The sequence below is a fragment of the Aldersonia sp. NBC_00410 genome (assembly GCF_026342035.1).
GTDB lineage: Bacteria > Actinomycetota > Actinomycetes > Mycobacteriales > Mycobacteriaceae > Aldersonia.
This window is the reverse complement of the sequence record NZ_JAPENM010000001.1, coordinates 57,672-115,342: the sequence shown is the minus strand read 5'-3', so window position 1 is coordinate 115,342 and position 57,671 is coordinate 57,672. Positions and strand designations below refer to the sequence as shown.

General features: G+C 66.0%; 49 protein-coding genes (2 of these 49 cut by a window edge). 28 read left to right on the top strand and 21 right to left on the bottom strand.

Features of this window, described 5'->3' with window-relative positions; genetic code table 11:
* The 13 genes from OG921_RS00450 to OG921_RS00390 all read left to right on the top strand — a co-directional run.
* A protein-coding gene (locus OG921_RS00450) for an ABC transporter permease (protein ID WP_266110385.1) crosses the window boundary here: on the top strand, positions 1-35 show its end. The gene continues 763 nt to the left of window position 1, outside the view; 35 of the gene's 798 nt are visible here — the last part of the coding sequence; the start codon falls outside the window, past its left edge; the stop codon is at positions 33-35.
* 4 nt (positions 36-39) lie between these two features.
* Positions 40-900 (top strand): ABC transporter permease, encoded by an 861-nt coding sequence (locus tag OG921_RS00445; RefSeq protein ID WP_266110384.1) that lies wholly within the window; start codon positions 40-42, stop codon positions 898-900.
* Positions 897-2,216, top strand: a complete 1,320-nt coding sequence (locus OG921_RS00440) for an MCE family protein (RefSeq protein ID WP_266110383.1) — start codon at positions 897-899, stop codon at positions 2,214-2,216. Before OG921_RS00445 ends, OG921_RS00440 begins: the two co-directional genes overlap by 4 nt.
* Positions 2,213-3,280 carry an MCE family protein gene (locus tag OG921_RS00435; RefSeq protein ID WP_266110382.1) on the top strand — a complete coding sequence of 356 codons (1,068 nt, stop codon included), beginning with the start codon at positions 2,213-2,215 and terminating at the stop codon, positions 3,278-3,280. The genes OG921_RS00440 and OG921_RS00435 overlap by 4 nt, the downstream gene beginning before the upstream one ends.
* Positions 3,280-4,281, top strand: a complete 1,002-nt coding sequence (locus OG921_RS00430; RefSeq protein ID WP_266110995.1) for an MCE family protein — start codon at positions 3,280-3,282, stop codon at positions 4,279-4,281. Before OG921_RS00435 ends, OG921_RS00430 begins: the two co-directional genes overlap by 1 nt.
* On the top strand, positions 4,281-5,555 hold the full coding sequence (locus tag OG921_RS00425; protein WP_266110381.1) for an MCE family protein: 1,275 nt from the start codon (positions 4,281-4,283) through the stop codon (positions 5,553-5,555). The genes OG921_RS00430 and OG921_RS00425 overlap by 1 nt, the downstream gene beginning before the upstream one ends.
* Positions 5,555-6,778 (top strand): MCE family protein, encoded by a 1,224-nt coding sequence (locus OG921_RS00420; protein ID WP_266110380.1) that lies wholly within the window; start codon positions 5,555-5,557, stop codon positions 6,776-6,778. Before OG921_RS00425 ends, OG921_RS00420 begins: the two co-directional genes overlap by 1 nt.
* On the top strand, positions 6,775-8,022 hold the full coding sequence (locus tag OG921_RS00415) for an MCE family protein (protein WP_266110379.1): 1,248 nt from the start codon (positions 6,775-6,777) through the stop codon (positions 8,020-8,022). The genes OG921_RS00420 and OG921_RS00415 overlap by 4 nt, the downstream gene beginning before the upstream one ends.
* Positions 8,023-8,065: 43 nt before the next feature.
* A complete protein-coding gene (locus tag OG921_RS00410; RefSeq protein WP_266110378.1) occupies positions 8,066-8,701 on the top strand; it encodes a hypothetical protein in 636 nt (211 codons plus the stop codon).
* Between the two features lie 47 nt (positions 8,702-8,748).
* Positions 8,749-9,570 carry a hypothetical protein gene (locus tag OG921_RS00405; protein WP_266110377.1) on the top strand — a complete coding sequence of 274 codons (822 nt, stop codon included), beginning with the start codon at positions 8,749-8,751 and terminating at the stop codon, positions 9,568-9,570.
* A 366-nt stretch (positions 9,571-9,936) separates the two neighbouring features.
* Complete coding sequence (locus OG921_RS00400) at positions 9,937-13,443, top strand: DNA-directed RNA polymerase subunit beta (RefSeq protein ID WP_266110994.1); 3,507 nt, start codon at positions 9,937-9,939, stop codon at positions 13,441-13,443.
* Between the two features lie 91 nt (positions 13,444-13,534).
* Positions 13,535-17,488 (top strand): DNA-directed RNA polymerase subunit beta', encoded by a 3,954-nt coding sequence (locus OG921_RS00395; RefSeq protein ID WP_266110376.1) that lies wholly within the window; start codon positions 13,535-13,537, stop codon positions 17,486-17,488.
* Between the two features lie 147 nt (positions 17,489-17,635).
* Positions 17,636-18,049, top strand: coding sequence for a VOC family protein (locus OG921_RS00390; RefSeq protein ID WP_266110375.1), 414 nt, complete (start codon positions 17,636-17,638; stop codon positions 18,047-18,049).
* Between the two features lie 64 nt (positions 18,050-18,113).
* Here the strand turns inward: OG921_RS00390 and OG921_RS00385 are convergent, their stop codons facing one another.
* From OG921_RS00385 to OG921_RS00355, 7 genes are read right to left on the bottom strand one after another with little or no spacing between them, the layout of a single operon-like run.
* The gene (locus tag OG921_RS00385) at positions 18,114-18,323 is read right to left on the bottom strand and encodes an MMPL family transporter (protein WP_266110374.1); all 210 of its coding nucleotides are present in this window, start codon (positions 18,321-18,323) and stop codon (positions 18,114-18,116) included.
* Between the two features lie 19 nt (positions 18,324-18,342).
* On the bottom strand, positions 18,343-19,635 hold the full coding sequence (locus OG921_RS00380; RefSeq protein WP_266110373.1) for a wax ester/triacylglycerol synthase domain-containing protein: 1,293 nt from the start codon (positions 19,633-19,635) through the stop codon (positions 18,343-18,345).
* On the bottom strand, positions 19,619-20,503 hold the full coding sequence (locus OG921_RS00375) for an SDR family oxidoreductase (protein ID WP_266110372.1): 885 nt from the start codon (positions 20,501-20,503) through the stop codon (positions 19,619-19,621). The genes OG921_RS00380 and OG921_RS00375 overlap by 17 nt, the downstream gene beginning before the upstream one ends.
* Complete coding sequence (locus OG921_RS00370) at positions 20,500-20,763, bottom strand: acyl carrier protein (protein ID WP_266110371.1); 264 nt, start codon at positions 20,761-20,763, stop codon at positions 20,500-20,502. The genes OG921_RS00375 and OG921_RS00370 overlap by 4 nt, the downstream gene beginning before the upstream one ends.
* Positions 20,753-21,031, bottom strand: coding sequence for a phosphopantetheine-binding protein (locus OG921_RS00365; protein WP_266110370.1), 279 nt, complete (start codon positions 21,029-21,031; stop codon positions 20,753-20,755). Before OG921_RS00365 ends, OG921_RS00370 begins: the two co-directional genes overlap by 11 nt.
* Entirely contained in the window at positions 21,031-22,734 is a 1,704-nt protein-coding gene (locus OG921_RS00360) for a fatty acyl-AMP ligase (protein WP_266110369.1), read from the bottom strand. The genes OG921_RS00365 and OG921_RS00360 overlap by 1 nt, the downstream gene beginning before the upstream one ends.
* 48 nt (positions 22,735-22,782) lie before the next feature.
* Entirely contained in the window at positions 22,783-23,952 is a 1,170-nt protein-coding gene (locus tag OG921_RS00355) for an aminotransferase class I/II-fold pyridoxal phosphate-dependent enzyme (protein WP_266110368.1), read from the bottom strand.
* A 696-nt stretch (positions 23,953-24,648) separates the two neighbouring features.
* On the opposite strand from OG921_RS00355, the gene OG921_RS00350 reads away from it, so the two are divergent.
* The gene (locus OG921_RS00350; protein ID WP_266110367.1) at positions 24,649-25,344 is read left to right on the top strand and encodes an AfsR/SARP family transcriptional regulator; all 696 of its coding nucleotides are present in this window, start codon (positions 24,649-24,651) and stop codon (positions 25,342-25,344) included.
* 79 nt (positions 25,345-25,423) lie between these two features.
* On the top strand, positions 25,424-26,614 hold the full coding sequence (locus tag OG921_RS00345) for a hypothetical protein (protein WP_266110366.1): 1,191 nt from the start codon (positions 25,424-25,426) through the stop codon (positions 26,612-26,614).
* 26 nt (positions 26,615-26,640) lie between these two features.
* Here OG921_RS00345 and OG921_RS00340 read toward each other — a convergent pair whose 3' ends face one another.
* Complete coding sequence (locus OG921_RS00340; protein ID WP_266110365.1) at positions 26,641-27,267, bottom strand: TetR/AcrR family transcriptional regulator; 627 nt, start codon at positions 27,265-27,267, stop codon at positions 26,641-26,643.
* 83 nt (positions 27,268-27,350) lie between these two features.
* Here OG921_RS00340 and OG921_RS00335 point away from each other — a divergent pair, with 83 nt between their 5' ends.
* The gene (locus tag OG921_RS00335; protein WP_266110364.1) at positions 27,351-29,489 is read left to right on the top strand and encodes an MMPL family transporter; all 2,139 of its coding nucleotides are present in this window, start codon (positions 27,351-27,353) and stop codon (positions 29,487-29,489) included.
* A 73-nt stretch (positions 29,490-29,562) separates the two neighbouring features.
* The gene (locus OG921_RS00330) at positions 29,563-29,760 is read left to right on the top strand and encodes a hypothetical protein (protein ID WP_266110363.1); all 198 of its coding nucleotides are present in this window, start codon (positions 29,563-29,565) and stop codon (positions 29,758-29,760) included.
* Here the strand turns inward: OG921_RS00330 and OG921_RS00325 are convergent, their stop codons facing one another.
* Complete coding sequence (locus tag OG921_RS00325) at positions 29,761-30,135, bottom strand: VOC family protein (protein ID WP_266110362.1); 375 nt, start codon at positions 30,133-30,135, stop codon at positions 29,761-29,763.
* Positions 30,136-30,240: 105 nt separating this feature from the next.
* Between OG921_RS00325 and OG921_RS00320 the strand changes: the two genes are divergently transcribed.
* Positions 30,241-31,839, top strand: coding sequence for a hypothetical protein (locus tag OG921_RS00320; RefSeq protein ID WP_266110361.1), 1,599 nt, complete (start codon positions 30,241-30,243; stop codon positions 31,837-31,839).
* Positions 31,840-31,884: 45 nt separating this feature from the next.
* On the opposite strand, the gene OG921_RS00315 is transcribed toward OG921_RS00320, so the two are convergent.
* From OG921_RS00315 to OG921_RS00295, 5 genes are read right to left on the bottom strand one after another with little or no spacing between them, the layout of a single operon-like run.
* A complete protein-coding gene (locus OG921_RS00315; protein WP_266110360.1) occupies positions 31,885-32,994 on the bottom strand; it encodes an ABC transporter ATP-binding protein in 1,110 nt (369 codons plus the stop codon).
* A gap of 36 nt (positions 32,995-33,030) precedes the next feature.
* Positions 33,031-33,915: a carbohydrate ABC transporter permease gene (locus OG921_RS00310; protein ID WP_266110359.1), complete on the bottom strand. Its 885-nt coding sequence runs from the start codon at positions 33,913-33,915 to the stop codon at positions 33,031-33,033.
* Positions 33,912-34,874 (bottom strand): carbohydrate ABC transporter permease, encoded by a 963-nt coding sequence (locus OG921_RS00305; protein WP_266110358.1) that lies wholly within the window; start codon positions 34,872-34,874, stop codon positions 33,912-33,914. The genes OG921_RS00310 and OG921_RS00305 overlap by 4 nt, the downstream gene beginning before the upstream one ends.
* A gap of 2 nt (positions 34,875-34,876) precedes the next feature.
* A complete protein-coding gene (locus tag OG921_RS00300) occupies positions 34,877-36,199 on the bottom strand; it encodes a sugar ABC transporter substrate-binding protein (RefSeq protein ID WP_266110993.1) in 1,323 nt (440 codons plus the stop codon).
* A 53-nt stretch (positions 36,200-36,252) separates the two neighbouring features.
* The gene (locus OG921_RS00295) at positions 36,253-37,233 is read right to left on the bottom strand and encodes a sugar-binding transcriptional regulator (protein WP_266110357.1); all 981 of its coding nucleotides are present in this window, start codon (positions 37,231-37,233) and stop codon (positions 36,253-36,255) included.
* A gap of 121 nt (positions 37,234-37,354) precedes the next feature.
* Between OG921_RS00295 and OG921_RS00290 the strand changes: the two genes are divergently transcribed.
* Positions 37,355-38,383, top strand: coding sequence for an NAD(P)-dependent alcohol dehydrogenase (locus tag OG921_RS00290; protein WP_266110992.1), 1,029 nt, complete (start codon positions 37,355-37,357; stop codon positions 38,381-38,383).
* Complete coding sequence (locus OG921_RS00285; RefSeq protein ID WP_266110356.1) at positions 38,380-39,873, top strand: mannitol dehydrogenase family protein; 1,494 nt, start codon at positions 38,380-38,382, stop codon at positions 39,871-39,873. The genes OG921_RS00290 and OG921_RS00285 overlap by 4 nt, the downstream gene beginning before the upstream one ends.
* A gap of 3 nt (positions 39,874-39,876) precedes the next feature.
* On the opposite strand, the gene OG921_RS00280 is transcribed toward OG921_RS00285, so the two are convergent.
* The 3 genes from OG921_RS00280 to OG921_RS00270 all read right to left on the bottom strand — a co-directional run bounded on the left by OG921_RS00280 (position 39,877) and on the right by OG921_RS00270 (position 47,254).
* A complete protein-coding gene (locus tag OG921_RS00280; RefSeq protein ID WP_266110355.1) occupies positions 39,877-40,308 on the bottom strand; it encodes a hypothetical protein in 432 nt (143 codons plus the stop codon).
* Between the two features lie 216 nt (positions 40,309-40,524).
* Positions 40,525-44,316, bottom strand: coding sequence for a beta-propeller fold lactonase family protein (locus OG921_RS00275; protein ID WP_266110354.1), 3,792 nt, complete (start codon positions 44,314-44,316; stop codon positions 40,525-40,527).
* Between the two features lie 106 nt (positions 44,317-44,422).
* A complete protein-coding gene (locus OG921_RS00270; protein WP_266110353.1) occupies positions 44,423-47,254 on the bottom strand; it encodes an AAA family ATPase in 2,832 nt (943 codons plus the stop codon).
* 51 nt (positions 47,255-47,305) lie between these two features.
* On the opposite strand from OG921_RS00270, the gene OG921_RS00265 reads away from it, so the two are divergent.
* The 5 genes from OG921_RS00265 (at position 47,306) to OG921_RS00245 (ending at position 51,476) form a co-directional block, all read left to right on the top strand.
* Complete coding sequence (locus OG921_RS00265; protein WP_266110352.1) at positions 47,306-48,334, top strand: ABC transporter substrate-binding protein; 1,029 nt, start codon at positions 47,306-47,308, stop codon at positions 48,332-48,334.
* Positions 48,331-49,098 (top strand): ABC transporter ATP-binding protein, encoded by a 768-nt coding sequence (locus tag OG921_RS00260; protein ID WP_266110351.1) that lies wholly within the window; start codon positions 48,331-48,333, stop codon positions 49,096-49,098. Before OG921_RS00265 ends, OG921_RS00260 begins: the two co-directional genes overlap by 4 nt.
* Positions 49,091-50,632 (top strand): ABC transporter permease, encoded by a 1,542-nt coding sequence (locus tag OG921_RS00255; protein ID WP_266110350.1) that lies wholly within the window; start codon positions 49,091-49,093, stop codon positions 50,630-50,632. The genes OG921_RS00260 and OG921_RS00255 overlap by 8 nt, the downstream gene beginning before the upstream one ends.
* Before the next feature lie 194 nt (positions 50,633-50,826).
* Positions 50,827-51,093: a type II toxin-antitoxin system Phd/YefM family antitoxin gene (locus OG921_RS00250; protein ID WP_266110349.1), complete on the top strand. Its 267-nt coding sequence runs from the start codon at positions 50,827-50,829 to the stop codon at positions 51,091-51,093.
* A complete protein-coding gene (locus OG921_RS00245) occupies positions 51,081-51,476 on the top strand; it encodes a type II toxin-antitoxin system VapC family toxin (protein ID WP_266110348.1) in 396 nt (131 codons plus the stop codon). Before OG921_RS00250 ends, OG921_RS00245 begins: the two co-directional genes overlap by 13 nt.
* A gap of 41 nt (positions 51,477-51,517) precedes the next feature.
* Here OG921_RS00245 and OG921_RS00240 read toward each other — a convergent pair whose 3' ends face one another.
* The 3 genes from OG921_RS00240 to OG921_RS00230 are packed head-to-tail and all read right to left on the bottom strand — an operon-like array spanning position 51,518 to position 54,268.
* Positions 51,518-52,930: a xylulokinase gene (locus tag OG921_RS00240; protein WP_266110347.1), complete on the bottom strand. Its 1,413-nt coding sequence runs from the start codon at positions 52,928-52,930 to the stop codon at positions 51,518-51,520.
* Between the two features lie 22 nt (positions 52,931-52,952).
* Positions 52,953-53,447, bottom strand: coding sequence for a histidine phosphatase family protein (locus OG921_RS00235; RefSeq protein WP_266110346.1), 495 nt, complete (start codon positions 53,445-53,447; stop codon positions 52,953-52,955).
* The gene (locus OG921_RS00230; RefSeq protein ID WP_266110345.1) at positions 53,444-54,268 is read right to left on the bottom strand and encodes an acyl-[acyl-carrier-protein] thioesterase; all 825 of its coding nucleotides are present in this window, start codon (positions 54,266-54,268) and stop codon (positions 53,444-53,446) included. The genes OG921_RS00235 and OG921_RS00230 overlap by 4 nt, the downstream gene beginning before the upstream one ends.
* Before the next feature lie 184 nt (positions 54,269-54,452).
* Here OG921_RS00230 and OG921_RS00225 point away from each other — a divergent pair, with 184 nt between their 5' ends.
* Positions 54,453-55,514, top strand: a complete 1,062-nt coding sequence (locus OG921_RS00225; RefSeq protein WP_266110344.1) for a DNA polymerase IV — start codon at positions 54,453-54,455, stop codon at positions 55,512-55,514.
* Here the strand turns inward: OG921_RS00225 and OG921_RS00220 are convergent.
* Positions 55,511-56,527, bottom strand: a complete 1,017-nt coding sequence (locus OG921_RS00220; protein ID WP_353962087.1) for a zinc-binding alcohol dehydrogenase family protein — start codon at positions 56,525-56,527, stop codon at positions 55,511-55,513. The genes OG921_RS00225 and OG921_RS00220 overlap by 4 nt on opposite strands.
* 152 nt (positions 56,528-56,679) lie before the next feature.
* Between OG921_RS00220 and OG921_RS00215 the strand changes: the two genes are divergently transcribed.
* The gene (locus OG921_RS00215) at positions 56,680-57,654 is read left to right on the top strand and encodes an NADPH:quinone oxidoreductase family protein (RefSeq protein WP_266110343.1); all 975 of its coding nucleotides are present in this window, start codon (positions 56,680-56,682) and stop codon (positions 57,652-57,654) included.
* A gap of 9 nt (positions 57,655-57,663) precedes the next feature.
* On the top strand, positions 57,664-57,671 hold the beginning of the coding sequence (locus tag OG921_RS00210; protein ID WP_266110342.1) for a winged helix DNA-binding domain-containing protein. Its footprint extends 1,111 nt past the window's final position; only the first 8 of its 1,119 coding nucleotides appear in the window; the start codon lies at positions 57,664-57,666; the stop codon falls past the right edge of the window.

Here is a 57,671-nt window from a genome sequence, read left to right as displayed (position 1 = left end):
TGTACCTGCAGGTCGTCCCGGCGAAGGGGGCGTGACGCGATGACCGTCGCCCACGGTCGCTACGACCGCGCACTCGCACGCACCAGGGACGTCGTGCGCGCACCGCTGAACGTGCTCGATCGCGCCGGCGAACAGATGTCGTTCTACTCACGCGCCATCGCCTGGACGCCGCGCACCCTGCAGCACTACCGCAAGGAAACGCTGCGCCTGCTCGCCGAGGTCACCTTCGGCAGCGGCGCGCTCGCGGTGATCGGCGGCACGATCGGTGTCATCCTGCTGATGTCCGGCGCAGTCGGCGTCGTCGTCGGCCTGCAGGGCTTCGCCGCCCTCGATCAGCTCGGTAGCTCGGTGCTGACCGGCTTCATCACGGCCTACGTCAACACCCGTGAACTAGCGCCACTGGTCGCCGCGCTCGCCCTTTCCGCCACGGTCGGTTGCGGCTTCACCGCGCAACTCGGCGCGATGCGGATCTCCGAGGAGATCGACGCCCTCGAGGTCATGGCGATCCCGAGCGTGCCGTTCCTGGTGACCACCCGGGTCATCGCCGGCTTCATCGCGGTGATCCCGCTCTACATCGTCGGGCTGTTATCGGCGTTCCTGGCGTCGCGGCTGGTCAGTACGTTGTTCAACGGGCAATCGAGCGGGTCCTACGACCACTACTTCAATCTCTTCCTGCCACCGCAAGACGTGCTGTACTCCTTCGCGAAGGTGCTCATCTTCGCGTTCGTGATCATCCTGATCCATTGCTACTACGGCTACCACGCCACCGGCGGCCCCGCGGGCGTCGGCGTCGCGGTGGGCCGGGCCGTTCGCGCCGCGATCGTGGTGATCAACGTGCTCGACTTCTTCCTCAGCCTCGCGCTCTGGGGCACGACCACCACGGTGCGGGTGGCCGGATGATCCGCTCTGGGTCGACGCTCGGAACGCGCCTACTCGGTCTCGCGTTCTTCCTGATCGTCGCGCTGTTCATCTGGTTCACGATCGCGGTGTACAACAAGACGTTCCAGGACGTCGTGAAGGTCGACCTGATCACCGACAGCGTCGGTAATGCGCTGCCGCTGCACGCCGACGTGAAGATGCGCGGCGTGCTCGTCGGCGAGGTCCGTTCGGCGGAGCCGGACGGTCCGAAGGTCAAGGCCGAGATGGCACTGAACCCCGAGCAGGCGCAGGAGATCCCGTCCAACGTCACCGCGCGGCTGTTGCCCAAGACCCTTTTCGGCGAGCGCTACGTCGATCTCGTCGTACCCGCGCAACCGAGCGGAACGCCGATCGCCGCCGGTGACACGGTCGTGCAGGATGCGAGCGGGAACGCCGTCGAGGTCGGCCGGCTGCTGGACAGCGTGCTGCCGCTGCTGCAGGCGGTCCCGCCGCAGGACCTGTCGACCACGCTCGGTGCGCTCGCGCAGGCCTTGGAGGGGCGCGGCGAACAGCTCGGTGTCACCATCGACCGGCTGGAGGAGATTTTCCGCGGCGTCAATTCCGAGATGCCGAACCTGCAGGCTGCGCTGCAGAGCTTCGCGACCGTCTCCGAGACCTACGCCGACGCCGCGCCACAGCTGGTCAGCGCGCTGAACAATTTCCGGACGACGAACGCGACGATCGTGCAGATGCGCCCACAGATCGACACGCTGCTCGCCAGCCTGACCGCGACCGCGCCGACGGTGACCGACTTCCTGACGGCCAACCGCGACAACATCATCTCGATCGCGGCCAATTCGAACGAGACGTTGTCTCTACTGGCCACCTATTCGCCGAGCTTCGGCTGCACGCTGGCAAACTTCGCCCAGCTCAAGCCGCGCATCGACGAACTCATGGGGCAGGGGACCGCGCACACCGGTCCGCATGTCTCGATCGAGCTGACCAATCCCCGCGGGCGATACCTGCCCAATCAGGACGAGCCGCGCTGGTTCGATACCCGCGGTCCGTGGTGCGAGCCCGAGCGACCACTCGGGGTGGATCCGGGTCAGTACCCGGGCGGGTCGATCAACGACGGCTCCTACCAGCCGCCCACGCGTAACCCCGGCGCGGAGCCCACGCAGTACCCGATTCCGCAGTTCGCCACGATGCCGGCCACGGTGATCGGCTCGCCGATGGAGCGCGAGAGCCTCTCCGCCGTCTATGGCGGTGCGACCGGGCTTGCACCACAAGACATTCCGGAATGGACCACCGCGATCGGGGCACCGGCGCTCCGCGGACAGGAGGTGAGCGTTCGATGAGGGGCTTGACCGGACCGTTGGTCAAACTGGTCATCTTCATTGTGGTCACGCTGTTCTTCACCGGCGTCCTGTTCATCTCCATTGCCAACTACGGCGGTGGCGGTACCTCGTTCAAGGCGCGGTTCGCCGACGTGACGTCGCTGAACAAGGGCGACGAGGTGCGCATCGCCGGTGTGCGCGTCGGCAAAGTGACCAAGATCGGGATCGTCGACAAGCGCGAGGCCGAGGTCGAATTCCAGATCAGCGACCGGGATTGGCTGCCGGCCAGCACCACGGCCACCATCCGGTACCGCAACCTCGTCGGGCAGCGCTACATCGCGCTCGAGCAGGGCTCCGGGCAGCAGGGCTTCAAGCTGACCGACGGCGGCACGATTCCGCTCGACCACACCAAGTCCGCGGTCAACCTCACCACGCTGTTCAACGGCTTCCGGCCGCTGTTCCAGACGCTGAGCGCAGACGACGTCAACAAGCTGTCATTCGAGATCATCCAGGTCTTCCAGGGTGAGCGCGGCACGATCACCGATCTGGTGCGCGACACCGCGAGCCTGACGAACAAGATCGCGGACAAGGATGCGGTCATCGGAGACCTCGTGAACAACCTCAACATCGTGCTCGAAACCGTCAATCAGCGCGACGACGAGCTGAACGATCTGATCATCAAGACCGAGCAGCTCGTCAGCGGGCTGTCCGCCGACCGGAACACAATCGGCGATTCGATCACCTCGCTGGCGAACCTGACCAGCGCGACCGCCGACCTGCTCGAACCGACCCGGCCGTCGCTGCAGGGTGCGATCGCGGGCCTGAACGAGCTCACCGGTGAGGTGAGTTCACGCGAGGTTGAGGTGAACCAGGCGCTCACCAACCTGCCGGTCAAGCTGGACAGGCTCGGCGCCGCCGCCAGTTACGGATCCTGGTTCCAGTTCTATCTGTGCGGTATCGACATCGTCATCGGACCCGGTGACAAGGACGCTCCGCAGCTGAATCTGCCCACCGGCCTGCCGACGGTGAACGCAGCGCTCTATACGAACGCCGCGCCCCGGTGCAACCAGGGCGGTGGCCGGTGATCGAGCAGAGCCGCAGAAGCGCAACCTCGATCGGTGCCATCGGCGTGTTCATGGTGCTGTTGGTGACGTTGTCGATGTTCTTCCTCGATTCGCTGCCGATCCTCGGCGCGGGCACGAAGTACACCGCCGAGTTCACCGAAGCCGCCGGGCTGCGTGAGGGCGACGAGGTACGCATCGCGGGGGTCAAGGTCGGCACGGTTTCCGGCATCAAGCTCGACGGTGATCGCGTACTCGTCGATTTCCGCACCCGGAACGCCTGGGTCGGGAACCAGACCACCGCGGCGATCGAGATCAAGACCGTGCTCGGCCTGAAGTACCTCTCGCTCGATCCCGGCGGGGACGACCATGCCAGACCCGGTTCCACCATCCCGCTCAGCCGGACGACCTCGCCCTACGACGTCATCGACGCGTTCAGTGCCGCGGCGTCCACGATCGGGGACATCGACACCGACCAGCTGGCCAACAGCATGGTGGTGCTCTCGGACGCGTTCGCCGACACGCCGCCCGACATCCGCAGCTCGATCGACGGGGTCACCCGGCTGTCGGAGACGCTGGCCAAACGCGATCAGGAGTTGAAGAAGCTGTTCGCCGCGACGAAGCAGACCACCCAGGTGCTCGCCGATCGCAATGCCGAGTTCGAGCAGCTGCTCGCGCGCGGTGGTGAATTGCTCGCCGAGCTGAACACTCGCCAGCAGTCGATCTCGATATTGCTGGACAGCACCCGCCGGCTCAGCACCGAACTCAGCGCCTTCGTGCACGACAACGAAGAGCAGATTCGGCCGACGCTGGCCAACCTGCGTGCCGTGGTGGACATCCTCGACCAGAACCTGCAGAACGTGAACGAGACACTCGACAGGGCGGCGCCGTTCTACAGCATCTACGCCGACGTGCTCGGCAACGGCCGGTGGTTCGACGCGGTCGTCGTCAACCTGACCCCGCCGGGACTGCCGGACAAGATCATCACCGATCGTCCGCCGTTCCGTCAGCTCGGGGGTAACTGATGGCGAGCGTGCAGAACCACTCGACGAATGAGCGCAGCCGGGTGCGCCGCTGGTTGCCGGTCGCGTTGATCGTCATCGCGGCCATCGTGGTTGCCAGCGTGGGATGGTGGGTGTTCAGCCGGATGAACACCACCAAGATCACCGCGTACTTCGACCGCTCGGTCGGCATCTACGAGGGTTCGGAGGTGCGGATCCTCGGCGTCCCGGTCGGCTCGGTCGAGTCGGTCGATCCGCAGGGCGATCAGGTCAAGGTCGTGATGAGTGTCGATCGCGGCTACGACGTTCCCGCCGATGCGAAGGCCGTGCAGATCACCCCCTCCGTGGTCGCGGACCGCTACATCCAGCTCACGCCGGCCTACTCCGGCGGGGAGAAGATGGGCCGCAAGGCCACCATCGCGCGCGAGAACACCGCCACCCCGGTGGAGGTCGACGAGCTGTACTCCAGCATCGCGAAGCTGTCCGACTCGCTCGGCCCGAACGGCGCGAACGCCAACGGTGCCGTGTCGGATCTACTCAATACCAGCGCAGCCAACCTCGGCGACAACGGAAAAGCGTTGGGGGACAGCATTACCCAGCTTTCCCGCGCATCGAGGTACCTGTCCGACGCGCGCGGTGACATCTTCGACACGGTCAAGAACCTGCAGACGTTCGTCAGCATGCTCGCGGCCAACGACGCTCAGGTGCGTGAGTTCAACGCCCAGCTCGCCGACCTGAGTACCTTCCTCTCCGGCGAACGACAGAATCTCGGCGAAGCGCTGAACCTGCTTTCGGTGGCGCTCGGCGATGTCGCGCGGTTCGTGAACGACAACCGCGATCAGATCCAGGGCAACGCGGACGCGCTCATCGACCTCACCCAGACGCTGGCGAACCAGAAGGACAACGTGGCCGCCGCGCTGCCGGTGCTGCCGGTCGCGCTGAGCAACCTGGTGAACGTGCACGACGCGGAATCGGGCACGCTCGACATGCGCGCGAACATCCCCGAAATCGCCGAACCTCTCGGCCTGGTGTGCAAGCTGATCGACGTCGGGAAGCTCAAGCCGGGCGACCCGCAGTTCGAAGCTCTCGGCAAGGCTTTCCGGCCGATCGTGGACACCTGCACCGCGCTCACCGACCAGATCGCCGCCGGTATCAAGACGCCGTCGCTGAACCTGCCCTTCGGGATCCTGAGCAAGGAGAACGAGCAGCGCGATCCGGTTCCGGGAACCGTCCCCGGCAACCCGTCACCACGTCAGACCGACGGTGTCGCACCGTCCGAGCAGGGGGGAGGCAACTGATGCGCGCTCGCCTCCGCATCGCCTCGCTCGCCGTCGGCGCAGGTGTCGTCTTCTCGGCCGCCACCGGCTGCTCGAGCGAGGGCGTCTACGGTTTTCCGCTGCCTGGTGGCACCGACGTCGGCTCCGACCCGATGCACATCCAGATCGCCTTCGACGACGTGCTCGATCTCGTGCCGCAGTCCGCGGTCAAGGTCGACGGTGTCGCCGTTGGTCGAGTCGAGGACATCGGCGTCGGTGCAGATGGTTGGACGGCGACCGTGTCGACGGTCATCCAGTCCGAAGTCGACCTGCCGGCCAATGCCGTCGCGCAGGTCAAGCAGACCAACCTGCTCGGTGAGAAGTACATCGAGCTCGCCCCGCCCGCCGCGGACCCGTCCCCGGAACGGCTCGCCGATGGCGACGAGATCGGGATCGACCGAACCGGCCACGCGACCGAGATCGAACAGGTCCTCGGTGCGCTGTCGTTGCTGCTCAACGGCGGTGGGGTGGCTCAGTTGCAGCCGATCATCGCCGAGCTGAACAACGCGCTCGGTGGCCGCGAACCGCGGGTGCGGTCGCTGCTCGAGCAGGCCAACACGTTGATCGGCGGCCTCGACGAGCAGGTCAACTCGATTACCAGGGCGATCGACGGGCTCGACACACTCAGCGCCCGCGTGGCCGATCAGAACGAAGAGATCGGCAAGATCCTGGACGAGCTGCCCAAGGGTGTGCAGATCCTCGAGGAGCAGCGTCCGCAGCTCGTCGCGCTGCTCGCCCAACTCGACCGGCTCGGCCAGGTCGGCTACGACGTGATCAACACGTCCAAGGACGACCTGATCACCGACCTGCGTTCGCTGCGGCCCACGTTGCAGGCGCTCGGTGCCGCGGCCCCCGATCTGGTGACCGCGTTCCCGCTGATTCCCACCTACCCGTTCCCGGACTCGGTGTTGCCCGCCGCGATCGGCGGTCAGGTCAACACCTGGCTGTCCGTCGACCTCCAGATCGGCACCACGTTGAGCAACCTCGGTGTCGGCAAGCCGGATCCGGTATATGTGCCGCCGGTCGGTCCGCAGCCGAATATCAATCCATACAACCCGTACTACAACGGCAATGGCCCGACGCCCGGCTGGCCGACCATCTCGCTGGTGCCGTTGCCACCGATCGTGCCCGCGGCGGCGCCGGCCGCGGCGCCGCTCGATCCGCTCGGTTCGCTCCTGGAGAAGTTGGGCGGTGGACCCCGATGAAAACGAAACTCGTTCGGTACCAGTTGATTGCGTTCGTCGTCGTGGCGGTGCTCGGCATCGTCTACGTCGGTGCGCGCTACGTGCGCCTCGACAACCTGCTCGGCTTCGGGCAGTACACCGTCACGGTGCAGATGACGACATCGGGTGGTTTGTACCCCCAGTCCGAGATCACCTACCGGGGCGTGCCGGTCGGTCGGGTCGGTGCGCTGCGCCTCACCGACGACGGACTCGTGGTGGAGGCGAAGCTCGACAACGGCGGGCCGGATATCCCGGCGTCGACCAAGGCGGTCGTTGCCAACCGCTCGGCAATCGGGGAGCAGTACCTCGATCTGCAGCCGACGACCGACGAGGGCCCGTACCTCGAGGACGGCTCGGTGATCACCGCGGACAACACCACGACGCCGCTGCCCGTCGAGGAGGTCATCCGCAGTGTCGATTCGTTCGCACGTTCGGTGCCGCTCGACGATCTGCGCACCACGATCACCGAGCTCGGCACCGCGTTCGACGGCAAGGGCGACGACCTGCAGGTGCTCGTCGACTCGCTGAACAGTTTCACCGAGACCGGTATCGAGACACTGCCGGAGACGCTGCAGCTGATCCGCGACGGTCGCATCGTGCTCGACACCCAGGCCGAGCAATCGGATTCGATCCGCGCCTTCAGCGACGGCCTCGACAAGGTCACCGCACAACTGCGCGACAGCGATCCCGACATTCGGCGGCTGATCGGGACGGGCACCGATTTCAGCGACCAGACGTACGCCCTGTTGCAGGAGAGCGGACCGGCGCTGACCGAGAACCTCACCAACCTGAACGAACTGACGACGGCGGTGGCGCCGAAGGCGTTCAACCTGAAGCCGCTGCTGCAGCTGCTCCCGGGTCTGTCCATCGGTGGTTCGTCCACCGCGCCGGGCGACGGCACCACGCATTTCGGGCTGGTACTCGAGACCAACAACCCGATCGCGTGCACCCGCGGTTACGAGAGCACCTACGAAGAGCTCCGGCAGCTCAAGGCGCAGAACCCGGACTTCGATGACACCCAGGACAACTTCCCGTTCAACACGAAGGCGGGATGCAAGGTGCCGCAAGGTAATCCGACGTCGGTGCGCGGCGGCGCGCGCGCGATCTACAGCGACCCGCAGGTGCCGCAGCCCTGGGACGACACGCCGAAGACGATGCCGGACACGCTGAACCTCAGCCCGGCGGCGGAGCAGCTGGCCGTGCTGCTCGGGGTCACCCCACGATGAGTGCGATGACCGGACCGAACCGACTCGTCAGTAAGATGTCGGTGTGACCGACCCAGCTGTGCCCGCCTCACCGCCCGACCGGAAAGGCTCGCTTCCGCAGATCCTCGCCGTCACCGTAGCCGCCGTCGTGGCGCTCGCCGCGCTCGTGGGAGCCGGCTGGTTCGGCTATCAGTGGGCGACCGCCGACAAGCAGATCGCCGATACCCGGGACGCCGCGCTCGATGGTGCCCGGCAGGCCGCGATCAACCTCAACTCGATCAACCCCGACGATATCGAGGGCAGCGTCGCGCTGATGGAGTCCTCGACGACCGGGGACATGCACGACCAGATCGAGCAGAACCGCGATCAGGTCGCCCAGCTCGCCGGACAGAGCAAGGCGCGCCTCGATGCCGAGGTGCTCAGCGCCGCGCTGACCGAGCTGAACACCGACGACGACAACGCCAAGGCGCTCGTCGTGGTCGCGCAGACCAGCACCTACCCGAACCAGCAGCCGACGAAGCAGCGCGTCACCTGGACGCTGGATCTCAGCGAATCCGACGGCGTCTGGAAGGCCGCACAGGCCACCACGATGGGCCAGCCTGTGCTGCTCGAAGGCCGGGCCGCCGGTAGCGCACCGGCCCCCGCCGATACCCCCGCGCCGGCCGACACGCCCGCGCCCGCCGAAGAAGGTGGGCCGTAGGTCCGTCGCAGTTTCGACGAACCTACGTATCGAAGGAGTAGTTCCCAGTGCCACCGAATCGTCGGGTGAATCAGCCCGGTCCCGCACGTCGACGCCCGAAGATCGCCGGCACCGGCCGGTCGATCGCACCGCAGCCTCCGGAGCAGACGCCTTCGCCGGCACCGCAGGGCGCCGCCGAGGTTCCCGTGCAGCAGGCTCCCACGCGGCCGCAGGCGGCCCCCGCCGTCGAGGCGGCGGTCGAAGCCGCCCCGACGCCCGAAACCCGGCCGGCCCCCGCGCCGGAACCGGCGGCGCCGACCGCGCAGCCGGAAGCCGTCGGGTTCGCCGAGCCGCCGGCCGACGTCGCGCCGCGGGCCGCGGACGCCCCGCGACGGCGGCGGGATCCGCTGCAGCTGGCCGCTCTCGGCTTTGTCGTGCTGCTCGTGCTGATCGGTATCGCCACGGTGGCAGGCAAATTCGCGCTCGACCGGTCGATCTCGAACCAGGCCTACGTCGACACGGCCGCGACCGAAGAGGTGAAGGCGGCCGCGGAAAACGCGCTGACGACGATCACCGCCTACAAATTCGACGACATGGACGGCTGGGCCGATCGGTCGCACCAGGTGCTCAACGAGAAGATGCAAGGCGAGTTCGATAAGACCGTCGAGGTGACCAAGTCCGCGGCGCAACAGTCGAAGACGAGCACCGAGACCAAGATCGACCCGACCGGTGTGACGCTGATCGACGGCGACCATGCCGAGGTACTCGCCTTCATGAATGTCAGCGTGACCAACGACGGGGTCGCCCAGGGCAGTTCTTCGGGCCCGCAGCTGGCCCGAATGGAAAAGGTCGACGGGAAGTGGCTGCTCGCCGACATCGTCCTGGACTGAACGGGGTCGCAGACATCGGCGGCAAAACACGGGCGCTAAGCCTTGACGTCGGCAAGCCGAAGCGTCACTCTATTGGCACGAACATGCGAGAAATTGTGGACTGTGCCCCGGTGACCAGCGTCGAGATCAGCACGGACCCGTACTCGGATGCTTTTCATGCTGCCCGGCTGGACACAATCCCGCATTGGGTGTAAGCTTGGACGTTGCGCTGGCTGCCTCCTGTCCACCCCTCGATCGCATTGCTCGATATCACGTTCTCGGACGTGATCTTGCTGCCCTGCTCGTCGAGTTTCGTTCGGGTTGTAACCAGCGAGATTCGTAGCAGATTAAGCGATGGTCGCGCATTTCGGACGCGGCCCGCGTGAGGTGCTGGAAGGACGCATCTTGGCAGTCTCCACCCAGACCAAGGCAGTTACCGGAATCCCCGGAGCCCCCGAGCGGGTGTCTTTCGCGAAGATTCGTGAGCCGTTGGAGGTGCCCGGGCTCCTCGATCTTCAACTCGATTCATTCGATTGGCTTGTTGGTTCCCCGGAGTGGCGCGAGCGCACCACGGCCCGCACCGGCGAGCCGGCTACCGGCGGTCTCGAAGAAGTCCTTGCGGAGCTCTCTCCGATCGAGGACTTCTCGGGCTCGATGTCCCTGTCGTTCACCGATCCGCGCTTCGACGAGGTCAAGGCCTCGACCGATGAGTGCAAAGACAAGGACATGACGTACGCGGCCCCGCTGTTCGTCACCGCGGAGTTCATCAACAACAACACCGGCGAGATCAAGAGCCAGACGGTCTTCATGGGTGACTTCCCGATGATGACCGACAAGGGCACGTTCATCATCAACGGCACCGAGCGTGTCGTCGTCTCGCAGCTGGTCCGTTCGCCCGGCGTCTACTTCGACCACTCCGTCGACAAGGCCACCGAGAAGGACCTGCACAGCGTGCGCGTCATTCCGGGCCGCGGCGCGTGGCTCGAGTTCGACGTCGACAAGCGCGACACCGTGGGCGTGCGTATCGATCGCAAGCGCCGTCAGCCGGTCACCACGCTGCTCAAGGCGCTGGACATGTCCGACGAGGAGATCCGTGCGCGGTTCGGCTTCTCGGAGATCATGATGACCACGCTGGAGAAGGATCCGGCGAAGAACACCGACGAGGCGCTGCTCGATATCTACCGCAAGTTGCGTCCGGGCGAGCCGCCGACCAAGGAGTCCGCGCAGAACCTGCTGGAGAACCTGTTCTTCAAGGAGAAGCGCTACGACCTCGCGCGCGTCGGTCGCTACAAGATCAACAAGAAGCTCGGCGTCAATCCGGGCGAGCCGATCACCGCCACGGTGCTCACTCGCGAGGACATCGTCGCGACCATCGAGTACCTGGTGCGCCTGCATGCCGGGGACAAGTCGATGACCGCTCCGCGCGGCATCGAGGTGCCGATCGAGGTCGACGACATCGACCACTTCGGCAACCGTCGCCTGCGTACGGTCGGCGAACTGATCCAGAATCAGATCCGCGTCGGCCTGTCCCGCATGGAGCGGGTTGTTCGCGAGCGGATGACCACCCAGGACGTCGAGGCGATCACGCCGCAGTCCCTGATCAACATCCGCCCCGTCGTGGCCGCGATCAAGGAGTTCTTCGGAACCTCGCAGCTGTCGCAGTTCATGGACCAGAACAACCCGCTGTCGGGTCTGACCCACAAGCGTCGTCTGTCGGCGCTCGGCCCCGGTGGTCTGTCCCGTGAGCGTGCCGGCCTCGAGGTCCGTGACGTGCACCCGTCGCATTACGGCCGCATGTGCCCGATCGAGACCCCGGAAGGCCCGAACATCGGCCTGATCGGCTCGCTGTCGGTGTACGCGCGGGTGAACCCGTTCGGCTTCATCGAGACGCCGTACCGCAAGGTCGAGAACGGTCGGATCACCGATCAGATCGAGTACCTGACCGCGGACGAGGAAGACCGCTACGTCAAGGCCCAGGCCAACGCCAAGGTCGACGCGGACGGCAGCTTCACCGAGGATCGCGTGCTCTGCCGCCGTAAGGGTGGCGAGGTCGAACTCGTCACGCCGAACGAGGTCGAGTACATGGACATCTCGCCGCGGCAGATGGTCTCGGTCGCGACCGCGATGATTCCGTTCCTCGAGCACGACGACGCCAACCGCGCCCTGATGGGCGCGAACATGCAGCGTCAGGCCGTGCCGCTGGTCCGTTCCGAGGCGCCGCTGGTCGGCACCGGTATGGAGCTGCGCGCCGCGGTGGACGCCGGCGATGTCGTCGTCACCGAGAAGAGCGGTGTAGTCGAGGAGGTTTCGGCCGACTACGTCACCGTGATGGCCGACGACGGCACCCGCCGCAGCTACCGGATGCGCAAGTTCGCCCGCTCCAACCAGGGCACCTGCGCGAACCAGCGTCCGATCGTGGACGAGGGGCAGCGTGTCGAGACCGGCCAGGTCCTCGCCGACGGCCCGTGCACCGAGAACGGTGAGATGGCACTCGGCAAGAACCTGCTCGTGGCGATCATGCCGTGGGAAGGCCACAACTACGAGGACGCGATCATCCTGTCGCAGCGCCTCGTGGAAGAGGACGTCCTGACCTCGATCCACATCGAGGAGCACGAGATCGACGCCCGCGACACCAAGCTCGGTGCCGAGGAGATCACCCGGGACATCCCGAACGTCTCCGATGAGGTGCTCGCCGATCTCGACGAGCGCGGCATCATCCGCATCGGTGCCGAGGTTCGCGACGGCGACGTGCTGGTCGGCAAGGTCACCCCGAAGGGCGAGACCGAGTTGACCCCGGAGGAGCGGCTGCTGCGCGCGATCTTCGGTGAGAAGGCGCGCGAGGTGCGCGATACCTCGCTGAAGGTGCCGCACGGCGAGTCCGGCAAGGTCATCGGCATCCGGGTGTTTTCCCGCGAGGACGACGACGATCTGCCGCCGGGCGTCAACGAGTTGGTGCGCGTGTACGTGGCGCAGAAGCGCAAGATTCAGGACGGCGACAAGCTCGCCGGCCGGCACGGCAACAAGGGCGTCATCGGCAAGATCCTCCCCGCGGAGGACATGCCGTTCCTGCCCGACGGCACCCCGGTCGACATCATCCTGAACACGCACGGCGTGCCTCGGCGTATGAACATCGGCCAGATCCTGGAGACCCACCTCGGCTGGATCGGCAAGACCGGCTGGAACGTCCAGATCGCGGACGATGGCTCGCGGCCGGACTGGGCGGCGACGCTGCCCGAGGAGATGCTCGCCGCCGGACCCGACACGAACATCGCCACCCCGGTGTTCGACGGTGCCCGTGAGGAGGAGCTCACCGGCCTGCTCAGCTCCACCCTGCCGAACCGTGACGGTGAGGTCATGGTGGGTCAGGACGGTAAGGCGACCTTGTTCGATGGTCGTTCCGGTGAGCCGTTCCCGTACCCGGTTTCGGTCGGCTACATGTACATCATCAAGCTGCACCACCTGGTCGACGACAAGATCCACGCGCGTTCGACCGGGCCGTACTCGATGATCACGCAGCAGCCGCTCGGCGGTAAGGCGCAGTTCGGTGGTCAGCGCTTCGGTGAGATGGAGTGCTGGGCCATGCAGGCCTACGGCGCCGCCTACACGCTGCAGGAGCTGCTCACCATCAAGTCGGACGACGTGGTCGGCCGCGTGAAGGTGTACGAGGCGATCGTCAAGGGCGAGAACATCCCCGAGCCGGGCATCCCGGAGTCGTTCAAGGTGTTGCTCAAGGAGCTGCAGTCGCTGTGCCTCAACGTCGAGGTGCTCTCCAGCGATGGTGCGGCGATCGAGATGCGTGACGGCGACGACGAGGATCTGGAGCGCGCTGCGGCCAACCTCGGCATCAACCTGTCCCGCAACGAGTCCGCCACCGTCGACGACCTGGCGAACTAGTCTGCCGGCGGCGGCCGCGCATTGTGGCCGCCGCCTCTAGTCCTTGTCGAACTTGCTAGAAACAATCCCACTCTTGGGGAAAGGAAGTTACGTGTTAGACGTCAACTTCTTCGATGAACTCCGAATCGGCCTGGCCACCGCGGAGGACATCCGCCGTTGGTCCTTTGGCGAGGTCAAGAAGCCGGAGACCATCAACTACCGCACGCTCAAGCCGGAGAAGGATGGCTTGTTCTGCGAGAAGATCTTCGGTCCCACCCGGGACTGGGAGTGCTACTGCGGCAAGTACAAGCGTGTCCGGTTCAAGGGCATCATCTGTGAGCGCTGCGGCGTCGAGGTGACTCGCGCCAAGGTGCGTCGTGAGCGGATGGGCCACATCGAGCTGGCTGCGCCGGTTACACACATCTGGTACTTCAAGGGCGTCCCGTCGCGCCTTGGCTACCTGCTCGACCTGGCGCCGAAGGATCTCGAGAAGATCATCTACTTCGCGTCCTACGTGATCACCTCGGTCGACAAGGACATGCGGCACAACGAGCTGTCCACGCTCGAGGCCGAGATGGTGGTCGAGAAGAAGGCGCTCGCCGATCAGCGCGACGCCGATCTCGCCGCCCGCCAGCAGAAGCTGGAAGCCGACCTGGCCGAGCTGGAGGCGGAGGGTGCCAAGTCCGATGTGCGCCGCAAGGTGCGCGACGGCGGCGAGCGCGAGATGCGTCAGCTCCGTGACCGGGCACAGCGCGAACTCGACCGGCTCGACGAGATCTGGACCACCTTCACCAAGCTGTCCCCGAAGGATCTGGTCCCGGACGAGATGATCTACCGGGAGCTCGTCGACCGCTACGGCGAGTACTTCACCGGTGGCATGGGTGCCGAGTCGATCCAGAAGCTCATCGAGACCTTCGACATCCCGGCTGAAGCCGAGAACCTGCGCGAGACCATCCGCAGCGGCAAGGGCCAGAAGAAGCTGCGTGCGCTCAAGCGACTCAAGGTCGTCGCGGCGTTCCAGATGTCGGGCAACTCGCCGATGGGCATGGTTCTCGACGCCGTTCCGGTGATCCCGCCGGAGCTGCGCCCGATGGTTCAGCTCGACGGTGGCCGCTTCGCTACCTCCGACCTGAACGACCTGTACCGCCGCGTGATCAACCGCAACAACCGCCTCAAGCGACTGATCGATCTCGGCGCGCCCGAGATCATCGTCAACAACGAGAAGCGGATGCTGCAGGAGTCCGTGGACGCGCTCTTCGACAACGGCCGGCGTGGCCGTCCGGTCACCGGACCGGGCAACCGTCCGCTCAAGTCGCTGTCGGATCTGCTCAAGGGCAAGCAGGGCCGGTTCCGCCAGAACCTGCTCGGCAAGCGTGTCGACTACTCCGGCCGTTCGGTCATCGTCGTCGGCCCGCAGCTCAAGTTGCACCAGTGCGGTCTGCCCAAGCTGATGGCGCTCGAGCTGTTCAAGCCGTTCGTGATGAAGCGTCTGGTCGACCTGAACCATGCGCAGAACATCAAGTCCGCCAAGCGGATGGTCGAGCGGCAGCGCCCGCAGGTGTGGGACGTGCTCGAAGAGGTCATCGCCGAGCATCCGGTGCTGCTCAACCGCGCACCGACGCTGCACCGCCTCGGCATCCAGGCCTTCGAGCCGCAGCTCGTCGAGGGCAAGGCGATCCAGCTGCATCCGCTCGTCTGTGAGGCGTTCAACGCCGACTTCGACGGTGACCAGATGGCCGTGCACCTGCCGCTGTCCGCGGAGGCGCAGGCCGAGGCACGCATCCTGATGCTGTCCTCGAACAACATCCTGTCGCCGGCGTCCGGTCGTCCGCTCGCCATGCCGCGTCTGGATATGGTGACCGGTCTGTACCACCTGACCCGCCGTGAGGACGGCGCGATCGGCGAGTACAGGTCCGCGACGAAGAACACGGCCGAGCAAGGCGTGTACTCCTCGCCGGCCGAGGCGATCATGGCCGTCGATCTCGGGGTGCTTTCGGTTCGCGCCGCCATCAAGGTGCGGCTGACGCAGCAGCGTCCGCCCGCCGACGTGGAGGCGGCGCTGTTCCCCGAGGGCTGGACCCGCGGTGACGCGTGGACCACGCACACCACCCTGGGGCGCGTGCTGTTCAACGAGTTGCTGCCCGCGGACTACGCGTTCATCAACGAGCAGATGCCGAAGAAGCGGCAGGCGACGATCATCAACGATCTCGCCGAGCGCTACCCGATGATCGTGGTCGCGCAGACCGTCGACAAGCTCAAGGACGCCGGCTTCTACTGGGCCACGCGTTCCGGTGTGACGGTGTCGATTTCGGACGTTCTGGTTCCGCCGGAGAAGCCCGAGATCATGGAGCGCTACGAGGCGCAGGCCGATCAGATCGAGAAGAAGTACCAGCGTGGTGCGCTCAACCGTACCGAGCGCAACAGTGCGCTGGTCAAGATCTGGTCGGAGGCCACCGACGAGGTCGGCCGGGCCATGGAGTCGCACTTCCCCGACGACAACCCGATCCCGATGATCGTGAAGTCCGGTGCGGCGGGCAACATGACCCAGGTCCGCTCGCTCGCCGGCATGAAGGGCCTGGTGACGAACCCGAAGGGTGAGTTCATCCCGCGTCCGATCAAGTCCTCCTTCAAGGAGGGCCTGACCGTGCTGGAGTACTTCATCAACACCCACGGTGCCCGTAAGGGTCTGGCCGACACCGCGCTTCGTACCGCCGACTCGGGCTACCTGACCCGTCGTCTGGTCGACGTGTCGCAGGACGTCATCGTGCGCGAGCACGACTGCGGCACCGAGCGTGGCATCAACACCACGATCGCGGAGCGGCTGTCCGACGGCACGCTGGTGCGCGACGCGCATGTCGAGACCTCGACGTATGCCCGCACGCTGGCCGCCAACGCGGTCGACGAGAACGGCAACGTCATCGTCGAGGCGGGCGCCGACCTGGGCGATCCGGCGATCGAGGCGCTGCTCGCTGCCGGGATCACCGAGGTGAAGGTCCGCTCGGTGTTGACCTGCACCACCGGCACCGGCGTCTGCGCGACCTGCTACGGCCGGTCGATGGCCACCGGCAAGCTCGTCGATATCGGCGAGGCGGTCGGTATCGTCGCCGCGCAGTCCATCGGTGAGCCGGGTACGCAGCTGACCATGCGTACCTTCCACCAGGGTGGTGTCGCGGGTGAGGACATCACCGGCGGTCTGCCGCGTGTCCAGGAACTGTTCGAGGCGCGTGTGCCGAAGGGCCTCGCCCCGATCGCCGAGGTCAGTGGCCGCGTGCGCATCGAGGACGACGACCGGTTCTACAAGATCACCATCATCCCGGATGACGGTGGCGAGGAAGTCGTCTACGACAAGCTGTCGAAGCGTCAGCGTCTGCGTGTGTTCAAGCACGACGACGCCAGCGAGCGCGTGCTCGCGGACGGCGACCACGTCGAGGTCGGCCAGCAGCTGCTGGAGGGCTCGGCTTCGCCGCACGAGGTGCTGCGCGTCATGGGTCCCCGCCAGGTGCAGATCCACCTGGTCAAGGAGGTCCAGGAGGTGTACCGGAGCCAGGGTGTGTCGATCCACGACAAGCACATCGAGGTGATCGTGCGCCAGATGCTGCGTCGCGTGACCATCATCGATTCGGGTTCGACGGAGTTCCTGCCCGGTTCGCTCACCGAGCGTGCCGAGTTCGAGGCTGCGAACCGTCGGGTCGTCGCCGAGGGCGGCGAGCCGGCAGCGGGTCGTCCGGTGCTCATGGGTATCACCAAGGCATCGCTGGCCACCGATTCGTGGCTGTCGGCGGCGTCGTTCCAGGAGACCACTCGCGTGCTGACCGACGCGGCGATCAACTGCCGCTCGGACAAGCTGATCGGTCTGAAGGAAAACGTCATCATCGGCAAGCTGATCCCGGCCGGTACCGGCATCAACCGGTACCGCAACATCCAGGTTCAGCCGACCGAGGAGGCGCGCGCCGCGGCGTACGCCGTGCCGTCCTACGACGACCAGTACTACAGCCCGGAAGGCTTCGGCCAGGGCACCGGTGCTGCGGTTCCGTTGGACGACTACGGATTCAGCGACTACCGGTAGTCTGCAAGACCACAGCGGCCCCGCACTCGTTTCGAGTGCGGGGCCGCTGTCGCTTCTGCCCGGTTTGGGTGTCCTTCGAACCGGCACTGCCGAGATCCCGACCGGCGATACGTGGCCAGAGTTCTCGAGCCTGGCAGCATGGATTGCATGACGATCAACACCACGTCCATCGCGCACGTTCGACTTACCGTCACCGATATCGAGCGCTCACGGCGGTTCTATGAGGGCGTGTTCGGCTGGCCGGTCCTCGTCGAGATGCCTGAAGGCGCCGATGACGCACTTCGCGAGCAACTCGGATTTCTATTCGGCGGCGTGATCTACAACATCGGCGGCGCACTGATCGGGTTGCGGCCCGTCGCCGACGACCGCTTCGACGAGGATCGGACAGGACTCGACCACGTCGCGTTCCGGCTCGACAGCAAGGACGAATTGGATTCGGCGGCTGGGCACCTCGAGGAATTCGGCATCGCACACGAGCCGATCAAGGACATCGGACCGGCCTATATCCTCGAGTTCCGCGACCCGGACAACATCGCGCTGGAGCTGACCGCACCGAAATGATCCGATCCCGGCCGGGGCTCAGGAGTCGCGTTGGCGATGGCGACTCGCGCCGCAGCTCGAGGCGTCAAGCCGTTGTGGAACCGACGACGGCAGTCGAGAAGGCCAACGACTCCGTGACGTTCTGATCGTCGCCACTGTGCCGCAGTCGTTCGCGATAGCGGAACAGCAGGAAGACGATGTAGTCCGTGCCGACGCCGAAAAGTACCACCACCAGAATCGACTGCAAGGACGTGCTGACCTGAAAGTCGAAGAGCGCGGCGAGGTCCGCGGTCAAGCTGGTGACGCTGGTCCACCTATCGGATAGCGGCCACGATGTCGGCTGGTGCCATGATCAGATCTAGTATCGCCGTACCGATGACCTGTTCATATCCGTGCAGGCTCGTTGCGTCCGCGGTGATTCCCACGGCGACGGTGTCGCCGAGAACCAGTGCATTGATCGCCAATGGGTAGCCCATGAGCGGGCCGAGCGGGTACACGGCCGATACCTTGCGGCCCAACGCCGAGGAGGTGTTGCTGAATGCCGGACTGAGAGTGACATCGATGTCGGGCCTCAGGGCGGCGAAGTATCCGCGTGTGAGGAACCGCTCCACCGGCCACGGCAAGCGCGGTGTCCGGCTCAGCTGGTAGGTGGCTAGCTCGGTTCGGTCCCGTTTTGCCGATTCCAGTTGTGTGCGAACGTGTACGAATTGCTTCGCAAGGTCGGGCTCGTCGCCGCGGATGTTCAGCATCGCCATCGACACCGCATTCCCCACATGGCGGAGTTCCGGATCGAGCGTGACCGGAATCGTCGTCCGGAATAGCGATACCGGATGCTTCGGATCGAACTGGTTCCGGCTCAGCGCTGCGCCTACCGATGCGCAGAGTAACTCCATGAGCGATGCCGAATGCGCGCGGGCGCACGCGCGAAACTGCACAGTCGGTATCTTGATGATGCGTGCACGACGCTCGCCGGTGCGCGAAACCTTCGGCAGTCGCCCGGATGCCGCGCCTTCCCGCCAGCTCCGCCCGAGGCCTGTGAGCGAGCGTGCGGTAGCGCGAACGCCGATCGGTGGGACCTCGTAGTGCGAGCTGTCCAAAAAGCGGGAGAACTGTGACGAATTGACATCGCTGTCCGCGAACAGCCAGGCGAATCCCCCTGCGGAGATTGCATCCGCCATGCTGTGGTGTCCACGCAGCACGATGTACTGCCGCCCCGTTTCCTCCACGGTGACAAGCGTGACCCGCCATAGCGGCCTGGTCCGGTCGAGTTGGCGCGACAGCATGCGTCCGAGCAATACCTGCAGCGCCGCGTGATCATCGACGAGCACAGCCTCGACTTGGTCGACGTCGCTGTCGGCCGCCATCGTGGATGGCACCGGACGGCGCCAGCCGCGGTCCGGGACAAGGATGTCGAAGCGATGTGACGCAGCGGACCTTTCCCGTACCCGCGTCCGGAGCTCACCGAGCGAAAGGTGGTCCGCATGTTCGTCGAGTTCGAAGGTTATTGCCCAATGCATGGGCTGCGCACGGCGTTCCAGCCGCAAGAACTGCATGTCGAGATCCGTCATCGGATGGTGGGGATCGGCATGATCAAAGAGTTCGGGCATAGGGATTTGCTGCTCCTTCTGCTGATTCGACCGTGCCGGTGAGGTTGTCGAGTTGCCGGTGCCGCGCGATGGTTCTGCGGGTGACCAGCCGTGCGGCGAAATCGGGACCGTTGGCCCAGCGGACCAGCACAGTGGTGAGTGGATCCATGGTGATGTTCCGTCGGTCGCGTTCGATTCCGCGGATCGTCCTCCGAGCGACCTCCGCGGCCGACCGGACCCGGATGGTCCCGGAGACGGCTTGGGTAACAGCTGGTTTGCGAAGATTCTCGACGGCTAGACCGGGGGTGTCGGTGTCGGGTGGATAGACCGTCGATATCCGGACGCCGGTACCGACGAGTTCCTGGTCGAGTGCGAGAGCGAACATGCGGACCGCGGCCTTCGTCGGGCAATACCCGGCGAACCCGATGACGCTCACAAGGCCCGCGGTAGAACTGGTGAGAACGATGCGCCCGTGCCCCTGTGCCACCATCGTTGGTAACACCGCACGGGCGGCATTGACGGCGCCGAGATAGTTGGTGTGCAACTGAATTCGAATGTCATCGCTGCTGAGATCGCCAACCATGCCGGGGATTCCAAGCCCGGCGCAGGAGATGAGTACATCGCAGGGGCCGGCCCGTTCGGTCAACGAGCGCACCGCATTCTGCAGGCCTTCTTCGTCGGTTACGTCGGCCGACGACCAGCGTGCGCCGCATTCTCGCGCCGCAGCAGCAAGCTGAAGGGAGTTGCGCGCGATCATCGACACGCGAGCGCCGCGTGTCGCAAGTTCGCCACAAATCGCCCGGCCTATTCCTCGCGAGCCGCCAGTGACCACCACGTGGCGATCTCGCCAGTGATCGTCGCCGCCGAACACCAAACTTCGGCCAGTCATGCCGAATTCCGTTGTTGTGCAATGGAGTCGCTGACGAGATCTGCGACGTCCCCGACGGTTGCCGGCGGATCGTCCCGCTGCGTGTCGATGAGCGAACAACCGAAGTACTGCTCGAGAACCGCGGTCAACTCGATCAGTCGTGCCGAGTCGTATCCGAGGTCGTCGACGAGTGACGATGCCGCGGTTGAGGTGCCATGGCGATCCGGGGCCAATGAGATGACCAGTTCGATCACGTCTGTTTCGATTCCATCACGCTCCATGGCTTTCCTCCGCAAGTTTCGCGACTCCGATGGAGCCATCGACAATGTCGACGATGTCGCGCACCGTCCGGCAGCCATGGACTTGTTCCTCGGTCAACAACACGCCCAGACGCTCATGGATGGCGACCCGCCCGATGGCGAAGGCAATCGAGTCGAAGCCGAGGTCTGCCAGCAATTCCGCGTCCAACTCGGTTTCGGTGCACGGTATGGCGAGGTCGCTGCGCACGATCTCGAGGACGGCAGGTGCGCAGCTATCGAGGTCGGTCATTAGGACCTGCCTTCGCCGACGGATACGACTCCGCGGACGGGCGCGGAGTCAGTGCCATGCGAACGGGACTCGGGAATCAGGCGGGAAGCCGACGATCGTTTGATCTTTCCGGAGGGAGTCTTCGGGAGGGCGCCTCGAGGCAACACGAGGACCTGTTGCGGCGTTACGCCGAGGTCGGCGTAGATCGCGCGCGAAACCTCGTGCCGGATTCTGCCGATCTCGTCCTCATCGAGTCCGTCGACCGATTCGACAAGCACGGCGAATTCCTCACGCCGTTCGGCCCGAACCAGCCGAACCGCGGCGGCGTTGCCCGGTCGCACGCCGCGGACCCGAAGCGCGGCGCGCTCAATGTCCATTGGGGCGATGTTTCGGCCGGCGACGATGATGACATCCTTCTTTCTTCCCGAGACCACGATCTGACCGTCGTCGGTGAGATAGCCGAGATCGCCGGTCGGCAGCCAGCCGTCGGGACCGGCAGCCTCGGAGATTCCCTCGGTCGTGAGATACTGCTTTGTCACAGCCCCGCCGCGAATCTCGATCTCGCCAATCGCGCGGGCCGGCTGTCCGATTCCGCTCGAATCGACAACGCGCACATCGAGTCCTGGCATCGGGGCACCCAGCATGATCAGTCGGCAGGCATCGGCCTCCGGCTCAGCCTGCCGCGCCACCTCCTCGACCTCGAGTGCGCGGCGATTGACCCGGTCAACGACGATCGGTGTGTCGAGCGCACTGAAGGACACGGCCAGGGTCGATTCGGCCATCCCATATGCGGCGACCATCGCGGAGCGGCGTAGCCCGAATCGCGCTCCTGCCGAGAGAAATGCCTCGATTGTGTCGATGTCGAGTGGCTCCGCGCCGTTGAGCGCGAATCGCAAGGACGTCAGATCGTATGCCCCGTCCGGCGCGTTCTGCAGTCGTCGGGCGAGAATCGAGTACGCAAAGTTCGGAGCCGCAGTCATGGTCCCCCGGTAGCGCGTGATGAGTTCGGGCCACACCAGCGGCGAGCGCAGGAAGGCAGTCGGACTCACACACACCGCCTCGGCGCCGTGCAGCATCGGTTGGACCAGAAAGCCGATCATGCCCATGTCGTGGAACAGCGGTAGCCAGCTCACAGTGGTATCACTTGGACCGCCCGCGGACGAGGCCAGCATCGCGACTTCGTTGTGATGCAGATTTGCGTGGGTGATGACGACGGCCTTCGGCACGCCGGTGGTACCGGACGTCAACTGGAGTATCGCCGTGTCGGTTTCGTCCGACTCAACGATTCCGCTGGATTCTGTGTGCGCGCGGAGCTGCTCCACAGTAGTGGTGACGAAGCCGCGCGAACGGAGTAGTGACTCGATCCCCGTAAAGGGGCTGCCCACGACCACTACTCGGGCGTCGATCATGGAAAGCAACTCGACCGTCGCGGCCGCCCATGCCGCGAGATCGGCTCGCGGTGTCGGTTGATGCAGCATCGTGAAACTTGCGCCACGCAGCCAAACACTTTGGATCACGGGGGCGATATCGGCGGCCTCGCCCGCGAGGATCGCGACCGAGTCGCCATGATCGACGCCTTGTGCGGCGAGCCCGCCGGCGAATCGTCGTGAAGTCTCGAGGATTTCGCGCCAACCGATTCGTTGCATCGCGGCGGGGTCGCCGGTGTGCAGGCCGAAGTCGCTCGTCTTCCCCGTCTCCAAGAGACGGTCCATGAACAGAGACATCAATTGCCCTTTCGGTCGAAGTAACAGGTGAAAAAGGTTCTGGCTACCTCACGCGACCGTTTGCTCGGATCGCTCGGTGGCACGGGATATTCCGTGGTTTTGCACCGCATCGGCGACGATCTCGGCAGCTTGCTGGAGTTGACTCTCGGTATGCGTGGCCATAACACTGAGCCGGAGTAGACCGCCGTCCGATGCAACGGCGGGCTGCAACGCGGCAGCGCAAAAGACGCCGTTTTCGAAGGCGTACCGCCACGCCCGGATCGTGCGAACGTCATCACCGATGACAATCGACAGGTTGGGTGCGACGACGACTTCCCCGGTCGGGAGTTTCGATATTCCGCCCACATCGATACCGGCGTCGAGTAATAGGTTGCGCAGTCGGACGGCATTGGCGTTGGCAGCCGAGGCGAGCTCGGCGCCTTCCGGGGACCTGACCAACCGCACCGCCGCCAGCGATGAACCTAGTGCGGCAGGGGCGGCCGAAGTGCTGAATAATAGCGCCCGCGCATGCAGACGGAGGGCGTCGGTGAGGGTACGTCGACCCGCGATGAAGCCGCCGGTCGAGCCCATTCCCTTCGACAACGCTCCCATCCGGATCTCGACATCCGATTCCGCCCCGAAGAGTTCGACCGCGCCCGTCCTTCGCGCGCCCATCACACCGATGCTGTGCGCTTCATCGACCATCAGGGGAAAGCCGAACTCTTTGGTAAGGGCGGCAATTCGATCGATCGGGGCGAGGTCGCCGCGCATCGAGTAGAGACCGTCGATTACCACAAGTGCGAGACCGCGGCGTCCGCTGACCCGCTCGAGTTGCCGGCGTAGTGCAGCGACGTCGTTGTGCGGAAATGTCCGAATACCGGCACCGGACAGCCGCGCGCCATCGTGCAGTGATGCGTGCGCCTCCACGTCGAGGATGGCGGTGTCACCCGCCCCTAGCAGCGCGGCGACGGTTCCGAGGTTGGCCTGGTAACCGCTGGTGAACACGAGTGCATCCTCGGTCTCGTGCCAATCGGCAAGTTCCTCCTCGAGAGTGAGAACCAGCGAAGTTGTGCCGTTGAGCGGAGGCGTGCCGGTTGTCGAACCGCCCATCGCGCATAGCGCATTCCGGGCGCCTTCGGTGATCGCGGGGTGATTTCCCAAGCCTAGATAGTTGTTCGATCCCAGCATGATTCGGGGTCGGCCTTCGAGAATCGATATTGGGCCAACTGCACTGTCCATGCGTCGAAAGAAGGGAAGCGCACCGGCCGCCTTGACCTCCTGCAGCACTGCGAGTCGGCGATCGTTCGCAAATCGGGAGTTCAGGACATTTTTTGACACTGAGCACCTTTCGTCGTCGTCGGCAGCGTGGACGGCTTCGAAGTCGGACCGCGTGGCAACGAACCAGGTGGGGAATTGCCACGGTTCGAGCCGGAGTGGAATCGCAGTGATTCGAACGGCCACTGCGTCGTGTCCGCCGGCGAGTCGAGCGTGCGGACACTGCCGCGCAAGTGCCGGTCCGATTGTTCGCCTGATCGAGCGATGGGCCGAAATTGCAGTCCATCGAAGGGATGTCGCAACGCTACGACGAACCGCTTAAGGATCGCTAAAGCCTCTGGTGGCGAGCCGAGCAGCACTTGTGCCCATTGCTTCGCGGGTCGGGGCGCGTCGAACTCGCGGTTGGTAACGATTGCTCGACAGTATCTGTCGCGGTGAAAGTGACAGTCAGTTTGATGAGAACTTCGGTGGCACCGTGGTGTTTTCGATCACTACGCGCAGTTGCTGAGGGATTGCCTTCGTGTAAGACTGCCCTTGGGGGACACTCTGTCCGGCGCGATCAATGCGACAACGGGGGAGACATTGTGGTTTGGATTGCTGGGCCCTATTCGCGTGCAGCAGGGCGAACGAGAATGCGTCATCACGCCGGCAAAGGTTCGAATGACATTGGCTGTCTTGATGATTCGGCGAGGACATGTCGTGTCGCCCGACCAGCTCATCGAGGAGATTTGGTCGATCGCCCCGCCGCGACGGGCTGGTGCGGGGGTCCAGGTGTACATATCGGGTCTGCGACGCTGCATTTCGGCGAATGCTGCTGCAAATTACGATGACTCGGCCGCAGCGCGTATCATTACCCGTCCCGGCGGCTACGCGTTCGAGCCGCGACAGTCCGATGTATTCGATGTGGATCTGCTTCATTCGAGACTCACGACCGGACGTCTACTGCTGGCACAAGGCGATACACGCGGTTCGGTAGCGATACTCCGCGACGCAGCTGACCTGATCAGGGGTCGTCCGCTGGGAGACGTTCGGGGTGATGGTCCAATCATCGCCTCGTTCGTGGCACGCACAGAGCAGGACGAGGAGGAAGTGTGGCATCTCTTAACCGAAGGTCTGATACGCACAGGTGACCATCGCGGCGCCGTTCGGCTCGCGAGCGGGTTGATCGAGCAGTATCCATTGCGCGAATCACTGCATGTTCAATTGATTCTCGCGCTGGGACGGGCAGGCCGTCGGGACGAAGCGATTTCGGCCTACCGCCGGGCGTGCCGAATCTTGCGCGTCGAACTCGGCGTCGAGCCTTCGTCGCAAATCAATGATGTGTTTCGCGAAATTCTTTCTGGTTCAGGGGGATAGGCCGGGCCCGGTGCCGAATTCTGACGCAGGATCACCGCGGGCGCCGCCCACGCAGAATCGACGACGAGCGGAGTGCGATGTGAAGAATATCGATCAAGGCGACATCCCGACATCGATGATTATCCGCTGCATCGGGGAACTCGAGCTGCCGCAGTATTGTGCAGACTTCGCCGAGGACGACCCGGTCCTGCGGAGGGCGTCGACCGGCGCGGAGTATTGGCTGGCACGCGGCCCACAGGTATGCCGGCAGGCGTTGTCCGACGATGCGGTGAGCCGCAGCGCAGCGGCGGGGGCGCAAAGCCCGGCGCTCAAGGCGAATCCGACAATTTCCGCATCGTCCATCATGAGCATCGATGGGTCACGCCATACACAGTTGAAGCGTGTGTTGTCGGTCTGGCTGTCCAAACGTAACGCCGCTGCGTGGAAACCGAATGTGGCCAAGCGAGTCGAGGAATCGATCGATCGGCTGCGCGGTTTCGGAAGTGGCGGATCCGTCGACCTAGTATCGAACTTTACCTCGGTACTCCCAATGATCGACTTGGCCGACCTCCTGGGCGTGCCGGAGGACAGGATGGCGGACATCCTCGATTGCGCCGACGTCTTCTTCGATCTGGACTCGGTGCCGCCTGAACAGGCTGCGGCGCGTATCGCACGACTTGTCGACTTCACCATCGAAATGTTGACCGTCGAGCGAAAGCGGCTGCGCCCGGGAATGATTGTGGATCTTGCTGCAAATCAGGATCTTTCGCGGCGCGAGGTGCTCGAGCTAATTCTCGCGCTGCTCACCGCGGGCTTCCATACCGTGGCCGGGCAACTTTCGATCGTGCTCTATGCCGTGTTGTCGTCGGGCGTACTCGCGCGTGCGATGCTCGACCCGGTCGCCGGAGAGACAGTTGTACGTGCCTTGACGCATGCCGTTCCGGTGACCACGGTGAGCTTCCCCCGCCGCGTGCTGGGTGAGGCAGTGCTCGGGAGCACTTCACTCGACCACGGCGACCTGGTCGTCGCTGGACTGGCGGACGCGGGTGCGTGTGTGCTCGGCGACGAGCGGCGTTGGCACTCGGAAGCATTGAACGGGTTGGGATTCGGGTTCGGAAAGCATCGCTGTCCGGGTGACGGCTTCGCGCTCGACCAGTTGGCCCTGGCGACGCGGGCGTTTGTGTTGGCATTTCCTTCGGCACGTATCGCACCGGGCGCGGAGAGCGTGCGTTGGACCGACGGTGCCTCGACGAAAAGCGTCGCGACTCTGCTCGTCGACCTCACGGCGTGACCGGCGGCAGTTCGCAAAAGTGTGCGCTAACTATCGAGCTGGGCGGATATCCCGGTCAGGACTCTGTCCAGAGCCTCGGTCAGCAGGTCCTGCAACGGTTCTGCGAAGCTGCCGTCGACCCAGCAGTCGAGAGCGGCGACGAAACTCCATATCACTTGCGCGACTATGAGCCGGATTGTCAGCCCGAACGGATCGAGATGCAGGCATTCGGCTATCGGCTCGCGCAGTCGGCCTTCGAGCCGTTGGATCACGCGAAGGTGGCCGGCACGGATCTCGTCCTCCGCGTTGATGAGCTTCATTCGGCGCTTGATGAAGCTCTCGTCGCCGGACAGTATTGCCGCACTGAGCAGTGGCGCTGCGAGTTTCGCCGTGCCGATCAGTTCCTCGAGTCCGGCGGCGTGGCGGCATGCTTCGCGAACCATATCGATGGCGTGTGTTTCGTAGTCGTCCCAAACGACCAGCATCTCTTTGGTTCCGAAATAGCGGTAGATCGAGCTTGGCGATACGCCGGCGACGCCGGCGATCCGTTCGATGGTGACGTTGCCGTATCCCTCGCTGTCGAACAGGTCGAGGGCGGCCTTCTGCACCTCCCGCATCGCGGCGACACGGAGTTGGCTCCGCAGTCCGAATGGTTCGGTCGGTCGCTCGCTCACGGGGCTAAGGATAGCGGCCGACAAATCGTGATAGTCACTTGCAGTGTGACGTTTACTCTCATATCGTTTGCGGCAGGCGGGCCGTGCGGACCGAACGGGGGCGGGCAATGATCCGGTATGCCGAGTGGATCCTGCGGTTTCGACGAGCAGTGGTGTGGATAGTGGTTTCGCTGTTGCTGCTGTCCGGACTGTGGGGCCTCGGTGTCTTCGATCGGCTCAATCTCGCTGGGTATGCCGACCCGAACAGCGATTCGGCAGAGGTGGAACGCCTGATCGGAGATGCGTTCGGCCGGCAGGCCGCTGACGTGGTCGTCATCTACACGGCGCCCGATGGCCAGACCGTCGACGACATAGGCCCGCAGGTCCGCGAAAGCCTCGGTTCGATCGACCGCGACTCATTGACCAAGTCGCCCGAGTCGTACTGGACGTCGATGCCGGTTGTCGCCGATTCGTTGGTTTCGGCGGACCATACGAAGGCGCTTGCGATACTCACCCTGGCCGGTGATGAAAGCGAACGGCTGGCCGACTATCCCGCTGTTGTCGACGCCGCGCAGGTGGCTGGAGTCCAGACCGCCTTCGCCGGCTGGAACGCGACAACGGTGGCCTACAACGAGCAGTCCGAGCACGATCTGGTCCGTGCGGAAGCGGTCGCTATCCCAATCACGCTGGTGCTACTGGTGTTCGTGTTCGGTGGTGTTGTCGCCGCTCTGATCCCGCTCGCGGTAGGGGGATTGGCGGTCTTCGGGTCGTTGGGTGCGCTACGCGCGCTGTCGTACGCGACCGACGTCAGTGCCTTCGCGGTGAACATGGCGTCGATCCTTGGGCTGGGAATCGCCATCGACTATGGGCTGTTTCTGGTCACCCGATTCCGTGAGGAAACACGCAGTGGGCTCGATCCGATCGCGGCGGCTCAGCGCGCGCTGGTCACCGCGGGCCGCACCATTGCCTTCTCGGCGCTGCTTTTGGTCTGCGGGTTCGCGGGGATGATGGTCTACCCGATTCCGATGCTGCGTTCACTCGGCTACGGCGCGATGATCGCCGTGGCCCTGGCGGCGCTGGTTTCGGTCACCGCGGTTCCTGCGGTACTCGCCCTGCTGGGCGGCCGCGTCGATGCGTGGTCTTGGCGCCGGGTGTCGGTCACGCGTGCCGAGGAGCGGTCGAAGGTGCTGTGGACCCGGCTCGCGGACTTCGTGATTGCGCGACCATGGACGATTGCTCTCGTCGTGGTCGGCGTGCTCGCGGTGCTGGCCGCACCCGCATTCGGATTGAAACTCGGCAGTCTGGATGTGTCGGGGCTGCCTGTCGGCAACCCGGCGCGCGAGGCGCAGACCCTGGTCACTGACCAGTTCCCGGACGCCGGCAACGGGGCGGTGGTGATCGTTCGGGGTGATGGTGGGAGTCCGGCGAATCCGGCCGACGTGAACGCGGTTACCGAGTCCATGCGGTCGCTCGAGGACGTGAGTTCCGTCGATCAGATCGTGGCCGGACCGGACTTCACGGTCCTGCGTGCGACGCTGACCAGCAGCGACTTCTCTATCGGCTCCGCGGACGCGATCGCGGCGATCCGAACATTGGATTTCCCCGACGATGTCACGGTTCTCGTAGGTGGTGAGAACGCACTCGAGGCCGACAGCACCGACGCGATTCTGCACGGCTTCCCGCTGATGGTGCTCGTCATGGTTACGGCCACGCTGGTGCTGATGTTCCTTGCGTTCCGATCGGTGGTGTTGCCGATCAAGGCCGTGCTGATGGCATTCCTTTCTCTTGCAGCCACTTTCGGGATTCTGACCTGGTTGTTTCAGAACAGCGCGCGGGCCGAGTTCCTCGGTATCACCGGCGGTCCGTTGCCTGCCGCCGCGATCATCATGATTGTTGCGGTCGTGTTCGGGCTCTCCACCGACTACGAGGTCTTCCTCATGTCGCGAATGGTCGAGGCACACGATAGCGGTGCCGACACGCCCGGTGCCGTCCGGATCGGCCTCTCCAGCACTGGACGGGTGATCACCTCGGCGGCGTTGTTACTGCTGATCGTCACCGGCGCGGCGGCGCTCTCGGCCGTAAACCTGATGAAAATTGCCGGCCTCGGTATGGCGATCGCGATCGCCATCGATGCGACGATCATCCGGATGCTGCTGGTGCCGGCGTTGGTCACACTGATGGGCGCCGCAAACTGGTGGAATCCACTGCGATCTCGGCGCAAGGAGCTCACACCGGTCGAATAGCGGGGCAGTGCCGCACGGGTAGCCTGGTGGCAACCGGACACATCCGACACCGGCAGCACGAAGAGGTATCACCATGGCAGGCAAGAAGCTCGACAAGCAGACCGCCGGCGCCGCGCTGGAGACGGTCAAGGAGAGCCCGGTGATGGTGGGCGTGCTCGGCGTACCCGCCCTGGTCGGCTTCGCGCTGATTTGGTTCTTGGCCGGCTTCGGCTGGGCGCTGCTCGCCGCGGTCCTGCTCGTCGCATTCGTCGGTTACAAGATCACCCGCTGACTACTTGCCGTAGCGGTACGGCAGATACTGCAGCGACCACTGATTGCCGTCCGGATCGGCGAAGTAGACGAAGTGCCCCCAGGCCTGGATGTCGACCTCACTGGCATCTACGCCCGCGTCCAGGAGGGTCTTGCGGGCCACGTCGAGGTCCGAGACGCAGATCGTCAGGCCCTTCACCGAGCCCGGTTCCGCGTCCGTGACGTTCTTCCCGATTGCAATCGAGCAATTCGAGCCCGGCGGGGTCAGCTGAACGAAACGCAGATCTTCGCTGACCGTGTGGTCGTGGTCGGCGTTGAAGCCGATCGAGGTGTAGAAGTCCTTGGCCTTGTCGACGTCGGTCACCGGAAGAATGACGAGTTCGAGTGTCCAGTCCATCGTGATCCCCTCTCTTTGTCGGTAATCAACAGTCTCGACCCTATTGCGGACATCTCCGGTCCTCGTTGAAAATGGGTCGTGCGAATCTTTCGGCGACACACGTGGGTGCCTCGGGTTTTCGTCGTCACCTGCGCGTTCAGTGCCGGCATCGCCCTTCCGCCCGCGCTCGCGTCCGCGCAGCCGGGTAGAGCCGAAACTCCGGTCGAGTCGAGCTCCCCGATCACCGACGTCGTCGAGACCGTCGTCTCGATACCCGCGCCGCTGCCGGCCGCCGTGCAGCCGCACCCCGCCGCATGCGACCGGTTGTCGTATCTGCGATTCCGGGCGGCGAACGGGCCCGACCTCGCGGCGGACGCCGACCGCATCCTGATCGCGCAGCCCGGCATTTTCGAAGGCGCGGGTGCGTTCGAAAGCGTTGCACGCAACACGGTTTCGGCGGCCGCGGCACAGGGCAGGCAGATCGAGTTCTGGGCGCTGGACCGCCGCTCGAACTGCCTCGAGGACCACACCGGAACCGCGGCGGGTCTGGCCGCGGGCGATCTCGACGTAGCCACCGACTACTACTTTCACGGCGCACCCGTCGACGGGAAGAGCTTCGCCGGGTACGCCGACGGCGCGCAGACCGCCTGGCTCGCCGACATCGGCCTCGCGCAGACGCTGCGCGACCAGTACGACCTGCTGCGTCACGAGTTGCCCGATCCCGCGACTCGCCGCGACAAGGTTCTCTGCGGCGGCCACTCGCTCGGCGGTTCGATCACCGGCTATTTCGCGGAGTGGGATTTCGATGCGAACCCGGCGACCACCGACGACGCCGGATTCGCCCAATGCGCCGGGTACTTCGCGCTCGACACGGTGATCGCGCCGGGCTCGCCCGGACCAGACCTGCCGACCGAGGTGAGCCTGCCAAGTGGCTCCGCGGACGCGGTTGCCGCACTCTCGCCGGTGCTCCGGCTTCCGGCAGTGATCAACCCGGAGACCACGAACATGCTGGCGATGACGGGGCTGGCCGCGCGCCTCGATCCCGGCGGCGTCGACGACATCGTCGCCCGGCTGCCACACAATCCGAACATCGACCTCACCCTGCGGACGCTCCTGTCGGCCGACTACGCGGGATTCATCACCGGCATGCCCGATGTACGGGCACTGCATGCGACCAACAATGCGGTGCTCGGCATGATCATGGACGACAACTCGATGCCGTTCGGATTCATCCAAGCCAGTGTGGGATTTCCCCGGGGACCGGTGCGGCCCAAGTCTTTTCCGCAGCCGAACCCGGCGCTCGTCGCGCCCGCCGATCCGGCGGCGGTGTACGGCTGGGACGACTACGACGCGGTGCCGACCACTGCGTTCAGCGATCCGAGCCGCGAGGTCACCGCGATCGGGCAGTTGGCCCGCAACCTGTGCGAGCAGCCGCTCGACTTCACCGAGTGGTACTTCCCGAGCCGGCTGCCGGTCGACATGTCCGCGGCCGGCGACTCGGACATCGCCGCCCACCTGCTGCATCCGGACGGAATTGTGCGCCATCGCGTCTTCACCGCACAGGCCGCCGACGGACTCGGCGCCACTCCCGACGTACGCCCCGGCGATGTACTGCTGACCCTGGCCGGTTACAACCACATCGACGTGTTGACCGCATCCGCCCGCCAGAACGACGGCATGCCCGAACGGGTTTCGACCGGGCTCGCCGAATTCGCCAACGGTTGACCGCGTATCCAACCCCCCCGTGTTGATCGGGCGCTGGATTCGCCGTCAGTGCACTATGCGTTCGCCCGAGGTCGGATCGAACAGGTGGATTCGTCCCTCCGGCTTCACCTTCAGTTTGACCGTGTCGGCAAGCCGGGCGGGCATCCGTCCCTGGGTACGCGCGCAGAAGTCCATCGGTTCGCCGTCGAGCCCTCGCAGTGGTTCGCCGGTGTTGCGTGTGTAGACGTAGGCCTCGCTGCCGAGTTCCTCGACGAGTTCCACCGTCACGTCGAAGCCGTCGTCGGCGCCGAGTTGGATTTCCTCGGGGCGGATCCCGACGGTGACGGTGTCCAGGTTGCGTGACGACAGCGCGGCGAGGGTCTCGCGCGGCAGCCGCAATGTGCTGCGGGCGACATCCAGACCATCGGCGACCACTCGGGTGGTGAACAGGTTCATCGCGGGGGAGCCGATGAACCCGGCGACGAACGCGTTGGCGGGCCGGTCGTAGAGGTCGGTGGGGGAGGCGAACTGCTGGAGTTTGCCGAACCGCAGTACTGCGACCCGGTCGCCCATGGTCATGGCCTCGACCTGGTCGTGGGTGACGTAGACGGTGGTGGTGCCCAATCTCCTTTGCAGCGCGGCGATCTGGGTTCGGGTCTGCACGCGGAGTTTGGCGTCGAGGTTGGACAGCGGTTCGTCCATGCAGAACACCCGCGGTTCGCGCACGATGGCGCGGCCCATGGCGACGCGTTGACGCTGTCCGCCGGACAGTTTGGCGGGTTTGCGGTCGAGGTAGTCGGTGAGGTCGAGCAGTTTCGCGGCTTCCTCGACCTTGCGTTTGCGCTCGTCGGTGGGCACGCCGCGCATTTTCAGCGCGAATCCCATGTTCTCTCCGACGGTCTTGTTCGGGTACAGCGCGTAGTTCTGGAACACCATCGCGATGTCGCGGTCCTTGGACGAGACACCGACCATGTCCTTGCCGTCGATCAGGATGTGTCCGTCGTCGATCTCCTCGAGACCGGCGAGCATGCGCAGGGCCGTGGACTTTCCGGAGCCGGATGGTCCGACCAGGACGACGAACTCACCGTCGGCGATGTCGAGGTTGAGGGAATCGACGGCGAGGGTGTCGGCGCCGGGGTAGACGCACGAGGCGTTTTTGTACGAGATTGCGGCCATGATGATGTGCTCCTCGGAGAGTCTATTCGGGACGGTCTATTTGATGGCGCCGAAGGACAGGCCGCGCACGAGTTTGTTCTGCGCGAACCAGCCGGCGAGGATGACGGGTAGGGCGGTGAGTACCGCGGCGGCGGATAGCTCGGCCCAGTAGAGGCCCTGCCCGGTGATGAAGCCGACCAGGAACACCGGCAGTGTCTGTGCCTGAACGGCAGTCAGGTTGACCGCGAAGAAGAATTCGTTCCAGGAGAAGATGACGCAGATCAGCGCGGTCGCGGCGATGCCAGGGGAGACCAGCGGCAGGATCACCTCGCGGACCGAGGTCCACAGGCTCGCGCCGTCCATGCTCGCGGCCTCGAGAAGTTCGCTGGGCACTTCGAGGAAGAACGAGCGCATCATCCAGACTGCGATGGGCAGGCTCATCGAGGTGTAAAGGATGACGAGCGTCCAGATGTTGTCCAGCATGCCGATGTCGCCGACGATGACGTAGAGCGGGATTATCGCCGCCACCAGTGGCAGCATTTTGGTGCTGATGAAGAAGAACAAGGCGTCCTGGGTCTTGCGGACCGGGCGCAGTGACAGCGCGAACGCCGCCGGAACACCCAGGGCCAGCACGAAAATCGTGGACACCGCAGTCGCGAACAGCGAGTTCATCAGCGCCGTCCCGATCCCACTGTCGAGGACCGATCGGTACTGGTCCAGCGTCGGAGTGAAGAACAGTTTCGGCGGGTCGGTGTAGGCGTCGGCCTCTTGTTTGAACGAGGTCAGCACCATCCACAGGACCGGGAAGAAGAACGCGATGCCGATGATCCAGGCGAGCAAGCCCCACAGCGAGTCGGTCTTCCAGCGGCGTGACTTGATGTCACCTGCCTTGGCCGGGCCGGCATCGGATCTGGTCGCCTCGGTGGCCGTCGTTGTACTCATGCCGCCTCCTCCTTTCCGGTGAAGCTCTTGAAGATCAGTCGCAGCGCGAACGAGGCGACGACCATGGTGCCGATGACGACGATCACGCCCATGGCCGCGGCCTGGCCGATGTCGAAGCCGAGGAAGGCGCGTTGGTAGATGTAGAACGGCAGGTTGGCGCTGGCCACGCCGGGTCCGCCCTGGGTCATCATGTACACCGCGTCGAAGGTGTTGACCAGGTAGATCGCACCGAGCACGGCGCCGAGTTCGATGAATCGGCGCAGATGCGGCAACGTGAGTTCGCGAAACAGTTTGAACGCACCGGCCCCGTCCACGCGGCCGGCTTCGAGGATGTCGCGCGGCATCGACTGCAGGCCGGCGAGAATCAGCAGCATCATGAATGGCGTCCACTGCCATACCAGGTCGGCCATCACCGCGGGGAGGGGGAACTTGCTCACCCAGTCGACCTGGCCCACACCGAACGGGCTCAGTGCCCAGTTGACCAGGCCGTAGACCGGATCGAGCATGGTGGTTTTCCAGATCAATGCCGCGGCAACGGGTGTCACCAGAAACGGGGTGATCAGCAGGGTGCGCACGATGCCACGACCCAGGAACTTGCGGTCGAGCAGCAACGCGAGCAGCAGGCCGAGGAATACCGAGATGATCACCGTGCCGACAATCAGGACGATGGTGTTGATGGTGACCTGCCAGAACTGGCGGTCGGCGAACACGTCGGCGTAGTTCTGCAACCCGACGAAGTGTCGCGAGCCGGGCCGCACCAGGTTCCACGACTGGGTTGAGTAGTACAGGGTGAACAGGAACGGGATCTGCGTGACCACGATCATGAAGATCAGTGCGGGTAGCAGTGGGCCGCGTCGGCGCCAGCCTTCGGCGCGGGTGATGGTGTCACGCTTGGAGTGCAGCGTGGTCACCTTGGTCGGCGCCGCGGAGGCGGGGGCCGTGGGTGCAGTGGCGGTCATGACTACTGCTCCTCCTGGTAGGTTTTGCCGACCACTTCGGCGTACTTCTGGGCCTGTTTGAGCGCGTCGTCGACGCTGGTCCGCCCTGCCACGGCGGAACTGATCTGCTGGCTCACCCGGGTGCCGAGATCCTGAAACTCCGGAATGGTCAGGAACTGAATCCCCGTGTACGGAACCGGCTGAACCGTAGGCTTTTCCGGATCTGCGGCCGCCATCGCGGCAAGCGTCGGTGGGCCGAAGGCAGCCGAAGCTTCCTTGTATTCGGGGATCTCGTAGGTGGAGAGCCGACTGCCCGGCGGCACGCGCGACCAGCCGAGTTCCTCGCCGACCGTCCGGATGTAGTCCTTGCTGGTCATCCAGGAGACGAACTTCCATGCCGCATCCGGGTTCTGGCTGGTCTTCGGGATGGCGAGCGACCAGGAGTAGAGCCAGCCGTTGTCCGCCTTCGCCATCGCCGGTGCCGGCGCGTAGCCGATCTTGCCGACCACCGTGCTCTCGGCGGGATCCTCGAGCACCGACACTGCGGAGGTGGCGTCGTACCACATCGCCGTGTTGCCCTGGGCGAGCTGCGTGGCACATTCACTGAATCCACTGGTGGCCGCGCCTGGTTCGCCGTGCTCACGGACCGTGTCGACGTAGAACTGCACGGCACGGCGTACCTCGGGACTGTCGAGCTGGGCGTTCCAGTTCTCGTCGAACCAGCGACCGCCGAAGGCGTTGATCACGGTGTCGAGCGGCGCGAGCACCTCGCCCCAGCCGGGCTTGCCGCGCAGACAGATGCCGGACATGTCCGCGTCGGGATCATCGAGCTTGGCGGCGAATCCGGCCACTTCCTCCCAGGTGGGCTGTGCCGGCATGGTGAGGCCGGCCTGCTCGAACAGATCCTTGCGATACATCAGGAACGACGACTCGCCGTAGAACGGCACCGAATACAAATCGCCGTCGTAGGACAAGGACTTTCGCAGCGACGGAATGAAGTCCTGCTCGTCGTAGTTCGGTGTCTCCCGGGCGTAGTCGGAAAGGTTGACCAGCCAACCATTCTCGGCCCACTGCGGGGTCTCGAAGTTGCTGATCATCACCACGTCGAACTCGCCGCCACCGGTCGCGACCGAAGCGGTGATCTTGGCACGCGCCTCGTTCTCCGACAGGGAGACGAACTTCAGCTTGATACCCGGGTTCTCGGCCTCGAACTTGTCCGACAGGCTGATCGCATCCTGCATCTGCGAGTTCGACACGATCGCGATCGTCACCGTGTCCTCACCGCCGCTGCCGAACGACCCGGCGCCCGCGCAGCCTCCGACCGTCAGCGCGGTAATCGCCGCCATCGTCACGACGGCGAGCTTTCCAAATGGCCCTGCGGCCAATCTCTTACCCGGCCTCATTGCTCCTCCTTCTGTTCGAGCAACCACCGCGCTGTTTCGATGTCGGTGACCAATTCCTTCGCCAGTCGGCCGTTGAGCGCGCCCAGCATCGCTTCGTGCTTGAGTTGTCCACCGCAGACGAGAACCGTTGCTGCGCAACTCCGAACGTCGTCGAGCGGCACCGATATCGCACGCGCGAGCAACGAACCGTCGACGTCGGTGCCGTCGCGCCGATAGAACCGGCCGCCGACCTCGCCGACCGCATCGAGCGAATTCAGCTCGTCGAGCATCGCGTCATCGAGATAGCCGCCCTCGAACAGGGTCGTCGATGTGGAGACGGGGCCAACGCCGAACATCATCAGATCGGCGTTGCGTCCAGTGGTGATCGCCTTGCCCAGCAACGAGTCTCGCTCCAGTGCAGTTACCGTCGCCGGATCGGCGTAAAGGGGCGCATGCAGCCGAACCGGTTTGGCGCCAAGCTGCTCCGCGCAGCGGCCGAGGGTGTAGTCCACGCCGGTTTGATAGTCCAGCGAAGTCATCGAGCCGTCGAGTTGCACCACGGTGGCGCACCGCGCGGTCCCCGGACGCAGGGCCTGTGCGACGGCAACGGTTTCCGGGCCCCAGGTGAAGCCGAGTGTGTCGTCGGGGTGCAGACGGCGCGACAGCAGATTCGCGGCCGCAACGCCGAGTTCGCGGTAACCCGAGTCGGATCCGTCCGGGACGGCGCCGACCACGACGGCCTCGGTCAGGCCGAAGATGCGTTCGAGGTCGCGCTCGATATCGGTGTGCACGTCCACGTCGTCCGGGACGCTGATCTCGATGCGGACCAGCCCCTGCGCCCGGGCACGGGCGATGAGTCGCCCGGCGGTGGGACGGGAGACACCGAGTTTGGTGGCGATCTCCGCCTGGGTGGCGCCCTCGAGGTGATAAAGCGTCGCGGCCCGCAGCGCGAGACGGACGTCGCTGGACACCGCGGGTCGGGTCGGGTCTGTCGGCATGGCGCTCCTTCTCGAAGCAACCTCGGTGAGCAAATGCTCATGACTTGAACAACTGCTCACAGACGCTATCATCAAGAATGTGACCTACACAACACCTGAAGTTCCCCCGATTCCGGAAAATATGCGCGCGAGCGTGCTCGTCGAACCGGGCCGGATCGAAGTTCGAAACCGGCCGGTTCCGGTACCGGTGCGCGATGAAGTGCTGGTCGCGGTGGGTGTAGTCGGCGTCTGTGGATCCGACACGCACTACTACCGGCACGGCCGGATCGGCGAGCACGTGCTGCGGGCCCCGTTGGTCCTCGGGCACGAGGCCTCCGGTCGCATCGTCGCGGTGGGGCCGGAGGTCTCGCGGGCCAGGATCGGCGAGCGGGTCTCGATCGAACCGCAGCATCCGGACCCAGCCACCGCCCAGACGCGCAGCGGCCACTACAACCTGTGCCCGCACATGCGCTTCTACGGAACGCCACCCGTCGACGGGGCGTTCTGCGAGTACGTCACTATCGGGTCGGCGTTCGCCCATGCCGTCCCGGACGAGGTCAGCGATGACGCCGCCGCGCTGCTCGAACCTCTCTCCGTCGCGATTGCGGCGGTCCGCAAGGCCGACATCGCACCGGGTTCGGAGGTGCTGGTTACCGGCGCAGGACCGGTCGGGCTGCTTACCGCCGCGGTCGCAAAGGCGCACGGCGCCACCCGGATCGTGGTCTCCGACCCCGATTCGGAGCGCCGCGACCGCGCCGCGCGCTACGGTGCCAGTGCAGTGGTCGATCCCGCGGCGCATCCGGTGCGCGAGCTTTGCGTGGATGCGTTCATCGACGCCTCCGGCGCGGCGTCCGCGATCGTCGATGGCATCCACGCGCTGCGCCCGGCCGGCCGGGTCGTGCTGGTCGGCATGGGCGTCGACGAACTTCCGCTCCCGGTGTCGCTGGTGCAGAACCGGGAACTCGTGCTGACGGGGGTGTTTCGCTACGCCCACACCTGGCCGCTCGCGATCCGCCTTGCGGCCTCCGGCGCGGTCGACCTCGACGCGATGGTCACCCGGCGGTTCGACCTCGACGAGGTGGCAAGCGCACTGGAGGCCGACAGGGTGCCCGGAAACATCAAGGCCGTCGTGGACCTGCGTCGGACGAGTGCAGAGGAGCGCGAACAATGACGACAGCGCAGCAGCCGGTTGGGCTGAACAGCACGACGCTCGCCGGACTCGACGGTGCGGTGTCGATCCCGAGCTACGACCGCGCGCTGATCAGTACCGGGATCGTGCATTTCGGGGTCGGCGGGTTTCACCGGGCGCATCAGGCGATGTATCTCGACCGACTGCTCGAGCGTGGCGAGGCTTTCGAGTGGGGTATCTGCGGAGTCGGTGTGCTCCCGGGCGACGCGCGCATGCGCGATGTCATGCGCGCGCAGGACTGCCTCTACACGTTGTCCGAGACCGCGGCCGACGGTACCTGGCGCACCCGCGTGATCGGCTCGATCGTCGAATATCTCTACGCCCCCGACGATCCGGAGGCGGTCATCGAGAAGATGGCGAACGAGCAGACTCGAATCGTCTCCCTCACGATCACGGAGGGCGGCTACAACTTCGACGCTGCCACAGGCGAGTTCGATGCACAGAATCCGGCCATCGTGGCCGACCTCGCGCCCGGCGCGATCCCGTCGACGACGTTCGGTCTGGTGGTCGAAGCGCTTGCCCGCCGCCGGGCTCGCGGTGGCACGCCGTTCACGGTGATGTCGTGTGACAATATTCAGAGCAACGGGCACGTCGCGCGAGACACGTTTACCGCGTTTGCCCGGCTGCGTGATGCCGAACTCGGCGATTGGATCGAGCGCGAGGTTGCCTTCCCGAACTCGATGGTCGACCGGATCACGCCTGCCACCACGCCGGACACCGGCGAGCAGGTGCGGCAACGGTATTCGATCGAAGACTCCTGGCCGGTCGCCACCGAGCCGTTCACCCAATGGGTCCTCGAAGATCGCTTCACCGCCGGGCGGCCACCCCTGGAGAAGGTCGATGTCCAGGTCGTCGACGATGTCGAGCCATACGAATTGATGAAGCTGCGGCTACTCAATGCCAGCCATCAGGCGATGTGCTACTTCGGCTATCTCGCCGGGTACCGGCTCGTGCACGAGGTGGCGCAGGACCCCGCCTTCGCGCAGTTCCTCACCCGCTACATGACTCGGGAGGGTCAACCGACGCTGTTGCCGGTGCCGGGGGTCGACCTTGCCGCCTACGAACGCACACTGCTCGAGCGGTTCTCGAATCCCGCGATCCGCGACACCGTGGCCCGGCTGTGCGCGGAGTCGTCCGACCGAATCCCGAAATGGTTGCTGCCCGTGGTGCGCAACCAACTCGCTCACGATGGTGAAATTGAATGTGCCGCAGCAGTAGTAGCGAGCTGGGCGCGATACACCGAAGGTACCGACGAGCAGGGTGAGCCGATCGACGTCGTTGACCCGCTGCGCGAAACGCTGGTGCCGATCGCACGCCGCCAACGCGAGGATCCGACGGCATTCATCGCCAACCGCAAGGTATTCGGCGATCTGGTCGACGAACCTCGGTTCGTCACCGCCTATCTGTGGGCGCTCGAGTCGCTACACAACTCAGGCGCACGGGCGACGGTGCAGGCGCTGGCAAAAGGCTGAGACTCAGCGCAGCGTCGGATCGGTGGTGAGTGCGCTGCTGCCCACGCCCCCGAGGACTGCGTCGACCGCGTCGAGCACGGGGTTCGCCGGTTCCACCTGCAGGATCCGGTCGTAGATAAAGACACCCGCGATGCCGGCGAGGCAGAACACCCGCGCTTGACGCGGCCCCGGGGCCGCCGGCAGGACGACCGAATAGGTGTCACCCGGATTGAATCCGTTCAACGGGGTCTCCGCGTGGTCCCCGCCCACAATCTCGGCGGTGCAGTGTTGGAACGTTGTGGTGTTGTTCAGCAGCGTGAACTTCACCCGTTCGCGACCGGCCACCACGATCGGCTCGCTGGGGACGGCGGCGTTCGCCGTCGCGGGCATGGTGAACAACATGGCCGGGGCGAGCAGCAGTGCGCCGATGCCGGTTCCGATCGTCCTGTTTCGCATGCCTTGTCCTTCGCTCGATTCGGGCTGTTACTCGAATCGTTGCGGCAGACAGGCCGGGGCGCGCGCGTAGTTCGCTACCTGAATCGGCGCCAACAATGGACGAGAAGTCCGGTCAGGTCAGCAGTGCGCCAGGTAAGCCACTCGGTGCGCCCTGTTGCTCATGGCAACTCCCTTCGCCGCGCCGCCCCCATACCGAGCCGGCAGGACGCATCCGGCTCAGAGCGGGCGTTCGATCGGGGTATCGATGTCTACCGCGATCACCGAATCGCGCGTGGTGAGATACACAGTTCCGTCTGCCGCAACGGCGAGCGATGACGACGCTCTGGGCGGCTTGTCGGCGTCGATCCGGACGGCTCCGATCACGGTATTGCTGGCTGCGTCGATAACGACGAGGTCGATGCCCGTGTCCACGTAGATGTGTCGGCCGTCGGGACTGACCGCGATTGCTCGGGGCTCGGATTGATCGACTGTGTCTGCTAGCCAGTCCGAGCGGACGTCGATCGTGACGGAGGCGATTTGGGTGTTCGAGTCGAGATCGACCACGTCCACCGTGCCGCCGTCGGTTGTGGTGACGTACATCTGGCTCCCATCCGGGCTGAACGCAATACCCCACGGGTGCCCGCCGACACCGAATCCGCCACCATTGTCCGCACTGACCACGCTATACCCGAGGAAGTCGGCGTAATAGACATCGCCACGCGGACTGCGCGTCGCGTTGGCGCCGGAGGAGAACCACATTCGACCCTCGGGGGGAGTTGCGCCGGTAGTGTCGATGACGATGATGCCGCCGCCCTCGCCGCCGCGTCCGAAGGTCATAGGGACATAGAGATACCGGCCGTCGGCGCTGGTCGCAATTGTGCCGTCGACGTAGAGCCCGCCATCGGTCGAAATTCCACTGTCGACCGTGCCGATCGATTCGAGCGTTTCCGCGTCCAAGACAACTGCTCGGTAGGTTTGTTGGTCTTGCCCGAAGACATAGATTTTCGTGCCATCCGGGCTCAGGACCATGCTGCCGCTGTACTGCAGCGGCAGCGGCGCCGACTCGGCGATCTCGACGTTGGTCTCGTTGTCGATCACCGAAATCGTGCGATCGCCGGTGTTGTGGACGTAGACCTTTGAGCCGTCGACGTTCAAGTAGTCGGGGTTGGCGCCGGTCGTAATCGTGGTCTGGGTGGCCGCGAGTTCGGGAGCACGCACCGGCACGGTCACGTTCACCGTTGTCGACGCCGTGCCGTCACTCACCTCGACGGCGAAGGTGTCGATGCCGCCGCCGGTCCGGCCGGCCGCGGTTGGCGTGTAGGTGAAGTCGCCGTTGTGCGGATCGACGGTTACATTGCCGCGCGCCGGTGCACGGGCCACGGTGTAGTTCAGCACCAATGTGTCCGGATCGATTACGCGAGCGAGGTGTCCGGTGACCGCGCCGGTCGTGGCGTCCGGGACACCGACGTGCGATTGGCTGTCGAGCGCGACCTGTGGGGCCGTGCTGGACGGGAGAATCGGGACTGTGACCCAGACCGACGAACTGGCTTGCCCGTCATCGAGCCTGATGCTGAACCCGTCCGAGTCCGGGCCGGGCGTCTGTAGCGCCCGGTCTCGTGCGGCCCGGGTCGGAATGTAGGTGTATACCCCGTCGGGTGATCCGAGCACCGCGCCCGAGGTCGCCGAGCTGTACCAGGCGGTCACGGGGTCGCCGTCGGGGTCGGTGGTTTCGAGGGTCACGATGACCGCGCCGTCGGATGCGCGCGGCGCGCTGACGGTTACCGTTCCCGCTGGCGCGGAGTTCACATGTGCGAGTGAAAGAGCGCGCACCCGTCCGTCGATGGCGTCGGTGACAAGGATCCGAGACCCGTTGGCGCTCAATGCGATACTGTGCGCGCCGGCTTCGGCGGGCGTGTCGATGGCGACGTTGGACACGACGGTGTTGGTCTTGGTGTCGATCACGGTCAACGTGTCGGTGTCCGAGACGACGTACACCGCGCTGCCGTCGGGTGTCACGAGGACGGCGGTTGGCCGCGACCCGACGCCGATGGTGGCGACCCTGGTGTTGGTGGTGGTGTCGATGACCGAGACGCTGTTGCTGCCATAGTTCGTGACGTAGGCGCGGGTTCCGCTCGGGTTGAGGGCGACTGCGTTGGGTGTGCTGCCGACGCCGATGGTGGAGACGACTTTGTTGGTGGTGGTGTCGATGACCGACACGGTGCCGCCGGTCAGGATGTTTCCCGCATTGGAGACGTAGGCGCGGGTGCCGGTCGGGTTGAGGGCAACTGCGGTTGGTGACGTGCCGACCTTGATGGTGGCGATGACCTTGTTGGTGGCTATGCCGTTGATGGTGGTGGTGTCGATGACGGAGACGGTACCGCCGGTCAAGATGTTTCCGGTGTTGGTGACGTAGGTGCGAGTTCCGCTCGGGTTGACCGCAACTGCGGTCGGTGACGTGCCGACCGTGATCGTGGAGACGACTTTGTTGGTGGCGGTGTCGATCACCGAGACGTTGTTGCTGCCGTTGTTCGCTACGTAAACCCATTTGCCGTTGGGGTTGGCCGCGACGCCGGTTGGGGCTGTGCCCACCGGCACGGTCGCGATCACCGTGTTGGTGCTGTCGAGGACGGACACGGTCTTCGAGGCACGGTTGGCGATGTAAACCTTGTTGCCGCTCATCGCGACACCGGTAGGTGTGGAGCCGACGGTGGTCGATTGGTCGACCTGCAGTCGTGCCGCCGAGATCGGCACTCTCACGGTCACGGGCGTGCTCGCTTGTCCGTTTGTCACGGTGATGGTGAACGAGTCGAAGTCCGCGCTCGGGTCCTGCGCGGCGGCCATGCGGGCTGCGTTCGTGGGGGTGTAGGTGAAGCGGCCGGTGCTGTCGATGGTGGCCGTGCCGCGGGTGGGAGTGCCGGTGACCGAGTAGGTTCCCGGCGCATTGATCTGCCCGGTCACTGTCCCGGTGGCGCGGTCGAGTACGCCGATGGTCGGCGCGACCGCGGCTGCCGAGGTCTGGAGGCTCATTGCGCGGGCGGTGGCGGTTTCGTTGGGCTGGCCGGTCGTATCCGGGGCGTAGGCCAGGCTCGGTGTCGCGTCGGCCCAGTTCTGTTGCTCCTGGCGCCGACACCAGGCCGCCGCGATTGCCCAGAACATCGGTGACTCGATCGGTGTGAACGGGCCGTTCAGCAGCGCCGGGCTCAGACCCACGGCTGCCAGGATCCCGGTCAGCACCCGGGCTGCGGTCTCGGCCGGAACGCCTGGATCGAGCAACGGCGACGACACGCCCCTCGGCACGATCGCCGCCGAATACTGCGTGGCCGGCGGTTGCGTCCACGCCGATGTCGTCCACTGCGATGTGGGCGATTGCGAGGTCGGCGCCGTCGCGGCGGGTCGCGAAACCAGGACCTCCGGCGCGCGCAGCACGGACACCGGCCAGGACTGCCCTGCGGACTGCCCTGCGGTTGCGGGACTGGTGTCCAGTGGCGCGGTTGAACGGTCGTGCCACCGCCGCAGCGATGGTTCCGTGCTGCCGTTGTCCGCGACTGTGGCGACAGGAGCGGCAGGCGCCGTATCGAACTGCGTGCTCGCGGTCGCCGCGTCGGCTGCCGGCGCGGGCGCGGCTGGGGCCGCTGTCGTGCCGGTGTCGTTCGCGACCGCATTATCAGCGGGAGGCGAATTTCCGGTCCCGTCCGCCTCGCCGGCGGATTCCGCGTCCAACGACACGTCCCGTGGTGTCGAGTCCGATTGCGCATCTTTCGATTTCGATTCGTTCCCCGACGAAGAGTCGATCGAAGAAACCGACTCGCTGCCCGTCGTCTCCGATTCGGAGCGCCCCTTCGACCGATGCGAGTCGTCGTCCGAGCTACGCTCCGATGAACTTTCGGCGCCGGAATCCGATGTTGACGATGAGTCGCCTCCCGTGGGCTCGGCGAGCGCCACGCCAGGCGCGGCAACGACCGCCAGTCCCACCCCTACCGCCGCGACCGTTCCGCCGATCCGTCCGAGGTGCTTGGTGTTGTAGCTCATGGCAATTCCCTTCGCCGCGTCGCCTTACACCGAGCCTCATCCGCGGTACGCCGCGGTACTACGGGGTACGACCGAAGCACCTACCGAAGGAATTGGCGGGACAGGTTCAGCCGTGCAGCACCTGCGGGAGCTCCTGCCGGGAGTGGATGTCGAGCTTGCTGTACGCGTTGGATAGGTGCATCTCGACGGTGCGCAAGGTCACGAACAAGGCTTGGGCAATCTCCTTATTGCTACTGCCGGTCGCGGCCATCTCGGACACGCGGCGCTCACTCGCGGTCAACGCGTCGACGCCGGTGCCAGCCCGCCGGCGTGGTCGCGCTCCCGTCGCCCGCAGCTCGGTGATCGCCCGGTCCGCGAGTGGCGTTGCCGCACAGCGCTGTGCGATCTCCATGCCTTGACGCAGGATCGGGCGGGCGGTCGCGTTGTGCCCGTCGTGACGCAGGGTGGTGCCGTAGTCGAGGAGCGCCTCGGCGCGCCAGAGCAGCGCCGGCGATTCGGATAGCGCCTCGACCGCTCGGCGAAGCAGTTCGACTCGTTGCGCGCCGGTCCGCAGGAGGCCGCTCACGTGCAATGCTCCGCCGATCGCTCTTGCCGACCGCGTCTCCCGCGCGAAGTGCAACGTCTCATCGGCGAGCGTGCGTGCGGCGTCGTCGTCGCCGAGCGCCGACAACACACGCACGAGGGCTACCCGGGCGTCGTTGTCCCACGGCACGAGTCCGCGAAATGTGCGCAGCAGCCGAATGGACTGCTCCAGGTCGGCGCGGGCCGAGGTGAATTCGCCGCGCGCTGCACGCAATCGGCCACGGACGATATACGAAGCGGTGGCCATCGGGACAAATGCGAGGTCCCCGTCGAGCCTGTTCTCGATCAGCAACTCTTCGCCCTCGTCGACACGGCCCTGATCGGTCAAGACGTCGATGAGCGGGAAGACGACTGTGTAGCCGAAGTGCGGGTAGCCGAGCCCCTGCACATCCGTTGCGGCGTGCAGGTCGGCTTCCGCATCACGCAGGTCGCCGCGGCGATGGCGGGTCAACCCGCGCAGCCACAGCGCCCGAGCCATCCACTGCGGCGAGCCCGCGCGTTCGGCGTGCCGGAGTGCACGGGAAAGCATTGTCTCGGCGGCGTCGTACCGTTCGGCCGCGATCAGGCAGAACGTGATGTTCGTGCGCCACAGCGGATGGCCGGCTTGTCCGGTCAGTGCAGGGTGTGCCGCGGATAGTTCGGCGAGGTCGGCTGCCTCGGCGACGCCGCTGCCCGAGGCGAGCATGGCGCGTGCCACGAACGACGCCAGCAGGCACTCGGCTGCCGATCCGGTAGGGCGGTCACGGAATTGCCGGGCTTCGTCCTCGAACCGGATCGGCAGGTCGGGATTGAACAGCAGTGCGCCCAACCGCGCGGCATCGAGATGTAGCGCGAGCTCGGGTTCGCGTTCGCGCACGTCGGCCGCGGCACGCTCGTACAGCGGCAGCTGCGCGCGTTGCCGGGCCGGATTGGTGTGGTTTGTCCATGCCAGCGAGATCACGGCTCGTGCGCGGCGAACCGGATCGAGTTCCGTCTCACCGGCTTCGCGGAGATGGTCGGCTGCCGCCGCGTCGCCGATCTCGTGCTCCGCAGTACCGAGATCGAACAGCACCTGCGCCCGGTCGCGATCGTCCGGCGGTTCGGCGAGCGCGCGGCGCAACAACGTGACCGCCGTGTCCGGCGCTCCGCTGCTCAGCGCGTGCCGGGCCGCGGCGCGCAGCAGCGTCACCACCCGGCCGTCGCCGACTGGATCACATTCGAGCAGGTGTGCAGCTACCGCGCGTGGATCGGCCTGCTGCGCGGCGAGCAGTTGCGCCGCGCGCGCGTGCAGGCGGCTGCGTTCGCCCGCGGGCATGTCGTCGTAGATCACCGTGCGCACGATCGGATGTACGAAGCGCAGCGGCTCGGCGAGCGCGAGAACGGACAGTTCGACGAGGGCATCGGCCAGTGAGCGGCCGATCGGCGTATCGACGTCGGCAAGCTTGGCGCAGTTGATCAGCTCGGCTTCGTCGCCGAGGACTGCGACGGCGCGCGCCAGGGCGGGAGCCCGAGAATCGATCATGCCGACCCGCAGCAGCAAGGCGGCGGCGATCCGTCCCGGCGCGAGCCGGAGGACGATCGTCGGGTCGATGTCGTCGGCAGTTGCCGCGGTGCGGCGCAGTTCCCCGAGCACCTCGGCGAGCAGAAACGGGTTTCCACCAGTGGCCTCGGCGCACGCCTCGCACAACTCCGACTTCGCCCCGCTACCCAAGTTCTCGTGAACGAGGGTCGCGACGGCGGTGCCACTCAGCGGATTGGGTCGCAGAATCGGGCGCTGCGCCTCGAGCCTCAGCGCAGCGAGGTCACTGCGGTGTTTGTCCACGCCGGACCGATCGGTGAGCGCGAGCATGACCGGCAAACCCGCGAGTCGGCGCGCGAGGTGCAACAGAAACCGTAGCGAGGGCTCGTCGGCCCAATGCACGTCATCGACTGCGAGCACAAGCGGGGCCCGTTCGGCGAGGTTGACGACCAGCCAATAGAGCCCGTGCAGTGTCGCGAACGCGACGTCTTCGCCCGGTGCCGAGTCCGAGACGCTTGCGAACACCGGCTCCGCGAGGCCCGCGGCACCGGTCAGGACGGCGGCGCGATCCGCGTCGGTGAATTCGGCCAACCGGCCTTCCAGCAACTGGCGCACGACACCGAATCCGAATCCGCGCTCGAACTCCCCGCCCCGAGCGAACAGGACCGCCATGCCACGATCATGGGCCCGCTGTAGGAGTTCCTCGAGCAGCACCGTCTTGCCGATGCCCGGTGGGCCCTCGATCAGCAGCACCCGCCCGGTGCCGATCGCGGTCTCGGAGAGCGCGAAATCGAGCGCCGCGATGTCATCCGCACGCTCGAGGAGGACGCGGGCGGGGGAAAGACCTTCGGCCGACACTTTCGGCTGTCACCCCTGTCGCGAACCGGCTGTTCGTTCATCATCACATATATGAATGCGACGGATGGGCTGATTGCGACCGGCACGCAGGCGGCGCATAGGCCGTTGTGGCGTCTTGCGGTGCTCGCGGCGGCGGCGCTCCTCGCGTGTTCGTGCGGCGGGCAGTCCGGTGATGCCCCGACGGCCGCGGCCACCGTCGCGGATGTGCGGGTGGCGCTTGCGCCAACCGGCAACGTGCTGCCCGTGGAGTTCGCCGAACAGGAGGGAATCTTCGAGCGCCACGGTCTCCACGTCACCATGACCGAGGGGCAGGACATCCCGGTGTTCCTGAGCGCGTTGGACCAGGGGGACTACGACGTCGTGATGAGCGTGCCGACCACGGTTCTCGTCGGCTCCGAGCATGGGCTCGACGTGCAGGTGGTGTCCCGGATCCAGCAGTCGTCGGCGGAGGAGCCGAATGCAGTGTGGGTGACGCGCGATGATTCGATCGACTCGCTCGCACAGCTGTCCGGGACGAAGATTGGTGTGCCCGCACTGACCGGTGTGCTGACCGATTCGCTGGTGTATCTCTTGCAGCGCAACGGCGTCGACCGAGACGCGGTCGACCTCGTGCCGATGCCGTTCGGATCGATGGGTGACCAACTGGCTGCGGAACGCGTGGATGCCGTCGTCGCGTCCATTCCGTTCTGGTCCGGTCTCGCCGCGCGCGGATTCAGCATCCATGACGACGTCGTCGCGCTAGCGGCGCACGAAGCAAGTGGCGGCGCCGTCGACACCGGAATGACCGTACTGTTCGCGTCGTCGTCGCGGTTCACTCGCGAGCACCCCGAGGCCATTGAGGCGTGGCGCGATTCGCTCACCGAGGCCATCGACCATCTGAAAGCACACCCCGACGAGGCACGTGCCCTGCTGCAGTCCTGGTTGAAGATGCCGCCGGAGGTCGCCGAGCGAGCGCCGCTACCGAACTGGATCGTCGAGGTAAGCCCCCCCGACCTGCAACCCTATGTCACGATCTCCCGGACGGTCGGCACGATCAACGGCGATCCGGATGTCGATTCGATCGTGTGGCAGGGCCCTTGACCGTCTATCGAGTCGAATCCGTCGGGGTGCGCATGCCGTCCGCCGACGGACCGCGAGAGATCCTGCGCGATGTCACATTCGCCGTTGCGACCGGCGAGATCGTGGGCATCGTCGGCAGATCCGGAGCCGGAAAGACGACACTGCTGCGCGTCCTCGGCGGATTGCATTCGCCGACTTGCGGATCCGTGTCGATTTTCGGGCGGCCGGTCACCCGACCGCCGGACGGCGTGGTCATGGTGTTTCAGGATTACGGCAACGCGCTGCTCCCGTGGCGCACTGTCGCACGCAATACGGCGCTCGGGATCGAACGCAACGTCGGGCGTGCCGCGCGTCGAGCGAAGGTCGACCGCGCCCTGCAGATGGTTGGCCTGTCCGATCGCAGCTCCGATTACCCGGAGCAACTCTCAGGTGGCATGGCACAACGCGTCCAGATTGCGCGCGCGCTCGCCGTCGAACCTGCAGTGCTGCTGATGGACGAGCCCTTCGGAGCGCTCGATGCGTTGACCAAGTCCGCGCTGCAGGATGTGCTGCTGAATGTGCACCAACAGACCGGCACCACAATCGTGTTCATCACCCATGACCTTGACGAGGCCATCTATCTCAGCGACAGGGTCGTCGTGCTGAACGGCGAGCCGGGCGTCGTAGTGCTCACCATTGAAACTGAGTTACCAAGGCCGCGAGATCAATTCGACACCCGCGAGTCTGCTCGCTACCTCGAGGTGCGCCACCTGCTCGGCCGTGCATTGCGGGGCGACGATGACTAGCCGTCTGGTTCCTGTGGGGTTGCTGCTGCCGTGCGCTGCGGTTGTCGGCTGGACAGTGCTGGGCGTGTTGGGTGTGCTCGACTACGAATACCTCTCGTCGCCCCGCGAAATCGCCGCCGCTCTAACAGATCTGGTGGCAGAGGGGGAACTCGTCGGCGATCTCGTGCACACCGTGCGAGTCGCGGTTATCGCGACCCTGATCGGTACCGCGCTGGGCGGCATGCTCGGCTTCGCCATCGGGCTCCTGCCACTCGTCCGTCGCAACGTGACGGCCGGCATCGACGTCCTTCGGGTGGTGCCTGCAGTCGCGCTCGTCCCGATTGCGCTGCTCGCCCTTGGACCTGCGGTTCGTACCGAGGTCGTCCTCGCGGTGTACGCCGCCGTCTGGCCGGTGGTGCTCAGCACCGCGGCCGGCGTTGCGGCAGTACACCCTCGGCAATACGACGTTGCTCGCACTCTCCATCTCTCCCGCGCCGCGACAGTGCGAACGATCGTCGTGCCCGCGGCTGTTCCGGCGTGGCTGGCGGGGACGCGGATGGCAGCCGTTGCCGCGTTGCTCGTCGCGATCGTCGCTGAGATGATCATGTGGCCGCGCGGACTCGGCGGCGGTCTCACCGAGTCGCTGCACGCGCTCGCGCCCGCCCGCATGTGGGCGTACGCGCTCATCTGCGGATTCGTCGGCTTTCTGGTCAATCTCCTGTTGCGGCAGGGCGTTCGCCGCGCATGTCCCGGCAGCACCTTCGGTGGTTCGCCGGCCGTGCGGCAGCCGGCGGCTCCACTGCGCGGGCTGGTGCCACTGGTCGGCGCGCTGGTGGTTTGGCAGCTCTTTGTTCGCGATGCCCAGTCGTTTCCGCCCCCGAGCGCGTGGTTCACCGGTCTGGCGGGGTTGCATGACGACGGGGCGCTGCTGCCCGCGATCGGTCACACGGTGGCAGTGGTCGTCGGAGGCCTTGCGCTGGCCACACTGATCGGGACCGCCGTCGGTATCGCGATCGGTGCCTCGCGCTGGGTCGACCGGGCTCTCACGCCGTCGGTCGAGTTCTTGGCGGCGGTCCCGGCGGCCGCATTCGTGCCGATCGCCGTTCTCCTGCTCGGTACCTCGATGGCGAGCGAGGTTGCGGTCGTCGCGCTGGTCACGGCATGGCCGATCTTGCTCGAAACCGCCGTCGCGATGCGCACGGTTCCGGCGGTGCGGCTCGACGTCTCGCGCACACTCCGGCTTTCCACGGCCGACAAATGGCGAAAAGTCGTCCTGCCCACGTTGGCGCCGGCAATTTTGCTCGGCGTCCGGATCGCGGCGGCACTCGCACTCGTCGTGGCGCTGCTCGTGGAGATCCTCGGTGCCGGGACCGGTATCGGCAGGTTGTTGGTCGAAAGCCAGCAGAGCTTCGACGCCGCCGCGGCCTGGGGACTGCTCCTCGTCGTCGGGATAACCGGGTACCTGCTCAGCGCCGCTGTCGTCCGCATCGATGGCTTCGTTGCGCGTCAACCCAGCAGCGGCGGCCCATCGGTCAGATCTCGCACTGCCGCATAACGCTCACGTACCGCCGGAACGGGATCGGCCTCGTGACGCTGCACCGGAGACGTGTCCCCCGCGTTGGCTCCGGCGCGCCCGACAGTACTCGAAATCGTTGCGGCAGACGGATCGGACCGAGGGCATAGTTCGCTACTCGATTCGTGAAGGCACGCGATCTCTACGAAGTATCAGATTCTGATATTCTGATATCCATGCGGGAGATGTCTGCTTCGGAGGCGTCGCGAAACTTCGCGGCCGTGTTGGATGCGGTCGAGCAGGGCGAGACAATCGTCGTGACTCGGTCGGGTCGACGGGTTGCGTCGATCGCTGCCGCTCCGGCGGAGTCGGGGTCTGCGTTGGCGGAGGTGTTCGCACGATGGCGCGGATCGCCCGCGCTGGACGCGGATTTCGCCGATCGTGTTTCGGCCGGGCGTCGGTCGGTCTCGGCGGATCTGGACGGTGATCCGTGGAACGAGTGATCCTCGATTCGGGCGTGTTGGTCGCCGGAGCGCGAGGGCTCGTTGACGTTCCATCGGGCGCGGATGTGGCCATGCCCGCGGTCGTCATAGCCGAGTATTTGGCGGGCGTGATGTTGGATCCCGACGTGGGCCGGCGAGCCGCACAGCGCGCATTTCTCGATGATGTGCTGGCGGTCGTGCCGATTTGCGACTACGACCGCTCGGTGGCCGAACATCACGCGGAATTGCTGTCCTATGTCGAACGCAAGGGCCGCAAGCGGGGTGCGCACGATCTCATCATCGCCGCCACCGCGCGTGCAACGGAACGAACGCTGTGGACGACCGATCGGCGCGCGCGGTTCGACGAGCTGCCGGGAGTTACTACTCGGCTGATCGATTCCTAACTGGTGGGCCGGGTCTCAACCACAACTTACGGCGTCGTTGGTTACCCCAGTAGTGGTGATCCATCCGTGAGATCCCTTACCGCCGCATATCTTTCGCGCACTCCGGGCATCGGATCGGCCTCGTAACGCTGCACCGCCGACGTGTCCCACCGCGGTGGCTCCGGCGCGCCGGAAAGCACCCACGCGGCCTGCCGTGCCGCGCCGTCCGCGACGTACTCGCCGGGCGCCGGCACGTTCACCGGCATACCGAAGATGGCCGGAGCGAGGGCACACACCGCGGGGGAGCGTGCCGCGCCGCCGACGAGCAATACCCGATCGGTGCGGATGCCCTGCGCGCGCAATCGGTCGATGCCGTCCGCGAGCCCGCACAGCAGCCCCTCGACCGCGGCGCGGGCGAGGTGACCTGGTGTGGCGGTGCCCGGGCGCAGGCCGTGCAGGGCGCCGGACGCGTTGGGTCGGTCGGGTGTGCGTTCGCCCGCGAGATAGGGCACCAACACCAGTCCGTCGCTCGCTTGGTTGAGCGCGAGCTCGGCGAGCCGGTGGTGGTCGACCCCGAGCAGTTGCGCGGTGGCGTCCAGGACCGGCGCGCCGTTCAGCGTGCACACCAATGGCAGTTGCCGCCCCGTCGCGTCCGCGAACCCGGCGACTTCGCCGGACGGGTCGTGCGCATGGATCGAGGACACCGCTGCCACCACCCCCGACGTGCCGATCGACACGACCACGTCACCCTCGCGGGCGTCGAGCGCCAACGCGGCGGCGGCGTTGTCGCCCGTCCCCGGTCCCAGCACCGCTCCGTCGCCGAACACGGCCGTCGCGCCGATCGCCTCGCTCGGCCCGGAAACCCTGGGCAGTAACGGTTTTCGATCACCCAGAGCCAACGCCAGCAACTCCGGGTGGTAGCTGTCGTCGGCAGCGGAAAAGTAGCCCGTGCCGCTCGCATCACCACGGTCGGTGACCAGCGCGTCGATCGAGGGGGCACCGCCGATCCGCCAGGTCAGCCAGTCGTGCGGCAGGCACACCGCCGCCGTGGCATCCGCGTTGCCGGGTTCGTGATCGGCGAGCCAGCGCAGCTTCGACACGGTGATCGCCGCGAGCGGCACCACCCCGGTGGCGTTCGCCCACGCCTGCGCGCCGCCGAGGTCGTGCACCAACGCCTGTGCCGAAGCGGCGGAGCGGGTGTCGTTCCACAGCAGTGCCGGCCGCACCACCTCGCCCCGGTCGTCGAGGCAAACCATGCCGTGCTGCTGGGCGCCGACCGCCACGGCAGCCACGTCGGACAGACCGCCCGCCGCCGCCACCGCCGCGGTCAGCGCCGCCCACCAGTGATCGGGATGGACCTCAGTTCCCGGTGGGTGCGCCGCGCGGCCTTCGCGGACCAGAGCCCCCGAATCCGCGTCGCGGACGACGACCTTGCACGACTGTGTCGACGAATCTATTCCGGCAACGAGGGACACACCCCGACGGTACTGCGGGTGTCTACCTGGGCACGTGAAAACAAATCAGCTCGCCGGTGCCCGGCGCGACTTCGGCCCACGGCCGGTCGAATTCGAGCACGGCGAGCGCGGAGGTGGGGAACTTCTCCTGAATCTGCTCCGCTTGCGGGGAGCTGCGGTTTTCTGCGAGTTCCCAAGCGGTCCAGGGTATTCCGGGGACGTGACCGACCAGAAGCAAAGTCCGCACATCGTCGTCGACGATCGTGATGGCTTCGATGAGTTCGCGCGGGGAGCCGCCGTAGATCGCGCGGTCGAACTCCACCGGCGCATCCACCGCCGTTGCCGCCAGGGTCCGGCGGGTGCGCAGCGACGTGGAGCAGCGCACCGCGTCGATCGGTGGCTGCGTCGAACGCAGCCAATCGCCGGCCAGGCCGGCCTCGCGCTGACCACGCGGTGCGAGCGGTCGGTCGTGGTCGTCCACGTCATCCGGATAGGCGGATTTGCCGTGCCGCATGAGGATCAGCGTGCGAGTGGTCATGACGGCGAGTCTCCGCCCGGCCCGGCAGCTTCCGGCATGGGACCGATACTGACCGCGGTGCGCACGCTTTCGCCGACCATGAACCACAGCCGCAGTGCCGGCTGCGCTTGATCCGACTCGGTGTCGTCGACCCCGGGGTCGAGTCGTCCGCGCACCATCACGTCCTCGCCGGCGAAGATCGGCGCGTTGTACTCGATGACGGCCCGGAACGGCTGCGCGACGAGCGAGGGATAGTCCACCAGATACTGCTCGACGGCCTGCCAGTACGCGGCGTTGTTGACGTGGTTGAACTGATCGATGTCGGTGGCGCGTAGCGGGAAATGCAGGTCCGCCCCCGATTCCGGCGGCGCGTCTTCGCCCAGCCAGCGCCGCCACTTGAGTCGGTGCTCGTCGGTCATCGTCTGCAGGTACGCGAGTCCCTCGTCGCTGATGCGGGTCGGCATGCCGGTGGATTCGCTGATATTGATCCAGAATCCCTCCGATTCGATCAGTCCGCCGCGCGAGGATTCCATCCGCACCCGCATCGCGGTCCATCGCGTGGACAATCCCGCACACCAGCGGCGCAGGTGCACCCGGTCGGGCCAGTTGATCGGCCGGACGGCGTCGATCACGGTGCGGCGCACGATCCAGATCGGGTCGGTACCGGGAAGCATGGATGCCTGCAGGTTCTCCCAGGCGATGTCCTCGAGATAGCGCGCGATGCCGTCGAGCCGGACTCTGGTGTCCGGGTCGATGTCGGCGGCGCGGACCGGCCAGGACGAGGTGAAACCCACATTCGGGCCGGGCGGGGGAGTCAGCGGTTCGTCGACCGTGGTGGCCACGAGTCCTCCTTCACAGACTGGCGGTGACCGTCAGCGCCAGGCGCTTGCGGAACGCCCCAAAGCTTCGCTAGCAGACTGTACGTGCGTCGCCGGACTTTCCGCGGCAGCGATCGCCGATCTGCCCGATGATTTCGAGCCCGCCCGGACGCGATGACGGCAGGTGATGATGGAACCGGGAGGCCGGATGACCGCGTGGATCTTGCACGTCGACCTGGACCAATTCCAGGCGGCGGTCGAGCGGCTGCGTCATCCTGAACTGGCCGCCCGGCCGGTGATCGTCGGCGGGTCGGGGGATCCGACGCAGTCTCGCACCGTGGTGACCTGTGCCTCCTACGAGGCGCGCGAGCACGGCGTGCGCGCCGGAATGCCGCTGCGTTCGGCGGCACGGCGATGCCCCGACGCGGCGTTCCTCGCGGTCGACCACGACACCTACGAGCGCGCATCCGAGCAGGTGATGGACGTCCTACGCGAGTTCGGCAACGTCGAGGTGCTCGGCTGGGACGAGGCATTCCTCGGCGTGGAAACCGACGATCCGGAGACCCTCGCGCAGCGCATCCGCGCTCGGGTCGACGAGCAGACCGGACTGCGCTGCTCGGTCGGGGTGGGTGACAACACCCATCGCGCGAAGCTCGCCACCGGGTTCGTGAAGCCGAAGGGAGCCGGTGCGCCGACGCGCACGGGGGTGTTCCGGCTGACCGCGCAGAACTGGGACACCGTGATGTCCGAGCGGGCGCCGGACGCGCTGTGGGGTGTCGGCGCCCGGACCGCGAAGCGCCTCGCAGCGATCGGCATCGCCACGGTGGGTGAGCTGGCCGCGGCCGACCCCGCTGCGCTCGCCGCGGGGTTCGGTGCGCGTACCGGGCCGTGGTTGCACCTGCTCGGCGCGGGTACGGGGCGTACCGAGGTGCACACCGAACCGCGGATACCGCGCGGCCGCAGCCACTCCCGCACATTCCCCCGCGATCTCACCGACCCCGCCGAGATCACGGCGGGCGTCGAAGAACTCGCGGCGGCGGTCGCGCACGAGGTGGTGGCGGCCGGGCGCAGTGTCGAACGGGTTGCGGTCACGGTGCGGACGGCGAGTTTCTTCACCAGCAGCCACGCGCGCAAGCTGCCCAGCGCGTCGACCGACGTGGACGAGATCGTCACCACCGCCGCTTCGTTGCTCGAATTGTTCCCGCTCGACCGCCCGGTGCGGCTGCTCGGCGTCCGGGTCGACCTCACCGACATCGACACGGACGCTTAGGGCATCAGCACGGCCGCGCCCGTGACCCGGCCCTCCGCCAGGTCGGTGAGCGCACGGTCCGCCGCGTCGAGCGGATACTCCGTCGTGCTCAGCCGGATCCGGTGCTCGGCGACGAACGCGAGGAACTCCCTGGCGTCGGCGCGGGTGTTCGAGGTGACCGAGCGCAGCCGCCGCTCCTGGAACAGGTGCCGCTGATAGTTCAGCGCGGGGATGTCGGTGAGGTGGATGCCGGCGACGGCGAGCGTCCCACCGCGGTCGAGTGCTGCCAACGCGGGCAGCACCAGCCCGCCTGCCGGGGCGAACAGGATCGCCGAGTCCAGTGGCACCGGCGGTGGATCGTCCGAGCCCTGCGCGGAGGCGGCACCGAGTTGCAGGGCGAGTTCGCGCGCGGCTGCCCCTCGGGTCATGACATGCACTTCGGCGACTTGCGCGATCGCGACCTGAGCACAGATATGCGCACTGCCACCGAAGCCGTAGATACCGAGCCGTCCGCCCGGCGGCAGCGCTGCGGAGACCAGCGCGCGGTAGCCGATGATGCCTGCACACAGCAGCGGAGCGAGCTCGATATCGCGGTATCCGATCGGCAGCGGGTGGACGTACGCGGCGGGGGCGACGGCGTACTCCGCGTAGCCACCGTCGCAATCCCAGCCGGTGTAGCGCGACTGCGGACAAAGATTCTCGGCGCCGCGCCGGCAGTAGCGGCACTGCCCGCAGGTATGCCGCAGCCACGCGACGCCGACCAGTGCCCCTGCCGCGAACTCGGTGACCGCGTCGCCGGTCGCGACGACCTCGCCGACCACCTCGTGCCCGGGTACGACATGCTCGCGGTGCACAGCGAGATCGCCCTCGGCGACGTGCAGGTCGGTCCGACACACGCCGCAGCACCGCACCCGCACCAACAGCTCGTCGGGGGCAGGCACGGGAATGGCGATACGGCTGCGGCGCAACGGGTTCGAGCGCATCGGGCCGGGCCGCTGCACCTGCCAGGCCCGCATCGTGTCGCCGGCGGACATGATCGGAATGTACGTCCACCCGCTCGTCACCGCCCACTTTTCGGAACTTCGCCCGGGATCGGGCCCCTCGACGCGACTAGTGGGTCACCGCGATCGGCACGGCACCGTGAGTACTGTTCGCGTTAGTTGCCCCCGGGAGAGAGAGGAAGCTCATGCGTGCCATCCACGTGACCAAGCTCGAAGGACCGGAGTCGGTCGAGCTCGTCGAAATCGACGAACCGGCTGCTTCGCCGGATGACGTGGTGATCGACGTGCACGCGGCCGGGGTCGCGTTTCCCGATGCGCTGATGAGTCGCGGGCTCTACCAGTACAAGCCGGAGCTGCCCTTCGTTCCCGGCGGCGAGGTGTCCGGCATCGTCCGCACCGCGCCCGAGGGCGCGCTGGTCAAGGCCGGTGACCGCGTCGCGGCGCTGACCGCGCTCGGCAGTGGCATGGCCGAGGTCGCTGTGGTGCCGTCGATTCTGGCGTTCCCGCTGCCGGACAGCGTGCCGATGGCGGCCGGTGCCGGCCTGCTGTTCAACGACCTCACCATGGACTTCGCCTACAACGTCCGCGGTCGCCTGCAGGAAGGCGACACCGTGCTCGTGCACGGAGCTGCCGGCGGGATTGGCACGTCCGCGCTGCGGCTCGCGCCGGCGTTCGGTGCGGCCCGCACGATCGCGGTCGTCAGCACCGAGGAAAAGGCCGAGGTCGCGCGCGCCGCCGGGGCGAACGACGTGGTGCTCGTCGACGGCTGGCTCGACAAGGTCAAGGAACTCACCGACGGGCAGGGCGTCGACATTGTCGTCGACCCGGTCGGTGGGGACCGGTTCACCGACAGCATCCGCTCGCTGCGGCGCGGCGGCCGAGTGCTGGTCCTCGGATTCACCGGCGGTGACATTCCCACCGTGAAGGTGAACCGCCTGCTGCTCAAGAACGTCGAGGTCATCGGCGTCGGTTGGGGCGACTGGTGGATGCACGACCGGACTCTGCTGGCCAAGCAGTGGGAGCGGATCGAGCCGCTGCTGGCTGCCGGCACGATCCCCGCACCGGAGACCTCGACATACCCGTTGGGCGAGGCAGGCGCTGCGATCGCGGCGCTGGAGAACCGCGGCGCGCTCGGCAAGGTCGTGCTCGAAGTCCGATAGGTCGGCGCAGTGGCCAC

Excerpts from the sequence above, each read along its gene's own strand:
- OG921_RS00420 (WP_266110380.1), top strand. The coding sequence starts at position 5,555 with ATGCGCGCTCGCCTCCGCATCGCCTCGCTCGCCGTCGGCGCAGGTGTC.
- OG921_RS00310 (WP_266110359.1), bottom strand. The coding sequence starts at position 33,915 with ATGAGTACAACGACGGCCACCGAGGCGACCAGATCCGATGCCGGCCCG.
- OG921_RS00330 (WP_266110363.1), top strand. The coding sequence starts at position 29,563 with ATGGCAGGCAAGAAGCTCGACAAGCAGACCGCCGGCGCCGCGCTGGAG.
- OG921_RS00375 (WP_266110372.1), bottom strand. The coding sequence starts at position 20,503 with ATGACTGGCCGAAGTTTGGTGTTCGGCGGCGACGATCACTGGCGAGAT.
- OG921_RS00295 (WP_266110357.1), bottom strand. The coding sequence starts at position 37,233 with ATGCCGACAGACCCGACCCGACCCGCGGTGTCCAGCGACGTCCGTCTC.
- OG921_RS00285 (WP_266110356.1), top strand. The coding sequence starts at position 38,380 with ATGACGACAGCGCAGCAGCCGGTTGGGCTGAACAGCACGACGCTCGCC.
- OG921_RS00315 (WP_266110360.1), bottom strand. The coding sequence starts at position 32,994 with ATGGCCGCAATCTCGTACAAAAACGCCTCGTGCGTCTACCCCGGCGCC.
- OG921_RS00380 (WP_266110373.1), bottom strand. The coding sequence starts at position 19,635 with ATGCCCGAACTCTTTGATCATGCCGATCCCCACCATCCGATGACGGAT.
- OG921_RS00415 (WP_266110379.1), top strand. The coding sequence starts at position 6,775 with ATGAAAACGAAACTCGTTCGGTACCAGTTGATTGCGTTCGTCGTCGTG.
- OG921_RS00290 (WP_266110992.1), top strand. The coding sequence starts at position 37,355 with ATGCGCGCGAGCGTGCTCGTCGAACCGGGCCGGATCGAAGTTCGAAAC.
- OG921_RS00220 (WP_353962087.1), bottom strand. The coding sequence starts at position 56,527 with ATGTCCGCCGGCGACACGATGCGGGCCTGGCAGGTGCAGCGGCCCGGC.
- OG921_RS00255 (WP_266110350.1), top strand. The coding sequence starts at position 49,091 with ATGACTAGCCGTCTGGTTCCTGTGGGGTTGCTGCTGCCGTGCGCTGCG.
- OG921_RS00370 (WP_266110371.1), bottom strand. The coding sequence starts at position 20,763 with ATGGAGCGTGATGGAATCGAAACAGACGTGATCGAACTGGTCATCTCA.
- OG921_RS00445 (WP_266110384.1), top strand. The coding sequence starts at position 40 with ATGACCGTCGCCCACGGTCGCTACGACCGCGCACTCGCACGCACCAGG.
- OG921_RS00275 (WP_266110354.1), bottom strand. The coding sequence starts at position 44,316 with ATGAGCTACAACACCAAGCACCTCGGACGGATCGGCGGAACGGTCGCG.
- OG921_RS00225 (WP_266110344.1), top strand. The coding sequence starts at position 54,453 with ATGACCGCGTGGATCTTGCACGTCGACCTGGACCAATTCCAGGCGGCG.
- OG921_RS00350 (WP_266110367.1), top strand. The coding sequence starts at position 24,649 with ATGACATTGGCTGTCTTGATGATTCGGCGAGGACATGTCGTGTCGCCC.
- OG921_RS00390 (WP_266110375.1), top strand. The coding sequence starts at position 17,636 with ATGACGATCAACACCACGTCCATCGCGCACGTTCGACTTACCGTCACC.
- OG921_RS00325 (WP_266110362.1), bottom strand. The coding sequence starts at position 30,135 with ATGGACTGGACACTCGAACTCGTCATTCTTCCGGTGACCGACGTCGAC.
- OG921_RS00440 (WP_266110383.1), top strand. The coding sequence starts at position 897 with ATGATCCGCTCTGGGTCGACGCTCGGAACGCGCCTACTCGGTCTCGCG.
- OG921_RS00300 (WP_266110993.1), bottom strand. The coding sequence starts at position 36,199 with ATGGCGGCGATTACCGCGCTGACGGTCGGAGGCTGCGCGGGCGCCGGG.
- OG921_RS00355 (WP_266110368.1), bottom strand. The coding sequence starts at position 23,952 with ATGGACAGTGCAGTTGGCCCAATATCGATTCTCGAAGGCCGACCCCGA.
- OG921_RS00365 (WP_266110370.1), bottom strand. The coding sequence starts at position 21,031 with ATGACCGACCTCGATAGCTGCGCACCTGCCGTCCTCGAGATCGTGCGC.
- OG921_RS00435 (WP_266110382.1), top strand. The coding sequence starts at position 2,213 with ATGAGGGGCTTGACCGGACCGTTGGTCAAACTGGTCATCTTCATTGTG.
- OG921_RS00280 (WP_266110355.1), bottom strand. The coding sequence starts at position 40,308 with ATGCGAAACAGGACGATCGGAACCGGCATCGGCGCACTGCTGCTCGCC.
- OG921_RS00235 (WP_266110346.1), bottom strand. The coding sequence starts at position 53,447 with ATGACCACTCGCACGCTGATCCTCATGCGGCACGGCAAATCCGCCTAT.
- OG921_RS00250 (WP_266110349.1), top strand. The coding sequence starts at position 50,827 with ATGCGGGAGATGTCTGCTTCGGAGGCGTCGCGAAACTTCGCGGCCGTG.
- OG921_RS00215 (WP_266110343.1), top strand. The coding sequence starts at position 56,680 with ATGCGTGCCATCCACGTGACCAAGCTCGAAGGACCGGAGTCGGTCGAG.
- OG921_RS00305 (WP_266110358.1), bottom strand. The coding sequence starts at position 34,874 with ATGACCGCCACTGCACCCACGGCCCCCGCCTCCGCGGCGCCGACCAAG.
- OG921_RS00360 (WP_266110369.1), bottom strand. The coding sequence starts at position 22,734 with ATGTCTCTGTTCATGGACCGTCTCTTGGAGACGGGGAAGACGAGCGAC.
- OG921_RS00265 (WP_266110352.1), top strand. The coding sequence starts at position 47,306 with ATGAATGCGACGGATGGGCTGATTGCGACCGGCACGCAGGCGGCGCAT.
- OG921_RS00425 (WP_266110381.1), top strand. The coding sequence starts at position 4,281 with ATGGCGAGCGTGCAGAACCACTCGACGAATGAGCGCAGCCGGGTGCGC.